The 57,005-nt window shown below is 59.7% G+C and carries 41 protein-coding genes and 5 pseudogenes (1 of these 46 running past the window's edge); 27 read left to right on the top strand and 19 right to left on the bottom strand.

The genetic code is table 11. The annotated features are described in order from the left end of the window. On the top strand, positions 1–3,088 hold a 3,088-nt coding region (locus tag ABIB66_RS29435; RefSeq protein WP_354256446.1), incomplete at its 5' end, for a family 16 glycosylhydrolase. A 619-nt stretch (positions 3,089–3,707) separates the two neighbouring features. Next, positions 3,708–4,118, top strand: a complete 411-nt coding sequence (locus tag ABIB66_RS29430; RefSeq protein ID WP_354256443.1) for a hypothetical protein — start codon at positions 3,708–3,710, stop codon at positions 4,116–4,118. A 194-nt stretch (positions 4,119–4,312) separates the two neighbouring features. Here the strand turns inward: ABIB66_RS29430 and ABIB66_RS29425 are convergent. Beyond that, positions 4,313–5,435, bottom strand: a pseudogene (locus tag ABIB66_RS29425) (IS3 family transposase). Positions 5,436–5,647: 212 nt separating this feature from the next. On the opposite strand from ABIB66_RS29425, the pseudogene ABIB66_RS43665 reads away from it, so the two are divergent. Then, positions 5,648–6,414 (top strand): annotated as a pseudogene (locus tag ABIB66_RS43665) (NAD-dependent epimerase/dehydratase family protein). A 197-nt stretch (positions 6,415–6,611) separates the two neighbouring features. Further along, positions 6,612–7,931 carry a UDP-glucose dehydrogenase family protein gene (locus ABIB66_RS29410; RefSeq protein ID WP_354256437.1) on the top strand — a complete coding sequence of 440 codons (1,320 nt, stop codon included), beginning with the start codon at positions 6,612–6,614 and terminating at the stop codon, positions 7,929–7,931. A gap of 950 nt (positions 7,932–8,881) precedes the next feature. On the opposite strand, the gene ABIB66_RS29405 is transcribed toward ABIB66_RS29410, so the two are convergent. From ABIB66_RS29405 to ABIB66_RS29395, 3 genes are all read right to left on the bottom strand, one after another. After that, positions 8,882–9,106 (bottom strand): hypothetical protein, encoded by a 225-nt coding sequence (locus tag ABIB66_RS29405; RefSeq protein ID WP_354256434.1) that lies wholly within the window; start codon positions 9,104–9,106, stop codon positions 8,882–8,884. A gap of 293 nt (positions 9,107–9,399) precedes the next feature. Further along, a complete protein-coding gene (locus ABIB66_RS29400) occupies positions 9,400–9,600 on the bottom strand; it encodes a hypothetical protein (protein WP_354129819.1) in 201 nt (66 codons plus the stop codon). Positions 9,601–10,085: 485 nt separating this feature from the next. Then, positions 10,086–11,144 (bottom strand): acyltransferase family protein, encoded by a 1,059-nt coding sequence (locus ABIB66_RS29395; protein WP_354256432.1) that lies wholly within the window; start codon positions 11,142–11,144, stop codon positions 10,086–10,088. 1,930 nt (positions 11,145–13,074) lie between these two features. Here ABIB66_RS29395 and ABIB66_RS29390 point away from each other — a divergent pair. The 3 genes from ABIB66_RS29390 (at position 13,075) to fcl (ending at position 15,734) form a co-directional block, all read left to right on the top strand. Then, complete coding sequence (locus ABIB66_RS29390) at positions 13,075–13,263, top strand: hypothetical protein (protein ID WP_354256430.1); 189 nt, start codon at positions 13,075–13,077, stop codon at positions 13,261–13,263. Positions 13,264–13,741: 478 nt separating this feature from the next. Next, the gene (gene gmd, locus ABIB66_RS29385) at positions 13,742–14,812 is read left to right on the top strand and encodes a GDP-mannose 4,6-dehydratase (protein WP_354256428.1); all 1,071 of its coding nucleotides are present in this window, start codon (positions 13,742–13,744) and stop codon (positions 14,810–14,812) included. Beyond that, entirely contained in the window at positions 14,793–15,734 is a 942-nt protein-coding gene (fcl, locus tag ABIB66_RS29380; RefSeq protein ID WP_354256425.1) for a GDP-L-fucose synthase, read from the top strand. The genes gmd and fcl overlap by 20 nt, the downstream gene beginning before the upstream one ends. Before the next feature lie 337 nt (positions 15,735–16,071). Here fcl and ABIB66_RS29375 read toward each other — a convergent pair whose 3' ends face one another. The 3 genes from ABIB66_RS29375 to ABIB66_RS29365 form a co-directional block, all read right to left on the bottom strand. After that, a complete protein-coding gene (locus ABIB66_RS29375; protein WP_354129814.1) occupies positions 16,072–16,251 on the bottom strand; it encodes a hypothetical protein in 180 nt (59 codons plus the stop codon). A 100-nt stretch (positions 16,252–16,351) separates the two neighbouring features. Next, positions 16,352–16,555 (bottom strand): hypothetical protein, encoded by a 204-nt coding sequence (locus ABIB66_RS29370; RefSeq protein ID WP_354211950.1) that lies wholly within the window; start codon positions 16,553–16,555, stop codon positions 16,352–16,354. Between the two features lie 72 nt (positions 16,556–16,627). Then, positions 16,628–16,837, bottom strand: a complete 210-nt coding sequence (locus ABIB66_RS29365) for a hypothetical protein (protein WP_354211948.1) — start codon at positions 16,835–16,837, stop codon at positions 16,628–16,630. Positions 16,838–17,785: 948 nt separating this feature from the next. Between ABIB66_RS29365 and ABIB66_RS29360 the strand changes: the two genes are divergently transcribed. The 5 genes and pseudogenes from ABIB66_RS29360 to ABIB66_RS29340 all read left to right on the top strand — a co-directional run bounded on the left by ABIB66_RS29360 (position 17,786) and on the right by ABIB66_RS29340 (position 21,853). Further along, the gene (locus ABIB66_RS29360) at positions 17,786–18,802 is read left to right on the top strand and encodes an NAD-dependent epimerase/dehydratase family protein (protein ID WP_354256422.1); all 1,017 of its coding nucleotides are present in this window, start codon (positions 17,786–17,788) and stop codon (positions 18,800–18,802) included. Positions 18,803–18,824: 22 nt separating this feature from the next. Next, positions 18,825–20,237, top strand: coding sequence for a mannose-1-phosphate guanylyltransferase/mannose-6-phosphate isomerase (locus tag ABIB66_RS29355; RefSeq protein ID WP_354256419.1), 1,413 nt, complete (start codon positions 18,825–18,827; stop codon positions 20,235–20,237). A gap of 47 nt (positions 20,238–20,284) precedes the next feature. Then, positions 20,285–20,826, top strand: a pseudogene (locus ABIB66_RS29350) (UDP binding domain-containing protein); the annotation flags it as partial. A 215-nt stretch (positions 20,827–21,041) separates the two neighbouring features. After that, positions 21,042–21,148, top strand: a pseudogene (locus tag ABIB66_RS43660) (hypothetical protein); the annotation flags it as partial. 261 nt (positions 21,149–21,409) lie between these two features. Then, complete coding sequence (locus ABIB66_RS29340; RefSeq protein ID WP_354256416.1) at positions 21,410–21,853, top strand: hypothetical protein; 444 nt, start codon at positions 21,410–21,412, stop codon at positions 21,851–21,853. A 137-nt stretch (positions 21,854–21,990) separates the two neighbouring features. Here the strand turns inward: ABIB66_RS29340 and ABIB66_RS29335 are convergent, their stop codons facing one another. Beyond that, positions 21,991–22,332 (bottom strand): VanZ family protein, encoded by a 342-nt coding sequence (locus ABIB66_RS29335; protein ID WP_354256413.1) that lies wholly within the window; start codon positions 22,330–22,332, stop codon positions 21,991–21,993. Between the two features lie 1,622 nt (positions 22,333–23,954). Here ABIB66_RS29335 and ABIB66_RS29330 point away from each other — a divergent pair. The 3 genes from ABIB66_RS29330 to ABIB66_RS29320 all read left to right on the top strand — a co-directional run bounded on the left by ABIB66_RS29330 (position 23,955) and on the right by ABIB66_RS29320 (position 27,205). After that, the gene (locus ABIB66_RS29330; RefSeq protein ID WP_354256410.1) at positions 23,955–24,203 is read left to right on the top strand and encodes a helix-turn-helix domain-containing protein; all 249 of its coding nucleotides are present in this window, start codon (positions 23,955–23,957) and stop codon (positions 24,201–24,203) included. Positions 24,204–25,776: 1,573 nt separating this feature from the next. Further along, the gene (locus tag ABIB66_RS29325; RefSeq protein WP_354256407.1) at positions 25,777–26,076 is read left to right on the top strand and encodes a hypothetical protein; all 300 of its coding nucleotides are present in this window, start codon (positions 25,777–25,779) and stop codon (positions 26,074–26,076) included. Between the two features lie 112 nt (positions 26,077–26,188). After that, a complete protein-coding gene (locus ABIB66_RS29320) occupies positions 26,189–27,205 on the top strand; it encodes a glycosyltransferase family 2 protein (RefSeq protein ID WP_354256404.1) in 1,017 nt (338 codons plus the stop codon). 250 nt (positions 27,206–27,455) lie between these two features. On the opposite strand, the gene ABIB66_RS29315 is transcribed toward ABIB66_RS29320, so the two are convergent. Next, positions 27,456–28,022: a transglutaminase-like cysteine peptidase gene (locus ABIB66_RS29315; protein WP_354256401.1), complete on the bottom strand. Its 567-nt coding sequence runs from the start codon at positions 28,020–28,022 to the stop codon at positions 27,456–27,458. Positions 28,023–29,670: 1,648 nt separating this feature from the next. Between ABIB66_RS29315 and ABIB66_RS29305 the strand changes: the two genes are divergently transcribed. Both ABIB66_RS29305 and ABIB66_RS29300 read left to right on the top strand, forming a co-directional pair. Beyond that, positions 29,671–29,991 (top strand): H-NS histone family protein, encoded by a 321-nt coding sequence (locus tag ABIB66_RS29305; RefSeq protein WP_275171415.1) that lies wholly within the window; start codon positions 29,671–29,673, stop codon positions 29,989–29,991. Between the two features lie 1,432 nt (positions 29,992–31,423). After that, a complete protein-coding gene (locus tag ABIB66_RS29300) occupies positions 31,424–31,642 on the top strand; it encodes a hypothetical protein (protein WP_354256398.1) in 219 nt (72 codons plus the stop codon). 254 nt (positions 31,643–31,896) lie between these two features. On the opposite strand, the pseudogene ABIB66_RS29295 reads toward ABIB66_RS29300, so the two are convergent. From ABIB66_RS29295 to ABIB66_RS29285, 3 genes and pseudogenes are all read right to left on the bottom strand, one after another. After that, a pseudogene (locus ABIB66_RS29295) lies at positions 31,897–33,219 on the bottom strand (phosphohexomutase domain-containing protein). A gap of 1,100 nt (positions 33,220–34,319) precedes the next feature. Then, a complete protein-coding gene (locus tag ABIB66_RS29290) occupies positions 34,320–35,447 on the bottom strand; it encodes an ERF family protein (protein WP_354256395.1) in 1,128 nt (375 codons plus the stop codon). Then, entirely contained in the window at positions 35,431–36,246 is an 816-nt protein-coding gene (locus tag ABIB66_RS29285) for a YqaJ viral recombinase family protein (protein WP_354256392.1), read from the bottom strand. The genes ABIB66_RS29290 and ABIB66_RS29285 overlap by 17 nt, the downstream gene beginning before the upstream one ends. 106 nt (positions 36,247–36,352) lie before the next feature. Here ABIB66_RS29285 and ABIB66_RS29280 point away from each other — a divergent pair, with 106 nt between their 5' ends. Continuing rightward, positions 36,353–36,589 carry a helix-turn-helix domain-containing protein gene (locus ABIB66_RS29280; protein WP_354256389.1) on the top strand — a complete coding sequence of 79 codons (237 nt, stop codon included), beginning with the start codon at positions 36,353–36,355 and terminating at the stop codon, positions 36,587–36,589. Between the two features lie 1,115 nt (positions 36,590–37,704). On the opposite strand, the gene ABIB66_RS29275 is transcribed toward ABIB66_RS29280, so the two are convergent. Further along, complete coding sequence (locus ABIB66_RS29275) at positions 37,705–38,148, bottom strand: hypothetical protein (RefSeq protein ID WP_354256386.1); 444 nt, start codon at positions 38,146–38,148, stop codon at positions 37,705–37,707. A 942-nt stretch (positions 38,149–39,090) separates the two neighbouring features. On the opposite strand from ABIB66_RS29275, the gene ABIB66_RS29270 reads away from it, so the two are divergent. Further along, positions 39,091–39,960, top strand: coding sequence for a hypothetical protein (locus ABIB66_RS29270; RefSeq protein WP_354256383.1), 870 nt, complete (start codon positions 39,091–39,093; stop codon positions 39,958–39,960). Positions 39,961–40,501: 541 nt separating this feature from the next. Next, a complete protein-coding gene (locus ABIB66_RS29265; protein ID WP_354256380.1) occupies positions 40,502–41,395 on the top strand; it encodes an aldose 1-epimerase family protein in 894 nt (297 codons plus the stop codon). A gap of 30 nt (positions 41,396–41,425) precedes the next feature. Here ABIB66_RS29265 and ABIB66_RS29260 read toward each other — a convergent pair whose 3' ends face one another. Next, the gene (locus ABIB66_RS29260; protein WP_354256376.1) at positions 41,426–42,274 is read right to left on the bottom strand and encodes an MBL fold metallo-hydrolase; all 849 of its coding nucleotides are present in this window, start codon (positions 42,272–42,274) and stop codon (positions 41,426–41,428) included. Between the two features lie 247 nt (positions 42,275–42,521). Between ABIB66_RS29260 and ABIB66_RS29255 the strand changes: the two genes are divergently transcribed. After that, positions 42,522–43,334 (top strand): response regulator transcription factor, encoded by an 813-nt coding sequence (locus ABIB66_RS29255; protein WP_275171430.1) that lies wholly within the window; start codon positions 42,522–42,524, stop codon positions 43,332–43,334. A 228-nt stretch (positions 43,335–43,562) separates the two neighbouring features. Here the strand turns inward: ABIB66_RS29255 and ABIB66_RS29250 are convergent, their stop codons facing one another. Then, positions 43,563–44,381 carry a transglycosylase SLT domain-containing protein gene (locus tag ABIB66_RS29250; protein WP_354211859.1) on the bottom strand — a complete coding sequence of 273 codons (819 nt, stop codon included), beginning with the start codon at positions 44,379–44,381 and terminating at the stop codon, positions 43,563–43,565. A gap of 96 nt (positions 44,382–44,477) precedes the next feature. Next, positions 44,478–45,620 carry an alpha/beta hydrolase family protein gene (locus ABIB66_RS29245; RefSeq protein WP_354211857.1) on the bottom strand — a complete coding sequence of 381 codons (1,143 nt, stop codon included), beginning with the start codon at positions 45,618–45,620 and terminating at the stop codon, positions 44,478–44,480. Between the two features lie 142 nt (positions 45,621–45,762). Here ABIB66_RS29245 and pgm point away from each other — a divergent pair, with 142 nt between their 5' ends. From pgm to ABIB66_RS29220, 5 genes are all read left to right on the top strand, one after another. Then, on the top strand, positions 45,763–47,409 hold the full coding sequence (gene pgm / locus ABIB66_RS29240; protein WP_354211855.1) for a phosphoglucomutase (alpha-D-glucose-1,6-bisphosphate-dependent): 1,647 nt from the start codon (positions 45,763–45,765) through the stop codon (positions 47,407–47,409). Between the two features lie 290 nt (positions 47,410–47,699). Then, positions 47,700–48,749, top strand: coding sequence for an aromatic ring-hydroxylating dioxygenase subunit alpha (locus ABIB66_RS29235; RefSeq protein WP_275171433.1), 1,050 nt, complete (start codon positions 47,700–47,702; stop codon positions 48,747–48,749). A 6-nt stretch (positions 48,750–48,755) separates the two neighbouring features. Next, positions 48,756–49,508 (top strand): GntR family transcriptional regulator, encoded by a 753-nt coding sequence (locus ABIB66_RS29230; RefSeq protein ID WP_354211854.1) that lies wholly within the window; start codon positions 48,756–48,758, stop codon positions 49,506–49,508. A gap of 11 nt (positions 49,509–49,519) precedes the next feature. Then, a complete protein-coding gene (locus tag ABIB66_RS29225) occupies positions 49,520–50,500 on the top strand; it encodes a PDR/VanB family oxidoreductase (RefSeq protein ID WP_354211852.1) in 981 nt (326 codons plus the stop codon). Positions 50,501–50,843: 343 nt separating this feature from the next. Next, positions 50,844–51,896 carry a SphA family protein gene (locus ABIB66_RS29220; protein ID WP_354211850.1) on the top strand — a complete coding sequence of 351 codons (1,053 nt, stop codon included), beginning with the start codon at positions 50,844–50,846 and terminating at the stop codon, positions 51,894–51,896. A gap of 91 nt (positions 51,897–51,987) precedes the next feature. On the opposite strand, the gene ABIB66_RS29215 is transcribed toward ABIB66_RS29220, so the two are convergent. Beyond that, entirely contained in the window at positions 51,988–53,949 is a 1,962-nt protein-coding gene (locus tag ABIB66_RS29215) for a putative bifunctional diguanylate cyclase/phosphodiesterase (RefSeq protein WP_354256372.1), read from the bottom strand. A 329-nt stretch (positions 53,950–54,278) separates the two neighbouring features. After that, a complete protein-coding gene (locus tag ABIB66_RS29210) occupies positions 54,279–54,650 on the bottom strand; it encodes a hypothetical protein (protein ID WP_354209177.1) in 372 nt (123 codons plus the stop codon). Positions 54,651–55,319: 669 nt separating this feature from the next. Here ABIB66_RS29210 and ABIB66_RS29205 point away from each other — a divergent pair. Beyond that, positions 55,320–56,777: a DUF1254 domain-containing protein gene (locus ABIB66_RS29205; protein WP_354256369.1), complete on the top strand. Its 1,458-nt coding sequence runs from the start codon at positions 55,320–55,322 to the stop codon at positions 56,775–56,777. Positions 56,778–56,940: 163 nt separating this feature from the next. Here ABIB66_RS29205 and ABIB66_RS29200 read toward each other — a convergent pair whose 3' ends face one another. Further along, positions 56,941–57,005, bottom strand: the end of a protein-coding gene (locus ABIB66_RS29200; RefSeq protein ID WP_354209175.1) for a nuclear transport factor 2 family protein. 301 nt of this gene lie beyond the right edge of the window; only the last 65 of its 366 coding nucleotides appear in the window; its start codon lies beyond the right edge, outside the window; the stop codon is at positions 56,941–56,943.

Here is a 57,005-nt window from a genome sequence, read left to right as displayed (position 1 = left end):
AAGCGGCGGCGGCAGCCTGGTCAACAACGGCAACGGCACCTGGACCTACACCCCGGCTGCGAACTACAACGGCCCGGTCAGCTTCAACTACACCGCCTCTGATGGCGCGCTGACCGCAAGCTCGACCGCCGGCCTGTCGCTTAGTGCGTCACAAGTATCTCAACCTGCGTCGGGCGGAATCCTCTTCGGCACCATCGGGAATGATGTACTCACCGGTGGCGGTGGTAGCGACATGTTTGTCGTTTCGAAAGGGTATGGATCCGATACGATCAGTGACTTCGACGCTCGCACTGATCTCGTGCGAGTCCAAAACTATGGTTTTGCGACATTCGAGAGCTTCATAGCTGGCGCAAAGCAGGTCGGGGCGGATGTTGTCGTTGCACTGTCGGCAAGCGAGACGCTCACCTTCCAGAGCATCGGCCTTTCTTCTCTCACGGCGGCAAACGTGCTGCTCGATAACCCGCTTGTGGCTAGTGCTGCGCCAAATACCGCGTGGACCACAATTGGAGCCGGCGGAACACTCCTAGGCGGTACGAACAATGACTCGCTTCAAGCAATGGGCGACGGCGTAACGTTGATCGGTGGCGCAGGCGATGACACCTACTTCATGTACAATCATGGTACTCAGGTGGTTGAACTCGCCGGCCAAGGAATTGATACAATTATCACCGGCATGATCGACGGCTATAGTCTCGTCAACGCCCCAAATGTCGAAAACCTGAGGCTCGGCGATAAGTTTGATTCACCTGCGACGGGCAATGATCTGAACAATATTATTGTCGGTAACGCCGGAAAAAATTTGATCGATGGCGGGAAGGGTAACGATGTTCTGACCGGCGGCGCCAGCATCGATACATTCGTGATCCGAGCGGGTAATGGCAATGATGTTATCACTGATTTCCAAGCTGGGGCAGGCGGAGACGTTCTGCAGATTAATGGTACAAGCTTCAAAGCCTTCTCAGATGTCAAGCTGGCCATGCAGCAGGTCGGAACGGACGTGGTTCTGACGTTGGGGAATGGCGAGAAAGTGACGCTTGAGAATACCAAGCTAGAGAACCTTACTACGTCGAATATTAACTTGGTCAATCTTCCGACCGTCTTGGTCCAGACGTTTGGCGACGGTTTCAATTCGCTGTCCGCCGGACAGGATCCTCATCTTACCTGGAAAACGAGTTATGCCTGGAGCGGTGTCGGAAGCTACACGCTTTCTGGCGAACAGGAGGTCTATGTTGATCCAAGTTTCACAGGTCTCCCGGGGACGCAGGCCTCCGGTCCCCTTGGCCTAAACCCGTTTTCGCTCCAGGACGGCCATCTTGTTATTACAGCAGCGCCGGTCCCGTCGACCGACGCGGCTTACGTCGCTAATCATCCGTTCTATTCAGGTGTGATTACGACCGAAAATAGCTTTGTGCAGACCTATGGTTACTTCGAGATGAAGGCTTCGTTGCCTGGCACCAAAGGGGCATGGCCGGCTTTCTGGATGTTGCCGCTTAACACGCACGGGCTCGGTACGGAGTTGGACGTGCTCGAAGCCCTCGGCCGGGATCCCGACCAGGCTCATTGGGGCTTCGTGTCTGCTACGACTTCCAACCAGGGCTATTGGGCCAATACCGCCGACCTAACGGCGGGCGACCACACTTTCGGTGTTGAATGGACGCCGTACACGCTTACCTACTTTGTCGATGGCGTGGAGGTTGGGCAAGTCGCAACCCCTTCAGATATGAACACAGCGATGTACATGATCGCCAATTTGGCGATGGGCGGAAGTTGGGCCGGCAATGCGGATGCTTCAGCCACGGCACAGATGAGCATCGATTACATCAAAGCCTACCAACTGGACGACTACACGCTTGCAAACTACACGCTGAAAACCAGCGAAGCTCCAGTGTTGGGTATCGCCGGAACTGTAGGCGCGGATATTTTGAATGGAACGTCAGGAAATGACCTGCTTGGTGGATCAGGCGGAGCTGACACCATGAATGGCGGTGCGGGTGACGACACGTACCTCGTTATGGACCCCAATGCGAAGGTCATCGAGAGCTACGGTGGGGGTATTGATACGGTCATGTCTTCCGTGAGTCATAAATTGGCTGAGTATGTTGAGAACCTAACTCTCATGGGCTCAGCGGCGATCAGCGGAACCGGAAACTCTCAGTCGAATATCATTGTAGGAAATGATGCCGACAACCTGATCACAGGAGGCTATGGTAACGACATACTAACAGGCGGAGGCGGCAGCGATACCTTCGCCATAAACTCGGGTGACGGATCCGACATCATCACCGACTTTGCAGCAGGCTCATCAGCGGGGCATGATGTCGTCCAACTCAACGGGTTTGCGTTTACCGCGTTCAGCGACATCACAGCGGCAATGGCGCAGGTCGGCGAAGATGTATATTTCGATTTAACTGGCCATGACACCTTGGTCTTTCGCCATACTCTGCTGTCGGATTTCACTGGCGATAACTTCCAGCTGCCAGCGACTTTGCCGGTCGGAGGGACCATCACGTCGTGGGTCAACGGGTCGACCAGCAGCCATTCGGTTTATGGGACGGCTGCCAACGACAAGATCACTGCAGTGAACTCCGACGACACGCTTGTTGGGTGGACCGGAGACGATACATATGTAGTCGGCAACACCAACCAAAAGATCGCCGAAGACGCTGGCGGCGGAATTGATAGTGTCGAAGCGTGGTCGTCTTACACATTGCCGACTAACGTGGAAAACCTAACGTTGATGAAGGGGGGGCTCACCGGCGTCGGCAACGCGTCGGCCAACCGGATGGTGGGTTCAAGTGGGAGCGACGTTCTCAACGGAGCGGCTGGCGACGATTGGCTCTTCGGCGGTGCCGGCAATGACACATTTGTCATCGTGAAAGGAAGTGGTCACGATACGATCGCCGACTTCCACGTGTTTACCAGCACGACCGCAGAACAAGACAAACTGGTTTTGAAAGGGTATGACACCAGCGCCTATCTTACCAATACAGGTGACGAATGGAGTGTCCACTATGCCGGTGGAATCGACACCTTCCATATTGTCGGCGTAAACCAGCTTACATCGTCTGACTACTTGTTTGTGTCCTAAGAATGCCGCTCGCGTGCTTAGCTATTGATGCCCTGAACCGATGAGCTGTCTGGCGGGGCTGGCCCCGAACCAGGCGAACCAAATGAGCGGTCGTTCGGCGCGTGGCCAACGCTTACTCCGGGAGCATTCACTGCGCCTGAGACGCTGTAGGGGAGGGCTGTTTGGTCGCTTGGGTCGCTCCTCACGTTGCGATTGCTCCGATCACACTGATCAGAGTGTGCGGGGAAACCAGGACTCGGTTGGGCCCTGGCGCCGCGAAGCCCGCCGGTGCGGTACCTTGTCCGGGGCTTCTGTTGTTCCTGCAGCGGACGCGGTGCCGGAGGTTCTGGTCGCGCCCCAACTCCCACTGCCATTTGAACCGCCGCGCGCTGATGGCAAGGAGAGTGTAACAATCGGCGCTTTGAAGAAGTCCGGGAGCCTGCTCGATTCGCATGAGCCTGCGGCTTGGTCTGATTGCTTTCAGGGGACGCTGCGAGCTCGGAAAGTGAGTTGCGCATTTGTTGGGCGATTGCCGGTGTTAGCCATACGTTCACCAACTTATCGCCTAGCTAGTGCGCCCTTACCAAACGTTCAATCGCAACCTGCATGCTGACACGCACGGGTCAGAGGATGAACAGCTATGCGAAGCTTGATCAGCGTATTGAGAGCGGGGTTGCTTGTTGCAGTTGTGGCAGGTCCAGCCAGCGCCACCGCAAACTGCCTCCGCGACAACAAGCCCTACAAGCTTGCCGGTGATAGGATCGAGTGGGCGATGAAGATCGCGCCGGGCGCCGACTGCATCCAAGGCCTACGCTGGTCAACAATGCAGATCTACCACGTTGAGGTTGCAGAAGAGCCGAAGAGCGGCGAGCTGGTTCTGGTGGGACCCGGCTTTCGCTATCATGCCAAGCCCGACTTCGCCGGCACGGATAGATTTTCCCTTGTCGTTGTGGGTAAGAACCGTCACGACGAGGGTAAATCGACAGTTGAGATCACAGTATCGAGACCAAGCTCCCCCATTGTTGTTAGCGCAGCCGCTGACGCCCAGTAAGCGCGGCGTCTGATACATACACGCTGCAGAACGGGTAGGTGGAATCTGGATTTTACTGTCCAGCTGGGGTGCGGACTATCGGACTATCGCACTCTCGGCTAGTCCATCTGCAAGCGTTGGATTTGTGGCGTTGTGAGCTGGTCCCGGTTGTCTGAACAGAATCTGCGCATCGATAAGTGGAGCGTCTGCCGGGGTTATGCTGCCAGGCGGAGCGGCAGCGAGGTGAAGTAGGCTTGATCGGGCGTGCTGCCGTCAAGACTCGAATGGGGACGTCTACTGTTATAAAAGTCGAGATATCGGCCGATCGAATTGCGCGCCTCGTTGACGCTATCATAGGCCCGTAGGTACACCTCCTCGTATTTGACGCTGCGCCACAACCGCTCGACGAACACGTTGTCCTGCCATGCGCCCTTGCCGTCCATGCTGATCGCGATGCCGTTGTCGGCGAGCACGCCGGTAAAAGCCTGTCCGGTGAACTGGGAGCCCTGATCCGTATTGAAGATGTCCGGCTTGCCGTGACGAGCCAAGGCATCCTCCAGCGTCTCGACGCAGAAGGCTGCTTCCATGGTGATCGACAGCCGCCACGACAGAACCCGGCGTGTTGCCCAGTCCAGCACCACGGCGAGATAGACGAACCCACTCGCCATCGGGATGTAGGTGACGTCCATCGCCCAGACCTGGTGATCTCCATGCCGCGCAGCAAATACGGATGGATCTTGTGGCCGGGCTCGGGTTTAGTCGTGCGCGGACGGCGATAGAGCGCCTCTATCCCCATCCGCCGCATCAGCGTCTTGACATGCCGGCGGCCGATCTTGCGCCCCTCGGCAGCCAGCAGGCCTCTCAACATTCGCGAACCGGCGAAAGGGAACTCCAGATGCAGCCAGTCGAGACGCCGCATGATCGCGAGATCGGCGTCCGGCACCGGACGCGGCAGGTAATAAACGCTGCCGCGGCTGATCTGCAGAATCTCCGCCTGCTTGGTGATCGACAGATCGTGCTCACGGTCGATCATCGCTTTGCGCTCAGCAATCCCGCCTTGGTGAGCGCTTCTTCTAAAAAATCGTTCTCCAGCGTCAGCTCTCCGATCTTGGCGTGCAGCGACTTCACGTCGATCGCAGGCGCGGCAGGCGACATGCTCCCAGAGCCGAAGACCCCGGAAGCGCCACCCTCCAACTGCGCCTTCCACGCCGTAATCTGATTGGGGTGGACGTCGAACTGCTCGGCAAGCTGAGCTATCGTCCGGTCGCCCTTGACGGCGGCAAGCGCCACCTTCGCCTTGAACGCCGGTGTGTGGTTCCGGCGCGATCGTCTGTTCATGGTCTCTCCTTTTCACGGCGATTATCGCCGCGTTTCAGGCAGAAACTCCACTTATCGTCTTGTTCAAATTTGCGGAGCCGGCTCTTTGTTCGGTTCAGTGCGATCGATTGGCTCTTTCTGGCCAACAGAAAGTGCGCGGTTTATCTCGCGTGTTGGGCCACCCCGAAGTGAGGCCTCCTTTGAAGACGCCCCTCTGAAGGCAGCTCGTCACCGTGGACCGGCGCGAGGTTGATCTGTGCAACCAGGCCGCGGTGTGACGATGCCGCCGACCTTTGCCGCGGCGAGGAAGATCACCTGCGGCCGGGTGATAATTGCCGCCGGGACCGTAGAGATTGGTCGGCATTACGCTGATGAAGTCGCTGCCATGCTGGCTGCGATAGGCTGCGCGCAGAGTTTCATCTACGACAACATCGCCATCGCGGCCCACGTGATCCAGGTCGCGGATTGGAACGGCGCCGAGAAGCTGATGTTTTTGTGTTCGTCCTGCATCTCCCCCCGAAGCTGGCAGCGCAGCCGTTGCGCAAAGATTCCGTGCTGACCGGCCCGCTCGAGCCGACCAACGAGCCCTATGCAAATTGCAAAAATCGCCGGCATTAAGATGGCGGAGGCCCCGAAATGAGCCACGTGGTCGCGGCGCTGATCCGCCGCTTCCACGAGGCCAAGGTGTCGGGCGCGAAGAGTGTCATTGTGTGGGGCACCGGCACGCCGCGGAGAGTTCCTTTATGTCGACGACATGGCGGACGCCTGCGTACACCTGATGAAGATCTATTCAAGTGTCGAGCTGGTCAATATCGGCACTGGCGAAGATATCACGATCGCCGAGTTCGCACGCGTGGTCGCCGAAATTGTGGCTTACAGCGGCGAGATCAGGTTGAATAGCTCGCGGTCCGACGGTACGCCGCGCAAGCTGCTCGACGTCAGCCGCCTCGCCAAGCTCGGCTGGCGCGCGACGACCTCGCTCGAGGACCGGACGGTTTGAAGAGTGCATATGAGGCGCATCTCGTCGCATACGCACAATGCGACAAATGCATGTTCGTAAGGAGTTGGCCGCAATGCCTGTCACGCGCGGCGGGTAAGTGTTTACTGCAACCTGCTCTAATGTTGGGCGTGCGGCCGGATAGAGAAATGTCTAAGATCGGTCACTGAAACGTCCGTTTTCGACGGAAAGAGGTTTTCATGCGCATTGCTATGATCGGCACGGGCTATGTGGGACTGGTGTCCGGGGCCTGCTTTGCGGATTTTGGTCACGACGTCATCTGCGTCGACAAGGACGAGAAGAAGATCGCGGCGCTTCATCGCGGCGAGATCCCGATCTACGAGCCCGGGCTCGATGAACTGGTGGCGACCAACGTCAAGGCGAAGCGGCTGGAGTTCACCACCGATTTGTCCAAGCCGGTCGCGGATGCCGATGCCGTGTTCATCGCGGTCGGCACGCCGTCGCGCCGCGGCGACGGTCACGCCGATCTGTCCTACGTTTATGCCGCCGCGAAAGAGATTGCGCAGTCGCTGTCCGGCTTCACCGTCGTGGTGACCAAGTCGACCGTTCCGGTCGGCACCGGCGACGAGGTCGAGCGCATCATCCGCGAGACCAATCCCAAAGCGGACGTCGTCGTCGCCTCGAACCCTGAGTTCCTGCGCGAGGGCGCGGCGATCCGCGACTTCAAATTCCCCGATCGCATCGTCGTCGGCACCTCCGACGAGCGCGGCCGCAAGGTGATGAGCGATATCTATCGTCCGCTGTCGCTGAATCAGGCGCCGCTGATGTTCACGGAACGCCGCACCGCCGAGATGATCAAATACGCCGCCAACGCCTTCCTCGCGACCAAGATCACCTTCATCAACGAGATCGCGGACCTCTCCGAAAAGGTCGGCGCCAACGTGCAGGAGGTCGCGCGCGGCATTGGCCTGGACAACCGCATCGGCACCAAATTCCTGCACGCCGGCCCGGGCTTCGGCGGCTCGTGCTTCCCGAAGGATACCAAGGCGCTGATCAAGATCGCGCAGGACTACGACGTGAGCTTGCGCATCGTGGAATCCGTGCTGGCGGTCAACGAAAACCGCAAGCGCGCGATGGCGCGAAAAGTGAGCCAGGCGCTCGGCGGCTCGCTGCGCGGCAAGACCATCGCCGTGCTCGGCCTCACCTTCAAGCCCGACACCGACGACATGCGCGATGCGCCGTCGATCCCGCTGGTCACGGGCTTGATCGACATGGGCGCGAAGGTGAAGGCCTTCGATCCCGTCGGCATGGAGCAGGCGAAGACTGAGCTGCCCAGCATCACTTGTTGCGAGGACGCCTATTCCTGCGCGGAAGACGCCGATGTGATCGTGATCGTCACCGAATGGGTCCAGTTCCGCGCGCTCGATCTCGACCGGCTGAAGGCGACCATGGCGCAGCCCGTCATCGTCGACTTGCGCAACATCTACCGCCCCGAGGAGATGGCTGCGGCCGGCTTCGTCTATGAGAGTGTTGGTCGGCCGAGCGGGTCGCGCGATTAGGCAATCGTGGGTCCGTCCAAGAGCGAAACGTGTTTGGCGCTGCACTTCCTCTCGCCCCTTTGTTGAATTTTATAGCCATTCAGCTCGGTTCGGCAGCCTGTATGGCTAACCGCCTCATAAGGGCGCCCAAGCAGTGCTGACGAAAGTTGGTTGCGACGCTAAACAATGAGGGCAGCAAAAAGGGCGCCGGTCGCCATCAGGGCGATTTACCTTCCAAACGCGGACCCCCTCTGGCGCCCGCCAACTTGGCGAGCGGTCGCGATTTACATCAATAGAAGATGCGATCTATTTTCCGCCGATCGGTTGTTCAGGCGACCCAAGCCCGGAACCCGAACTGCCGATCGGCTGGCCGTTTGCGGAGTGGCCGACGCCGACGCCAGGCGCGCTGACAGCACCGGCCGCCGGAGCGGCAGTCTTGTTTCCTGAAAGAGCATTGTTTTGCTCAGATGCGACGGTTGCCTGGGCCGGATTCTGAGAATTGGCCGCGGGGGCGGATGTATTATTCGGAGTGGTTGGGGCTGCGCGCTGCCCATTATTTTGGGGGGTCGCGATGCCTCCTTGGGTGGCCGAGTTCGCGGCCGGCGCACCAGCGTTGAAGTAATTGGTGCTCTTGTTCGGCGTCGCCTGGGTTGCGCTGGGGTTCGAAACGGCTGAGCTAGTATTGCCGGCGGAAGAAGTTCCGGTCGTAGCGGTGGAACCTCCGCCGCTTGATCCCGCGCTTGCAGCACCGCTTGCACCACCGGCGCCGCCACCACCGCCTCCACCTCCTCCACCTCCGCCGCCGCCCCCTTGGGCGAGGGCGGTCGAACTAAGGGCGAGGCAAGTAAGCACGACGACAAATGATCGCTTCATGGCGTGTCTCCTGGGTTTCGAGGACAACCCGCTTCTGAAGGTGATAGTTCCTGAGGTCAGTCTCCGCTCTCTGGGCTATCTCCGCTGCGCCCAGAGTTTTAAAGGGGAGAGTCCGTCGGCTTGACCGGGATATTCCAGGGCCTTTTGCCATTAGCATCACGATCCCACCACCGCTCTTTTAAACCAGCGGCCTCATCGATTTTATCCTTTGCGCGCGCGGCCTTAATCTGGTCTCTGATCGATGTGTCGGCCGGCGAAGCTGGTATCTGAGCTGCGGCGGACGACGAGATGGCGAGTAATGCAACGATAAGAATGATTTTCATGACTTTCGTTAGCATTCTCCGGCCTGACCGTCCGATTTAGTTCACTGCGTTCAGGAGGACGTGGGATTGACAATGTTCGGTTTCCATTGCCGTTGCACCTCGGGAAATAAGGTGTCGCCAAGGAGGTGATGTTTGGCCGCTCAAGGCTACGTGAAACCGAACGCCATTATCCCTTGCCATGACAGCGGCTTTAGCGAAAGGATCATCATAAAGCTGGGGCGGTCAGGCCATACCTCGCCCAGTGGCGCATGATCTTCATTTAGTCAAACCCTGCGCAACCCGGTCGGCTCCGTTCAAGCTGCCCGGTCGAGACACTCGGCGTCCAAATCTGCGATGACATCCTCGAAAGCAGAGATTGTCTGCTGGATGGCAGCAATCTGCTGAAGCTCATCGTCGCCAATCGGGCCGATGCGACTCTGGAGCGCGACGACCATCTCACGGCGCCGCTCTTTCAGCTGAACAAGGGGCAAGCCATGGTCCGGTAGATATCTCATGAGTGCCTCACGGGTGAACGCTCAATCAACATACGCGAGACAGCTGAAAGGTAGTTCAAAAACTTCCATCGAACTTTATAGGTCTGGTTTACTCGCCTCGGGAGTGCTCTCCGCTCAGTCGACGCAGCTTCTTGCGGCAGAAACGCGATGAGCTCTCATCTTTGTAGAGGACGGTTCGCATCTGCCGTGCTCGGCGGCGAACAGCGCTAACCAGTCGGCCTAGGCCGCGCCGGTGCTTAGGGCGCTCACCTGTTCCTCGGCCAAGCTAACGAGCAAAGCCAACTCCTCGGGAGTCCAATCGCCTGGTCGTCCTTCAAAACCCACGCGCGTCCATACCTGGCGGGCCCAACCCAAGATAATTCGGTATTAACGGCTGCTCATCATCACATGGAGCCATGGTCTAAACCGGGCTGCAAGCTTCCCTCAGGGAAGCTGCCGCTCCGGTGAAGGGGATACTGGCCTGGAATAAGGAAGCATCGCTCTCTTCAAGGAGGTGGAATCTTCCAAGGGGCCGTCTTGTATCGAAGTGCGGGACGTTCGATTGCCCACCAGGACAAATAGCCAGCGAGGTAAGCTGCGGAAAGACTTCCAAAAAATATGAGGCTCCAAGATGCGTCAGGCCCAACTCCGGCCCTCATCAATTGTTCGGCGGGCCAGCCATAGAGATATGTTCCGAAGGAAATGTCTCCTACTTGTCTCAGTGTCGGAAGGTTCAGCCGCTGTGATGTCGCGATTAGGAGGATGACAGGTGCGCCGGCTAAAGGAAATACCTGCAACATTGCGTTGTAGCGGTAGGCCACACAGAGGGTGAGAAGTGCAGCGACCATGCTGGCGATGCGGAAAACTGGGTCCTTGTCCTGAAGTTTGAGAGCGGAAAATGCCGCACCTGCGAAAAACGCAGGAGCCACCAGGAAGAAATCACTAATGGTTGCGGAATTTGGCGTCAATCCAACGACTGATATCAGCACCATACTCACGCAGATCAACACGAGAACCCCAGCGTTGAGCGCTCCGAAAAGCCCTAGTAGGCCAAGTAAAACGTAACAGGCTAGTTCGTGAAAAATTGTCCACAGTGACCCGTTGATCATGCCTCCCAGCCAGCCGCTCGGCTCGTCATACAATGTGACGGAGGGCATACCCGGCGGCTTGCCTGGCCACCACAGATTTCCAAGGAAGTACCGGATGCCTTCTGATGATGTGAAGAAGCTTACCGTGCTCTTGGAACTGAAGATCGGCCCGATAACGAAAGCGCTGATGGCGAGACAAACGGCGAGGGCAGGATAGATCCTGAGAAACCGTCGCCAAAAGTAGTTGAGCACAGATGGTGAATTGAGAAGGCTCAGTGTTACCAGAAATCCGCTAATGAAGAAGAATGTGAATACGCCATAGATACCCAGAATATTGCCTTCACCTAAAAGTTTCACCAGCGGCTCGGCGTTCTCGTCGCCGTTGGCGATGAGGAACGCATGAGAGAAAATGACGGAACTCGCAGCAATCAGTCTAATCAAATTGAAGTTCGGATAGTCCAGACGTTGAGTGGCCAACCCGCAACCCTCTATGCTCACAAATTCTCGCGGCTTTTTGGCCGAGCGGTTAGCGCCTACTCAAGCATATTGCTTCATCGGATGTAGATGGATTGTCCTCAGGGCTGGCGGCCAGGTCCCTTCAAGGGACTGATCCAGTTGCGTCGCGCTGAAGGTTGTTCGTCACACAGCTATGGCAGATGATCAGCTTTGCAGTTAGTCTGCGATCGTTTTCGGCCTCAATGCCGTCATGGACGACCCACCATGCCTCCGAGTATGGCCGGATGGTCGCCATAGCCCTCTCGCGCTCACCGTTCGTATCTTTCACAGTGCTGACCGAAGCGCCAGACGGATGGCGACGGGAATGTTAGGATTGTGACCAGGTCCGTCAGAAGCCAAAGGGCCTTTATGGGGTATCGGCCTTGCAGCACAGCCGACCAGCAAGGCAAAGGCACACAGAACTATGATTTGCTTGCGCATATGGGACTCGTTGCCTGCGGCACGAGTCACTAGGTTCCGTACGCGGAACCTGGCCGATTTGCTTACCGCATCCTTAACGTGTTCAGCCCTCGGAGCCTTCTCTTCGCTTGGGCGGTGGCGTCTCAGGGGCAGCGCCGTCTGCGGCCGCTGTTCGAGAGTGCCAATCCAAGGCATTCCTGACCGTGTAGATTTCCGCAAAACGCTGAGTTCTGGCGGGATGCCCGGTTGGATGCGTCGTTTCAATGCCCTTTGTCGGACAAGCGCTTAGCGGCCTGTAGCGCAGGATGCGATGCCGTTGCATATCCCACGACCCTTTGAGGTGCCGAGTGCCGGCAGTCACTCGACCGCCGATCGAGCATTGATCGCGTGAAAAGATTAGGCCTGAATGGCGTGATCGATGCTCTTACCCCCTGGGAGTTGAAGGGAACGATAGAAGCGGCACAACCCCGGGGCATTGCGGGACCGTGTGTGGCTGAGGTGAAGCTTCAGTTCATGGCCGTCGCACTTCGGAGATGGGGGCCGGCCTAGGGCGACTTTTACTCCCTCGGCCAGATTGATCGGGCTGACGTCCCACAGCTCCTTGGCGATCGCTAGGGACGCTATCTGCAGATTTGCCCCCATGCTCTCTCGTCACCGCGTCGGTGCAGGGCTTGGTGAGCTTCGCAGGCATGAGTTTGACGGTCCGAAATCGGCAGCCATCCGAGGTCAAAACCATCCCATGATAGTCGACGGTTGCATCCTCCAGGCGTTCCAGATGGTAGTTTTTTTGTGGAGGCGCCCTGCTCAATAAGGCAATCGACGTAGATAGTGGCTCGATCGCTCGCTTTCTCTCCGCGACGTCTTCGAACACGAGTGCGACGAGCCAAACGATAGTTTTGCGGCTGGCTTCCCTGGATTGCAATACGTGCGGTACCGCCAGATTTGAAGTTTGTTTTTTCCGCCAGGAGATCTATGCCGTCGCCCACACTCCGGCGCTTGTTTCGCCGCTGCTCTGTCAGCACCACGTTCTCTATTGCGTTCGACGCTCCTGCATCCGAGCCACAGCGCTTGGGTAGAAGAGAGCTGCTTTCAAACCCTCGTCAGTTCCGATCGACGGGCCTTGGTGGCAGAGCAAATGCAACGCTCCCGGAGTTCACGTTAAGGGAAGTCTTGCCCCGGCTCTTGCACACGGGGCTTCAGCTTCCCGCGTAGCAGGCATCCCCTTAAGGTTGATCAGTGAGGTTAATTGCAACGAGCATTTGTGCCTCTGTGCAGAGAACGATATGTCCTTCCCTTAAGGCAGGGACAAATGCTTGATAGGACAGAGCAGGCCATCGCGCGAACTGACCGGCGCCAGGCCAGCGATTACTTAGCTCCGATACTCTTCTTCGGCCTCGCGGGCTTGGCTATGATCGCGTGGATCTCTGCAATCGGACGGATAAGCTGGTGCTTCACCCTCTGGCTGCTTTTTTGAAAACGACGTTGATTGCACATGGACTATTTCCGCAGCCTGTCGGACTACTTCCTCATCCAAATGTACGAAACATTCAGCGCGAACTACACGTCGCCCTCTCGCGCGGTACCCGCCTGGTTGGCGATGCCGCCCAACGCGCTGATGAGCTTCGTCGCGAGATCGACCGACGCGGTCTTTTCTGCAAGCCGATCGAGTGGCCAGTCTTGAAAGACGGCTTGACCTCCTGAAAGTGAACTGCACCTGACCATATCAAACGGCTGGGACCTCGAGCGGGACTTTACCCCTAGCGGGCGAGTGTCCGTCTGGAGCCGTCATCGTCTGAGCGGGTGCACAGGGTAAGCGACGCGGCCAACCGCCCTTTCCATGTTTGGAGCGGATAAAATGCGGTCCGCAGACTAGCTTCCTCCCATCAAATCAGCCGGCTGTTTTTGATCGCGCGAATGCCCGGCGGCGCTTTGCGTTGCACCCACCCCAATCTGCCTTCGTCGTCCGATGCCTGTCTCAACGTGGGAGGAGAGACTGCCCCCTGTTTCGCCGCGCGAGGCCATGTTTTGGTTGACCGGGCTGCCCGATATGTCCAGAGAAGGGTGGTCCCCCCGGGATTCACTTGATTGGGGTTCTTTAGAAGGCGATCGCAGCGTCTGACTGCCGCCAGGAACTTGGAATAGGAACAGGGCATTTCGACATGAGTGAGCGGATCGCTCTCATCACCGGCGTGACCGGACAGGACGGCGCCTATCTCGCTGAATACCTGCTGTCGCTCGGCTACGTCGTGCACGGCATCAAGCGGCGGTCGTCCTCGTTCAACACCGCGCGGGTCGATCATCTCTACCAGGACCCTCATGTCGGTAACGTGCCGTTCCTGATGCACTACGGCGACATGACGGACTCGAGCAATCTGATCCGCCTGGTGCAGCAGATCCGGCCGACCGAGATCTACAATCTCGCCGCCCAGAGCCACGTCGCCGTCAGCTTCGAGAGCCCGGAATACACGGCCAATGCCGACGGTGTCGGCGTACTCCGCCTGCTGGAAGCGATCCGCATCCTCGGCATGGAGAAGGAGACGCGGTTCTACCAGGCGTCGACCTCGGAGCTCTACGGCCTCGTTCAGGAGATCCCGCAGAAGGAGACCACGCCGTTCTATCCGCGCTCGCCCTACGGCGTGGCAAAACTCTACGGCTACTGGATCACGGTGAACTACCGCGAAGCCTATGGCATGTTCGCGAGCAACGGCATCCTGTTCAATCACGAGAGCCCGATCCGCGGCGAGACGTTTGTGACCCGCAAGATCACGCGCGCTGTCGCCCGTATCGAGGTCGGGCTGGAGGAGACGCTCTATCTCGGCAATCTCGAAGCCAAGCGCGACTGGGGCCACGCGCGCGACTACGTCGAGGGCATGCACAAGATCCTGCAAGCCGACAAGCCGGACGATTTCGTGCTCGCCACCGGCGAGATGCACTCGGTGCGCGAGATGGTCGAGCTATCGTTCGCCCAGCTCGGCCGCCGCATCGCATGGCGCGGGGCAGGCGTCGAGGAGACCGGCGTCGATATCAAGACCGGCAAGACAGTGGTGAAGATCGATCCGACCTATTTCCGCCCCACCGAGGTCGATCTCCTCGTCGGCGACGCCAGCAAGGCGCGCGAGGTGCTCGGCTGGACGCCAAAGCGGAGCTTTGCAGAGCTCGTCGCAGAGATGATGGCGAGCGATCTGGCGGTCGCAAAACGGGACGCGACGAGTGGCAAACGCTCGGTTTGAGCTGACAGGCAAGAGTGTCTACGTAGCAGGCCATCGCGGCATGGTCGGCAGCGCGCTTGCGCGCCGGCTCGAACGGGAGGACGTCAGGCTCGTCACCGTGGACCGGGGCGAGGTTGATCTGTGCAACCAGGCCGCAGTGTTCGACTGGTTCGCGAGGACGCGGCCGCAGGTGATCTTCCTCGCCGCGGCAAAGGTCGGCGGCATCGTCGCCAACAATACGCTGCGCGCCGAGTTCATCTACGACAACATCGCGATCGCGGCAAACGTGATCCAGGCCGCGCATCGGAACGGCGCCGAGAAGCTGATGTTCTTGGGGTCGTCCTGCATCTACCCGAAGCTGGCGGCGCAGCCGTTGCGCGAAGATTGCGTGCTGACCGGCCCGCTCGAGCCGACCAACGAGCCCTATGCAATTGCAAAAATCGCCGGCATTAAGCTGGCGGAGGCCTATCGCAGCCAGTATGGCAGCGACTTCATCAGTGTAATGCCGACCAATCTTTACGGCCCCGGCGACAATTATCACCCCGAAGTGAGCCACGTGGTCGCGGCGCTGATCCGCCGCTTCCACGAGGCCAAGGTGTCGGACGCGAAGCGTGTCATTGTGTGGGGCACCGGCACGCCGCGGCGCGAGTTCCTTTATGTCGACGACATGGCCGATGCCTGCGTGCATCTGATGAAGACCTATTCGAGTCCCGAGCTGGTCAATATCGGCACGGGCGAGGACATCACCATCGCCGACTTCGCGCGGGTCGTCGCCGAAACCGTCGGTTACGACGGCGAGATCAGTTTCGACAGCTCGCGGCCCGACGGCACGCCGCGTAAGCTGCTTGACGTCAGCCGGCTCGAAGGGCTCGGCTGGCGCGCGACGACCTCACTTGATGATGGCTTGAAGCGCGCATATGCCGCTTACCTGGCGAATTTGTAGGCTCCAGGGAGCGGCCAAGGCCTATCGTCCCGGCTCGTGCCGCCTTCTCTGCGGCATCAGTGATGCGGTTCTGCGATTTGGCGTCAATCCGCTCCGACAGTTCCAGCGAGCGACGGCGATCCGTCGGTCAGAACATCTCGCGCCGTGAGCATAATAATTTTTAGCTCGTCTTCCGAGGATCAACGGTCGGGGGATTTGTCCGTGCCTCCGCGCGCCACTTCTGCCGACAAGCCTACAAGGGATGTGCGTGTCAGTGCATCGGCTCGAGAATGACCGCGTATACCCCCAGAACGATGTGATCGGATGAACCTGCGATTCGCAGATGCTATCCACCATGCTAATCAACAATGCAGGCGACCAGGAAGCGAACTGGCTGCCAAGCAATCCACCCGATCGCCCCCAACCAAACAATCGTAGCTAGGGCGGCTACAGCACCGAAGGCGAGGGGAAAGACCAGATCGAACAGCCAGCGCGGCTCGTGGGTATCTGCGGTTTGATCCGCGGTTCTATCTGACATTCGGATTTCCTCTGGTCGAGGTCATACCGAATTTCCCGTGTTTCACGAAGCGTATGCTGAGGTTAACCTGACCAGTAAACCTTAACGGCCACGCCCCTTCTCAAGGGATTTGGCGCTGCACAACAGAATTCTCTGGCAAGTTCGACGAATCATCACCAATTTGGCACTGACTAAGGCATGGATGCAGCATGGGCGATGCGCTGCTGATCAGCTTGGCATTGTGGGGCATGACCGTCTGCGCGGCGGTAAAGTTGGTTGCGCTGATGGTGTAACGTTTTGCCGAAGGCGAGGCGAACGTTGGCATCTCACTTCCAGATCGTCCATCGGATCGCTGCGACAACTACCGGCCGAATTCACCTTACTAGTCATCAGTCGCTCAGCTTTTAGGGCGTGTTTGTGCAGGGGCGTTTCTGGCGCGACCGAACATCAGCCCCAGCAGGTTGGCGCGATTGCGAATTGCCTTCTGTGTTCGATCCAGGGCTGCCGCAACTTCGTTGGCTCGGTAGCCGCGACCGATCATTTCGCGCAACTGCCGCTCGTCTTCAGGGGTCCAAAGCTTTATGATCGGATAGCGGTCTTTGCCCATCCCGAGCTTCCTGCTGTTCTCCATCAAATGCTGGGAGCGATACTAGTTCCCTGACGGCTACTTTCTTCAAGAGACGGCGGGCCACCTCGCAGGATGGCGGGCTCAAAATTGAGCGGGCTTGATGTCGGATGCCCGGTTGCGATCCAATCTGCCTTTCAAGCCAACGACGATGCCCAAGGATGTCCTCGAACCGTATGCGATGCTCGATGTGCTTCACACGAAGATAGCTCCATCGGGCACCCCGAGGACGCATTCAAGTGGACCACCCTGAGCGGTCGCGGCGTTCCGACCGACAAAGGTGCACGTCTCCTGAGCACGCGCGCGGCGATCCAAGATCGCGAGCGACTATTGCAACAGCAGCTCCAGCCTATAGCGAAGCGGTGAATGACTCGATGCCGGCTTGCCTAGGTCGAGCCGTAGGTTTATCGATTTTCAAAGCTCCTGGCACCCTCATCGAGGTTGGTGCCTGCTGCTGGATATCCCCTATCAGGCGTGTTCATTGCCTCTGTTCTTTTTACCTGTTAGCTATCTTGAAATTGCCTGGTATTTTTGGTGGACGAGCATCGTGACTCGTAAGTTTTTCCAAGCTTTTCGGGTCTTTCGACTTGGATAGGCCCCCAAATCCGTGCCATGCTTTCACTGTTCATTTCCCTGTTTGCAGGGAGCGGGACCCAGCTGACGCGATGTCCGGTGAGATGTTGAGCTTGGTCGCAACCGAGATAGGAGCATGATCGGCAGCTTGGATGGGGGAGGGTCACTGCTTGCGCAACGGCGGGCATTTGTCGGCGTTCAGGCGAGGGCAAGAGGTATACTCGGATCGTGCTGGTCTCGATCTGGCGCTCACGATAGCCAACGCTGGCAAAGCGACATTTCGCCTTCGATTGGCCGCTCAAGCGGGTATTCTGTCTCTCATGTCTTGCTCTGGCATTGCTTCGCGGAATGAACAAAATGACAACGTCACCGCCCGTGATGGTGACCGGCGCTGCCGGCTTCATCGGCATGCATGTCTGTGAGCGCCTGCTGGCGCGCGGGGAGCGAGTTGTCGGCATCGACGCGATAACGCCTTACTATGATCCGGCGCTAAAGCGCGCTCGCCTCGAGACGCTCAAGCAAGATGCCTTCACATTCCGCGAGATCGACCTTGCAGACTTTGCGGCGGTGACGCGTGTGTTCGACGAGGTCGCGCCCGACCGCGTGGTCCACCTTGCGGCGCAGCCCGGCGTGCGCGCCTCGATCGACGATCCCATCACCAGCATCCGCGCCAATTGTGATGGCTTCGTCACCGTGCTCGAAGCCGGCCGGCGCCATGGTCTGGCGCATCTCGTCTACGCCTCGTCCAGCTCCGTGTACGGCGCCAATCGCACCTTGCCGTATTCGACCGAGCATTCGGTCAATCATCCGGTTAGCCTCTACGCCGCGAGCAAGAGGGCCAACGAGCTGATGGCGCACACGTTCGCACATGTTCACAAGCTGCCGGTGACCGGTCTTCGCTTCTTCACTGTCTATGGTCCATGGGGCCGGCCCGACATGGCCGCCTGGCTCTTCACGCGCGCGATCTTTGCGGGTGAGCCGATCAAGCTTTTCAATGATGGACATATGTGGCGCGATTTCACCTATGTCGACGACATCGTCGAGGGCGTGATCCGCACCCTCGATCGCCCCGCGACGCCGAATCCCGCGTGGAACGCCGAGCAGCCGGAAAACTCGTCGAGCTATGCGCCGTATCGCCTCTACAACATCGGCAACAACCGCTCGGTCAATTTGATCGAGTTCGTTGAGACACTGGAGAAGATCATCGGCAAGCCCGCGATCCGCAAGCTTCTGCCGATGCAGGCTGGCGACGTCCTCGAGACGCGCGCCGATATTTCGGCCCTGCAAGGCGATGTCGGCTTCGCGCCCTCGACGCCACTGGCGGATGGCTTGGGCCGCTTTGTCGAATGGTATCGAAATTATCACCGCGTATAATTCCCTCTTGAGCAGCTCACACGTGTGCCAAAAAATTATCCCCCTGATCATGTGCGGCGGTGCCGGAACGCGGCTGTGGCCGGCTTCGCGCGAGGTGCGCCCCAAGCAGTTCCTGCCGCTGTTCGGCACGCGCTCGACCTTCCAGGACACGCTGTTGCGCGTCTCGGAGGCCTCGCTGTTCGATCGCCCGATCGTCATCACCAATGCGTCCTATCGCTTCATGGTGCTGGAGCAGCTCGCCGAGATCGGCATCGAGGCCGACGTGATCCTCGAGCCGATGCGGCGCGATTCCGGTCCTGCGATCGCAGCCGGCGCTGTGTTCGCGCGGAACCGCGCCAGTGAGGCGATCGTGCTCGCGCTCGCCGCCGACCACGTGGTGCAGGACAATGCCGCCTTCGTCGCAGCGTGCCGCCAGGGCCTCACCGCCGCGAGCGCCGGGCGTATCGTCACGTTCGGCGTCAAGCCGGAGCGGCCGGCGACCGAATACGGCTATATCAGCCCGGGCGATGTCATCTCCGGCGAGGTGCACGCGGTCGCGCGCTTTGTCGAGAAGCCGGATGCGGTGAAGGCGGCCGACTACCTCAATTCCGGCTATCTCTGGAACGGCGGCAACTTCATGTTCCCGGCAAGCGTCCTGCTCGACGAATACCGCAAGGTCGATGCGGCGAGCGTGGAGACCATCTCCAATGCCGTGACCAACGCCGGCCGCGATCTCGGCTTCGTGACGCTGGAGCCCGAGGCGTTCGGCGTGGCCAAGGCGATCTCGATCGACTATGCGGTGATGGAGAAGACCGCGCGCGCAGCGGTCGTGCCGGTGGCGTGCGGCTGGTCCGACGTCGGCTCCTGGCACGCAGTGTGGGAATTGTCGGACAAGGACGCGCAAGGCAATGCTTCGCATGGCAGTGCGGTGTTCGAGGATAGCCGCAACTGCAACGTCACCACAGACTCTGCGCTGGTCGCGCTCGAAGGCGTCGACGATCTCATCGTGGTGGCGACCGCGGACGCAGTGCTGGTCTCGCGTCAGAAGGATGCCAACGGGCTCAAGCGGCTGGTCACAAAACTCAAGGCGGTCGCACCGAAGGTCACCGAGGAGCACCTCAAAGTGCATCGGCCCTGGGGCAGCTACCAATCGGTCGACAATGGCGAGCGCCATCAGGTCAAGCGCATCGTGGTGAAGCCGGGCGGGCGGCTGTCGCTGCAGAAGCACCATCATCGCGCCGAGCACTGGATCGTCGTCCGCGGCACAGCCCGCGTCACCGTCAACGAGACCGTCAAAAGCGTGCACGAGAACGAGTCGATCTACATCCCGATGGGCGCGGTGCACCGGATGGAGAACCCCGGTAAAATCATGCTGGAACTGATCGAGGTCCAGACTGGAAGCTATCTCGGGGAAGACGACATCATCCGGATTGAAGACGATTATCAGCGCTGCTGAGGGGGTAAGCCGTTTCGACAGAGCGGGTCCGCCCCTGTGCAGGGTACACCAAGGCGCTGATCAAGATCGCGCAGGACTACGACGTGTCATCATCGAATCCGTGCTGGCGGTCAATGAGAACCGCAAGCGCGCGATGGCCCGCAAGGTCAGCCAGGCGCTCGGCGGCTCGCTGCGCGGCAAGACCATCGCCGTGCTCGGTCTCACCTTCAAGCCCGATACCGACGACATGCGCGATGCGCCGTCGATCCCGCTGGTGACTGGCCTGATCGACATGGGCGCGAAGGTGAAGGCCTTCGATCCCGTCGGCATGGAGCAGGCGAAGAGCGAGCTGCCCAGCATCACTTATTGCGAAGACGCCTATTCCTGCGCGGAAGGCGCCGATGCGATCGTCATCGTCACCGAATGGGTCCAGTTCCGTGCGCTCGACCTCGACCGGCTGAAGGCGACCATGGCGCAGCCCGTCATCGTCGACTTGCGCAACATCTACCGCCCCGAGGAGATGGAAGCGGCCGGGTTCGTCTATGAGAGCGTTGGACGTCCGAGCGGGTCTCGCGGTGAGGCAATCGTGGGCCGCTCCCTCCCAAGGTGAGGGCCTCTTCCCTGCGCTTCCTCCCGCTTTTTATCAACTGTTTCCCGTTTGGCTTGATCCTTTTGACACTGATCGCAGACTATGGCGCTCATGATGATGGGCACACGCGCCAAGCAGCGTTGCGTCGCGCCGATAAGCAATAAGGCCGCAATGAAGCGGCCGCCGCTTGGTCCATCGGGTCGGTCAGTACCTCCAAGGCACCGCGGTACTCCCATGCGGAAAAGCGTCGCGCCTTCTACGAGTATCATGAGCCCTGAATGGAGCCGCCTTCACCGATGGCCGCCACATCGGTGCCATGCTGGACCGCAACGGCCTTGGGCCGCGCGCTATGTAGTGTTCAGCTACCAATGGGCGTGGGGCGACGCTCAAATCGTACCCTCGTCATCCTGGGACATGGTTGCTCCGCTCAAGCTGCCCGATCGAAGCATTGGCGTCGAGATCTGGGATGACATCCTCGAAAGCTGTGATCCTGTTATGAATGGCGGCAATTTTCTAAAGCTCATCGTAGCTGATTGGGCCGATGCGGTCCTGAGCGCGACGACCATTTGGCGGCGCCGCACTTTCAGTTGGAAAGCGGCAAGCCATGTTCGGGGAGATATCTCATCCGCTGTCAGGCGGCGCCGCGGCCTCGACGCAGCGATCCACTGTTGACTTAAATAATAAATTGTCATTTAATATTTCGACTTTAAATACCAAAAGTAATGGTGAAGTTAAAGGCCGTGCGGCGGCCAAATTTGGAGTAAGTCAATTGCGCGTGCTTGCGATCGCTTTGATTGCATTCGGTTTGCACACCGAAGCCCAAGCTCAATACGCGGCAAGGAAGGAGCCAGATCTTGCCGGTCCTTGCACATATACCATTCGAGCTTCTGCTTACGAAATTCCCGCCGACGGCCACCTGTGTTGGCGCGCACCAGCGCCGTATTACTCCGAATACGCGCTGTTGCGCTGCGCGCCACCCTATGGTCTTCAGGAGCTCACCTTGGTAAAGCGCGCGGATTCCCGATGTAGCCGATACGAGTTGCGCTAATAATGGCGGTCACCTGCAACACGCGGTGATAACGCCAGACGCCAATAGAGCAGTCGGCGCCTGAGCGGCGGCCCGGTAACCCTGGCTGCTTGCACATCATTCCAGAAGGCAGACAAAGAACGGTCGACCGGCTTCCCTCAGGCTTCTGCTCGAAGTAGCAGTTGAGCCAGTCTCGCAATACTGGCTCCGGCTACGCCTCCCGCGATCTTCTCTCCGGCGTCGGCGATGTGGCCGTGCCGATCTGGCGTCAAATGCTGCAGCAATTCGAGCGCGCTTGCCACGACGAGGACTAGAGTTATGACGCGTAGGAAATGTTGAGGGTAGGCCATGACGAAAAGTGTGCCAAGCAGGCCATAAGCGAGGAACCGCTCGATACCTGCGGAACCGGTACCTGGACGCATCCCGACGGGCGACATTGTTGCGAAGATAATAAAGCCTAGGACGCACCAGGCCGCCAAAATGATCAGTTTGCGAAACATAGCACATCGAATACTGCCTTCCGCGGCTTACGGCGAGTCCCGCGGCTGGGGTGCGCGGCCTTTGCCGGCCGAATGGAATTGGCCTGCGCCGTTGCAAAGTATCCCGCATTGGCGTCCCAGTCGAGCGCTGCAGCGCGCAATGGGCTTGCGGATTGCAAGGGCGTAATGCCGGACTTGGTGGCTATGGAGCCGACCGTGTACGCCGCCTTCCGGCGCCTGGTCGACCTGAGCGGAATGCTGTTCACGGGCGCCATTGACGGCGATATGGCGGAGCTTAGCGACGCTCCGCTCCGCTCGGGGAGGTGAGTTCGTTGGCTTTAAGGCAAAGTCTTAGCGCCGACCCCGGGGAAATCGGCATATAGGCGGGGTCAACTAATCGCGCCGCAAGCTCCGCCGCGCGCGTGCGCGCTGATCCCATCGAGTCAGCATTTGACCAAGCTCGCCCTTCTGCGAAGACTCCTTTTCGTTTCGGTTTGCAGGCTGCCTTGGTAGCCATTTCGGCTGCGTATAGGGCGCCCAGCGGCGCTCTTCGGAGCGGCGCCTACGAGAAATGAGATCTCTGGTCAAGTAACCGGCGCCAAAGGAGACAGAGATCATCGTAGACAAGATGAGGATGGCGAACACTAAACAACTCCACTACGCGCTGCGGCTGGGAATGGGCAGTCCACTGCTTGCTACCGTCGACTCCCTCAGGGCCCCGATTCACATCCTTCAAGGGTGTGCTCGGGAAAAGCAGCGCGACAAGCGCGGCAGCTATGAGCGCTAGCCAGAGCAGCGAAACGATGAAGAGGGCGCAATGCCAATCCACGTCGCGACGCCTGGGCTGCATTGTGTCTCCTTCCGAAAGGCCGTCATCAATTCAGCCGCCTCTGTCATCCTTGCCGTGGGGCTGCGATCGCCGCCGCCGTTGCCCCAACCATTGTTGCCGTGATGATGGACAGCCCTCGCACCAGACGCGGCAATCGCATCCGATGGGAATTTGCGGCGGTCATCGTTCTGGCTGGCATCGTGTTTCCGACGCGGCCTGAAAATTATTAAATCACATTAAATGATTAAATCAAACGTATTTTGTTCCAGGACGAGGTGCCGGTCCACCCCTCGCGTCACCAATCCGGCTGCTCTCGGACCGCACGCCTGCAGACGGTGTACTTGCTCAGCCCCCACATCGATCGCCTGCGCTCAATAGCATGATCGTTCCTGGCTGAGCTTAAGCGGCTACAACAAAGCACGCGCGCCCGGCTGGCGCTACCATGAGGAACACGGCTGGACTATGCGGCGCCGAAAGGGCTTCCGAGGTGCGGCGCTGCGGGGCCTGCGATCAGGCACTGCAGCTATGAGATCATGCGCGCGAGGCGCCGGACGTCTTTGCCCGCACGCGTCGCTCGAGCCAAGTCAATCGGCCGCCCGCGCGGCGGGCAGACTACCAAAAAGCACGTGCTGACTAGCGCGCAACATCTTCCTGTCTGCAATCGGGCCGCCGCAATTACTTGCTGGATCAATTGAGTCCGGACCCAAGGAGCCTGGGCAGTTCGGCCTTCCGAGCCACCTGGGTCTGCAAGCGCCAGTCCGGCAACGTTCAGACCTCCTCACCTTGAACTCATCATTTACGATCTTGATGTACGATGATGGTCCGCAGCGCTTTTGTTGGCATGAGATCGATGTCCAACGATCGACAAGAGATACGCCCGTGGTCGCCTGAAGAAGAAGCGCAACTACTTGCGTTATTCAACGAGGGCATGACTGCAACCGAGCTCGGCAAGCGGCTGGGTCGCAGTCGCCAGGCCGTCTACGGTCGGTTACAGCGCTTTCGTAAGCAGCTAGGTCGAGTAAGCCGAACCAGCGGACGTGCCTTTGCGCAGTGGATCGGATAAGTGCGTGGATTGCGAACAACGCGCCTGTTGGAGCGTCGCCTTAGCCACCTGACGTCGCCTTCTTCAAAAAGCAAAACTAGTGCAGGAATTCGCATAGGATTCGCATAGGATGAGGCTTGGCCGCGCCCTACAGCTCGCGGCTTCTCGCTGCGGCTTGGGGGCCAGACGGCTACCCGAATAATCGCTTGCTCAGGCGTCTACCGACCGGACCAGTTCCAAAAGTGCGCCCGAGGACCCCAGCACAACATCGACCAGCCCGCGGTCACAGCTAACGAATGCCTAGCTTTCGTCGATGGCGTTCTCGAAGTAGCCAACCCATGCGAAACCGCTGCTCGATGTCATTGAGCAACGAACAGGAGCGCCCGCCGGGCTAAAGCACGTAAGTAAGTGTCAGCCAACCCGACACCGCGAAACACACTACAAGTCCGGCATAGGGAAGAGCCACGCTCATTGGTATCTCCCAAGGAAAGAATTACGTCGAAATTGCCGTCCTACCGACGCTCGCATCTACGACGAGCTTAAGGCCTCGTCTTATCGCAAGGGGGGCTTTCCTAGCGACCCTCCGTTTTCGGAGTTCGTTCTCTGCTAGCGCAACGCGACTGCGCAGCCCTTGGACCTCCAGCATCAAGTCGTTTAACTTTTGGAGTTCCTCAGAAAAATGGCGGCGACGTGGACTACAAAAAGCATCCATTGGGCCCTCACAAATCACTCATATGCTGCAAAAAGATACCTTAATAGAATGATAATACCCCTATTTTCCGATTTTCAAAATAGTTTTTTGAAAGCGCTTCTGAGTTCCCTCGACGAACTGAAGGCTGGCCTTGCGAGCTCCGCTGAATTGAACCATGCTATTTAATTTGGATTATAGGGTTGACATTGCGGCAGTATATCGGAATTCGGTAGCATCTCTATTTTGAGATTCAGCCGCTCTAGATTTGATTTGCCGGAGCGCGTTTATTCCTCTGGGACTGATTTCGGCTTGCTCAATTAACCGCGCGCGCCTTGGGGTGCTCGTGACTTTCGGTGATCCCGTGAAGTGTTGAGAGTTCGAGGCCCAGAATGATTTTGGATCTTCTTGTCATCGTGCTGGCCGTATCCGCCATCTCGTCATTAGTCGCAAACCATGTTGTTCGTCGACGAGACGTTCTGTGGCAGGTGCGAAGGAATAATCGGGGAGGTCGCCACGCTTCTCATGTCAGAAGCTGCGCCCGGAATTCGAGCGCGACGTCGGCCGACTCAACGTCGCAGCCGATCAACGACCTTGGCTCGCGATCCAGCGGAGATGCGCCGAACTTTGATCGCCCGAGAGCGGCGGCCATTGCGATCCTTAGGTCCCTCAACTCATACGGGTCGTAATGGCCGCGCAAAAATTTCGATGCCTTGTCGGAATACGGCAACTGCTTCGGGCGTCACCTGCGCAATTCGGGAGCCACGCTGAATGACTTCACAATTGACACGTGACAAGCGGCGTCGATGACAAAAGGAGACAAGCTCCGCTTCACTGGCGACTGTTGTTGCGAGGCCGACACGACGACTCGATGCATCTGCGTGTTTGCCAAGGCGCGGCCGCAGAATGGCTTTCCTCGCCGCCGCCAAAGATCGGCAGTCATCAACGGCTGACGATACTCTGGTCTCCAATGACCCCACCGTCACCACCTATGTGTCCCACGGCTCAATGTGCGAGGATCCGCCGGCTTACGCAATATTTCGTGGTACGATCCATATATATGGCCATGGGCACACTGCGATCCATGGTCGACCTTCCGAAAAGGAAGCTGAACCGGGCAAATCGGCTCCAGTGCTCGATAAACTAAAATTTAATGCCTACCGCAAACTTTTTATGATATTCATTTCATGTTTAATTGCGAATTAAAGGTATGTTGCCGCGGGCTCCAATCAGGGGAAGATCGGGGGTAGGCGCGCCAAGGCAGCGAGGGACGAGGCGATTGCATGCTCGAAGCGTTCGTTAGCTGCGGAGGGGAGTTGTGAGCGAACCTCTCGTCAGCGTGGTCATTCCCGCATACAACGCTTCCGCGACAATTGACGAAACGCTCCGGAGCGTCCGATCGCAGTCACATGAGCTACTCGAGATCGTCGTCGTGGATGACGGCTCGACCGACAACACCGCCATGGTCGCACAAAGACACGTTGATCAGGATCCCCGGATCAGGATCATCAGGCAGGACCATGCGGGAGTCGCGGCCGCGCGAAATCGCGGATGGCGAAGCGTTCACGCTGATTTCATCGGATTCGTCGATGCCGATGATCTTTGGGCGCCCACCAAGGTCCAACGTGAGCTTCAGGCCCTGATTTCGGGAGGAGAAAAGACTGGCCTTGCATACAGCTGGCACGTGCGTATCGACGCCGACAGCCGTGAGTTCTGCAAAGCGGCTCCGGTCTATTGCGCAGGCGATGTTCTGGACGACATCCTCACATGGAATTTTGTAGGTAACGGCAGCGCGGTACTTGTCCGTCGGGAAGCGCTGCAAGCCGTCAATGGATTCGACAGCCAGCTTTACGCGGCAGGCGCGCAAGGCTGCGAGGATCTGCTTTTCTATTGCCGCGTGGCGGAGAAATATCACTTCGCTGTCGTTCCCGAACATCTGACTGGCTACCGCTTTTTGCCGGAGAATATGTCGAGCAACCTGCCGAGCATGCTGCGGTCCTACATGCTGGTCGCAGACAAGATGGCCGTTCTCCATCCCGACCGCGCGCATAGGTTGGACCTTGGAGTTCAAAATTACAGCATCACGTTGCTGCGGGTGGCCTTGGCCAACTGCAAATTTGGCTACTTTGCAACTTGCCTAGCGCTCGTGGGTCGTCGGGACCCGTTGCTAACAGTGAAAGCGCTGGCGTTTAAGCTGCCACGCGACGTTCTGAGCTGGTTGCGCTCGGGCCTCCAAGCCCGGCTTGGACCGTGCCGGCGCGAATTTCCGGAGCCGAGTTCGTGTTTTCAGATCGGCGAACTAGGCCATGAGAGGGCAAGAAAGATGGCAGAGTAAAGTGGCGCGTCAGATGAATGGGCGCCTTCGCTGGCATCTCATCACCGGCATTTCCACCTTTGCCGCTTCTGGGGTATCACTTTTGGGAAGGATACGAAGCGGCAAGCACCGAGCCGAGCAATAGGAATGCGGCAAATGTTAAGATACGGGGACGCGGCGTACTAGCGCGAGTGCTGCGAAAGCGTAGGGTATGGAATAAGGTACTTTGGTCGGGCTCGGGGCTTTAGGAAATTTTGTCGACGAGACACACTCACTCGCCGACGTCGGCAATCGTGGTCCACAGCTGAGGGGTGTTCGGCATTTGAATTCGTATCCAGCGATACGGCGCACGCGCCCACGGTTTGATTTGCGGCGTCAGATTGTCGAGAACTAGAGTACCGCTTCGGGTACGCACGACGACAACAAGATGATGTTTTCCCAATTTTGTGACGACCTCACTCAGCAGCAGCGCCCCCGCGGGCCAGCCGCGATTGAGCAGTTCGTGGCGCTTGCTCACTGCGTAGTCGTTGCAATCGCCCCGACTCGGATTGATCAACCAGGTTTCGACAACTGGGCCCAATTCCTGGTTCTCAGGAATGATGCTGCGATTAACGGTCTGATTAACCAGCTTAAGATCGGCCCAGCGTTTGTCAGTGAGGCGAACCGCCCCGCCGCGAAACAACGGCCTTCTGCGGCATTCATCCCCGTAGCGCAGGCAAAACATAGTGTAGGCCATCGGTGGCAGCGTGGGGGTCCCGAATTGGATGTGCTGGTTCACTGAGATCGTTCTCGGGGGCATGTCCAATTGTCCCGCATTGCCGGGCTGCAACCCGGTCATCATCTCCCCGACTGCCAGCGCGGCTCCGGCTAAAGCGGCGGAAAAGGGTGCATTTGGAGCTCCCCACGTACTTATAACTTCCTACGTACTGTCTGCCGTAGACGCGGGCGGAAGGCGTAGAGTATTAGTGCCGTCGCCGGCGTGACGTGCGTCGTTGCGCAGACATCACTATAGGTTGTTTGACAAACGGCTTCGACCGGAAATGGTTCCTAAGATCCGCCTCTAGCATCGGAAACCGAACAGAGTGCTGGAGACCAGCTTGGGATGTCGGCGAGATGAGCTCCGATTGCAGCACCCCGCGTGCCGCAGTTTGCTGCATTGCGCCAAAGCGGTCCGGCTTGAGAACAAGGTGGCGCAAAAATCGGTGGTGCTGGACCTACCAGCAGTTGGGCAGGTGCGATCGCAACTACTGAGAGATTGGCAAAGGTCGCCAGCTGCGTGCTACGCATGGTTCGCAAGATTTTGCGCCGGCAGTAGCAGTGAGGCGGGTGCCAATACCAACCACAGGTTGTCAGCAGCGCCACGGGGTGAGCTGATGCGCGGACATTCACGATGATGAGCGTTCGAAATCCGGGCGTGCGACAACAGCCTCGCTCGAAGCCTGAGCGGTGCGTGGGCCACGAACGGGCCAGTCGCCCATAAGTCCAGCGCAACCGGCAACGGCGTGATCTGCAAGTTATCCCACCAAGCTCGTTCATTGCCCACCGATGCAGCTCTTGGCGATGGGCACGGCAGAGCGGCACCGTGAACTCGTCGCCGACCTTGCGCCCGAGAGTGCTCGGCTGAGCGAATCTCAGATGATGAGCGTCGCTCGGGGCTGCGACCGTACCCGGGAGCAGCTCCATTGTTATTTCGAGCGTTGGTTCGATGCCGCTGGCCGGCGAACGGGCAACGTGTTCAAGCTTGTTCTGATAAGCGGGCGAGCCGGGCCTCCGATTCCAGAAGGGTGTTCTTTGAGCGCTAGGCTGGCCTTCGCCCAGGGGAGCAGATCTTCAAGTTGGCTCAACATTGTTCGCGGAGCTCGGCGGACTTTGGTGGGTCTGCACCGGTGCACGGTTGAGAACGCTTCCATAGTCCGCTTTCGTTGTTGCGCCGAGAGGTGATTGCGGCTCGCGGCGTCGAACATCCTCCGGCTGCTGTTCATCGACGAGACTGAAGCCTCGACCATGATGCCGCGGCTCATGGCCGTTCACCGTATGGCAGCGGCGCTCTGCCGCCTTCACCGCCCTGGAGCGTCTGAACTTCTTCGTCGCAGCCGGTTATGATCGCGCCTGATCAGAATCTGCTCGATAAACGCTCTGTTTCCATTTCAATTTGAGCTCGTCCGTCCGAGTCTCTCAATGGCAGCTCTAATTTCTTCGTTCACGCTGCAAATTGTTCTCGATCTTCTGCCTTTTTAGCGACGTGGGTCAGCGACGGAGTGCGGTGCCCGGTAGCCAAAAGGTGACAGTGCAGAATTGCCTATCGCAAACCGGATCGGCGAATTAAATGCCCAGCGTTTTTCGCGCGCCACTGTATTACCGCCTTCTTGCCTTTATCGCCGCTGGTTGCTGCAATTAAATGTGGATTGGGGAACAGATTTGTAAGCCGTGCCTTGCCCGCTGCTTGGGCTTGATGGATTAATGCTCTTAGAACCGGGGACGGACCTATGAACATCGATCATCTGAAGTTGCTATCGCTTGACGAGCTTTCGGAAATTCGCGACGAGGTGATCGCCAAACTTGGCGACGCGATGTTGGCGGAAAAAGCTAGATTGGAGGAACGGCTGCGCAGGATCGGAATGGCTCACGAAGTCACCCGGTTTGAACGTAAGCGCCGCCAATACCCGCCCGTTCGTCCGAAGTATCGGAATCCAAAGAATCCGACGGAGACCTGGTCGGGGCGGGGCAGGGTGCCGCGATGGCTCAAGCCGCAACTTCGAGGCGGCCGCAAGCTGGCTGATTTCCTTATTGCCAAAGCTCTTGATTAGACGCGGCCGATCACTTGATCACGCAGCCATCTGCACCCTGTCGGCCGAAGAAATATCATAAAGGTGCTTCGGGTTTGCGACGCTCGGTGCGCGCCGAGAAATGCCGCGGCCGCAGCGAGCTGATGCGGTTTGGAGGGGCCGTTTGCGGGACGCCCGAGGTCATCATCTGTTGAAGGCCAAGCCGCGCGGCCGCAGATCGTGAGCCGAGCTGCAAGCCCCCGCTCAGATGTCGGTCTCGCTGTCTCATTCGCGGGCGCACCGGCTTCTCTCCTGAGAGAGCAAACTCGGACGCTAGGCGTTGAACAATGAACGCTTTGCGACTTGCACGGCTGCGCGAAGGCGGCCTTCGCCTCGCGACTGCCAAAACAAATGCGTTGACCCACAGTCTGCCTCGCCTTGACGAGCGATGCGGGCGGCCTCAGCTCAGCCGGTCTATTTCGTGCGGAGCAGCGCGTACGATGAGATAGTGCACGATTTTGTCCTTCTTAAGAAACCCGAATTAAACGAGAAGTTGATGTCCGGGATACAGGAGCGCATGGCGCATGGCCGATTAAAATGCCCACGCTCAAAACAATTAAAAAAAGAGCAACCAGGTACTCACGGCCACCTTCCCCCTTGGAAGTGAACCTAGCTGTTTATGCGCAGTCAAAGCATCGCGCAGCGAACCGCGATTTCAGCGGCGGCTGAGGGTTCATTGCCCCGGGCGGTCTATCGTCGGAACGCAAGAAAAAGGAGTGTGCCGACGATGGCGGTCGCGAGAAGTGGAAACCAAATGTCCGGCACTTCAGGGACTCCGACTCGCTGCGTCGGATTGAATGATTTCCGAACCACCAGTTGGTGGGGTTGCCTGACAACAGGGCATCGATTTCCATGATTCGATATTCGTCGTATGGAAGTTCGAACTATCGTGCACCTGCCAAGCAGTTCCCTTATCGCGACCCGCTGGAAGCCGAGTACCTTCAGCTCATCGAGCTGCGAGAGCCGGTCAGAAAGGCCGAAGCTGCGGCCTCAAAACGGCTTACCGTCGCGACAAAGAAAAAGAACTCGCCGCAACGAAGATGAATTCGCTGGCAGGCATCTGTTCGATGCACGCGGCGGAGCTTGTGGCGCCCGGGTTGTAACCACCGAAGTAAAGTTGTCTACACTGGTCGGATGGGCTTGGTGGGCAGGCTTGGCGAGAATGCGTGCAGTCGGGACAATCCTTCGGATTCCCGGCGATGCACTGCCATCCGGTCTTTTTCAAGTTCTCTCGCAGGCATTAGACCTTGTCCGCCGAGCTGTGGCTGAAAACCGCCCTCAGGCTCTCATTTTGCGCCTTGCTTTGGTCGAACCGATGACTCCCTGAACTTCGCTTCCGCTCCTTCCCAAGGTGACGGGCCTTATCCCTTCCTCCCGCCTTTTAGCTTGATCCTTTTGGCACTGATCGCAGGCCATGGCGCTCATGATGATGGGAACGCGCGCCAAGCAGCGTTTGGTCGCGCCGTTAAGCAACAAAGGCTGCAATGAAGCGTTGAACAAGAAGATCTGGACGGTACCTGCAATACGCGCGAAAACGGGTCGCGAACATCGTGTGCCGCTGTCCGGTCGCGCCATGGCGATCCTCATTGATGAAAAGCTTCAATTTGTGCCGTTCGGGTTGTCGATGCCATGAAGCGTGATCGCGATTTGTGTTTTCGAACCAAATGTGAGCGCGGAAAGAAGCAGCCCGAAGGCACGGAATTATGACGGCATCGGTCGCCTGATCATCCTGTTCGTTCGGTGCTCCCCGCAAGGTGCACCACGCGGTCGGGCGAGACCTCGTCGAACACACGCGTCAAGCGAGTTTAGGCCAACTGCAGCTCATTGTCGGCTGAAAGGTGAGCCAGCAACAATGCCCGAGATGAACATCAGCCCAGATGCTTCCGGTTATATCTTCTGATTGTACTCGCCGACCTTCGGATGCGTGCGCAGCATGCTGTTCACCATCTCGAACATGTCGTGCATGCGCTGCTCGGAGACCGGGCTCTCGACCGCGACGACGAGCTCGGGCGTGTTGGAGGAGGCGCGCACCAGGCCCCAGCTCCCGTCCTCGACCGTGACGCGCACCCCGTGGACGGTGACGAGGTCGCGGATCGCCTGGCCGCCGATCTTCGCGCCGTTCGCCTGCAAGCCTTCGAAGCGCTTCACGACTTGATCGATGGCGCCGTACTTCACTTCGTCGGCCCAATGCGGCGACATGGTCGGCGACGACCAGGTCTTTGGCAGCGCGTCCTTCAGGTCGGCCATCGACTTGCCGGGCGCACGGTCGAGCATGTCGCAGATCGCGAGCGGCGAGACGAGACCGTCATCATAGCCGCGTCCATACGGCTTGTTGAAGAAGAAGTGGCCGGACTTCTCGAAGCCGGCGAGCACTGGATCGGTGATGAAGAGGCCGGTCGACTTCACGTCGACATGTCGCGCGCCAGCATCACGCCGACCTTGTCGGCAAAGATTTCCTCACCGGTGTTGTCGACGCGCCGCAGCAATCGCCGTCACCGTCGAAACCGAGACCCACATGGGCCTTGTGCTACAGCACCGCGTCGCGGATCGCGTGCAGCATCTCCATGTCTTCGGGATTAGGGTTGTATTTCGGGAAGGTGTGGTCGAGCTCGGTATCGAGCGGGATCGCCTCGCAGCCGATCGCCTCCAGCACCTGCGGCGCGAACGCGCCCGCGGTGCCGTTGCCGCAAGCCGCGATCACCTTCAGCTTGCGCTTCAGCTTCGGACGGCTGGTGAGGTCGGCGATGTAGCGCGCCGGATAATTTTCGTGGAACTGATAGGAGCCGCCGGCCTTGTTCTTGAACTCGGCGCCCAGCACGATCTCCTTCAGCCGCGTCATCTCGTGGGGCCGAAGGTCAGCGGACGATTGGCGCCCATCTTCACGCCGGTCCAGCCATTGTCGTTGTGCGAGGCCGTGACCATGGCGCAGCAGGGGACGTCGAGATCGAATTGCGCGAAATAGGCCATCGGCGTCACCGCGAGCCGATGTCGTGCACCTTGCACCCGGCCGCCATCACGCCGGAGATCAGCGCGTATTTGATCGAGGCCGAATAGCCGCGGAAATCATGGCCGGTCACGATCTCCTGTTTGACGCCGAGCTCCGCGATCAGCGCACCCAGCCCCATGCCGAGCGCCTGCACGCATCAGGTTGATTTCCTTCTGAAACAGCCAGGGCGCGTCGTACTAACGAAACCCGGTCGCCTTCACCATGGGCTCGGATTCGAAGGCATAGGTGTTGGGCGAATTTCGGCTTGGGCAACATGAGGTGATCTCGCAAAGAGAAGAGAGAACGTAATGGTAAGCATGCTGAATGCCCAAGCAAGGCGAAAATATATGCGCCTGAAACGCGACTATCTCTTAGTTGAACTGGGGCGTCGACCTGGCGAACTGATCTGCTGACAATTACGAGGTAACGGTTTCTGGCTCGATTTCTTCTAGGCCGAAGATCTGGCCAAATGCCGGTGCACCCGATGAATTATTCCAGAGCGGATCTGTCAGCACTGGCTGGAAAAAGCGTCCAAACATCCTGGGCACCTTGCACGCTCTGTTTTAGGTCGAGATCTTAGTTTAGTTTGCTGTTTCGAAAGCAATAGATCAGGCTAGATGTCGACCGGGTCGTGGTGGTGCACGGTGGCTTTCTGTTTCGACCTTCAATTGAGCACGTGTTGGGAGTTGGTATCGTTCGAACTCGAATCCCACGATTTCGGAAACCCATGCAATCCGAACGTCATTGATCGTGTCGAGACATCGCGAGTGGAGGTGATATCGATCATTCGTCAAGGACGGCTGGATGTACCGCCACCAAGTCGTGCCATTGACGAGATGCACCAAGAAGTTCTCACACTGGCGTTGTTGAGCTAGAACTTCCCTTGACATTGTCTGTTGTGCGTTTTCTCGATAAGTGAGATGCCAGCCCCGCATTTTGCCGACCTTGATGTCAAGCGCGACGCAGCCGTGAGGAAGGTGCGCGCCACCAGCTACATAATGGTCAGTTTGTGCAAATTTGACTTCATCGTTTGCCGTGATCTCACCCACTACTGGAATAGGCTTGGCCGCCCAAACGTAGGGCTCCGACGCGTAGCTAAAGCCTAGTAGTTCGTAGGGTACGCAAAGGACGCGACCGATTTCCGCGGCTCGATTGGCGTCGAGCCATATGTCGCATTGCTCCAATTTTCGAATGGTTTCTCCAGAAATTCCGAGTTTACGTCCTAGCTCCGCTCTTTTCAGACCAGCCTTGTTGCGAAAAAACCGAAGTGAATTGCCGGGTGGTGCCGTTAGGAGTCGGCTCCGCTCCTTCCGCAAAGCACGGTTCATTGTCTTCGTGCCTCCGACATCTCGCTGATGCCTAAATTGATCGGGCTCGCAGTCCATAATTCTTTTGCAACTCGCAAGGGTTCGATTTGCATATTGCTCCACCACGAGCGTTCGTTTCCGTGCCGATGCAGAGCTTGGTGGTGCGACCGGCAAAGTGGAACGGTGAACTCATCGCTGACTTTGCGACCTAATGTTTGAGCTTGCGCAAACTTCAGATGGTGAGCATCGACAGGGTGTTTCTTACAGTTGAGGCAAGCTTGGCTCCGGACGAAGGCAAGGTGTACCTTGCTGCGCTTTCGCGGGGGCTCCTTTGGAAAGGCGAGGCCAGCGCCTTGCTGTTCCACGGCAGGACCAGTAGTCACCGGTCGAAGATTCCGCTGCGCGGAAACCGGAGCGGTCGATGCTGCCGATTGTGGGTCAGCTTCGGCGAGTTCGGGAGCAGCCGTTACCTCGAACTTCGCGGGGTAAGCCGCAACAATGCGGGCGTCTGCCTCAAGGAGGGTGTCTTGCGCCGTAGGTTGGTCTTCGCCCAAGACCAAAGTGTCGCCGCGGCATGCGAGCTCGTGAAGCAATCGCTCCGAGAGCTCGGAGGAACGTTGGGGCGACAAAATCGTATAGCGGTTGACGAGGCCATTGGGTGACTTGCCTCTTGGCCTCGGGGTAGGTCGCGGTTCGGCCGCGGCCGGGGATCCAGTCATCGCATCGGGAGCGTCCAGATCATCCTGGCCGGCGATTCCCACGAAGGCGAACAGGGCATAACGTCGGGCATAGGTTAGCGCTGCTTCCATTCGGTGGGGCGCCTCGATGTCTTTCCCAGAGCAGACCGGCAAGTCGGAGGAAATCCATTCCCCTGAGGCGTGGGCAAGCAGGGTGGTGAGATGGATGTGGCCGGTGGGCTGCTCGATCCGGGTGGTCTGGATCGTTGCGATCTCTTGCTGGCTCAGAGTCTTGCGGATGATGTCCAGGCCCGAGGCAAGAGAAGCGTAGCGCAAGGTCCTGTTGTCCTCTCGCGGGTAGGGCGACCGAATAGCGGCGGTTAGGATCTTCTCCGAGTTCATCAGTTCCGCCTGGGCCCGGGCAAGGGCGGCTGCGATGGTCCCGATACGCTCACTGGACCGGTGCATCGGATCCCTCCATGGAATAGGAATCGAAGCTGATAGCGTCAGACTTGGAGCGCTTTGCCTTCACCCCGTGGCCAGTTGCCTCCTTGGCGTCCTGCGGCATGGCCTTCTTCAAATCAGCCTTAGCGGCTTCATGCTCCCCATGTGCCTCCAGCGTGCGGAGGTAGGTGGCGGCTAGGTCCGCCCATTCAGTGGAAGCGGATATGTCGACGGTTTTGACCGCCTCGAACCTCGGGCGGGGTGTCTCAATGTTGAACAGGACGGGAGGCTCGCCCGTTTGGACGCAGCGCCAAAACCTTCTCTCTGCGGTGAGCAGCAGGTGCTGATAGAGCGGGTCGGCGTGAATTTTGATCTCCACCCATCTGCCGCCTCCAGTGATGATGGAGAGCTCCGCCGCCCGCGCTGCGATGACCCACATGTTGTGCTGCAGCTGCGCCATGTGCTTCTCGGCTGCAACCTCCTCCGAGAAATTCCAGGGCAGCATGAACTTGGCCCCGAACACGGCCCCGGTCTGCTCGACGCGCCCATCGAGCGTCGCGCCCATCCATTTGTGGACCGGGTGCCGGACCTTCCGCTGTACGTCCTCGACCGTGTGGCCGCTAGTCCGCTCGTACCAGCTTCGATTGAGGTCCTCGGTTATCTTGCCGAGTTGGACAATCAGTTCTTGGCTGAGGTCCTGGGGCGCAATCTCGCCACGCTTTTCACGCCAAAGCCTGACGAGCTTTTCCTGATCATCTCCCATGATGATCTGAGCGTCGGATCCGCCAATGAAGCTGCGACGATGGCTTGAATCAAGTAGCATCGAGAACTCCCATGTTCGCCTCGAGGATTCGTAACGTTGAAACAAAATCAGAATAATTACACGATAAGCTCAAATCAGTATTTTCAACTGAAAAAAGTAAAAAGTTATGATTTTTCGGCCGGTGCAGTGCCGAATGGCCCGTGCGGCCTTGGGATGGAGCGTTCGCGAGCTTGCTTCGGAGGCGAAAGTGGCGATTGACACGGTTGCGAGGTTTGAGCGCGGAGACGAGTTGAAGGAGCGAACGATCGAGGCACTCCGCTCAGCGCTGGAAATGGGAGGCGTGGAGTTTATCGACGAGAATGGGGGCGGCGCGGGGGTCCGGCTACGCAAACCATCACGCTAGCTTCTACGTAGATTCTCAAACATCGGATTGACGCCGGACGGCCCCATTCGACTCGGCGTCGCGTCAGTTCGGGCCAGGGCAAGACCTTGATCGTCCGCGGCCTTAGCCGCGAGTTGGCGATCGGCAGGATTCCAGGCCGAGTTCGGCCGCGCCCTTCGAGAGTTCGGTTCGTGAGCGCCTGGCCGTCGTGGTCGTAAGTGGCGATACTCCCGGCGGATCGCCGCTTTCCCAATGATCTGTACGAGCCACGCTTCCATGAAGCCAGATCTCGGTACTGCCGGTTTTGCGTTGGCCACAACCCACGGAGAGCGCAGTTGGGGCAGGAAAAAGCACTGATACCTGCGAGCAGGCCGATCGCCTTCCTAAAGGGCGCAGCGAAGTCGGCACGTGGGTGCGTTGTGCCTACGTCGAACACTTCTTCGAAAGCTTCGTCGGCGCGCCATTCATCGTCGAAGCCCGCTCAAGATGCTCCGCAAGGACCAACTTCCACACTGTTGTCCGTCATTTGAATCGGCCGGCCTTCAGTGCGCCGATTCCCGCCGAACGTCTTCACGTGGCGCATTGGCCCCAGATCGCGCGCTATCGGTCGCAAATCGCTCTGGTTGTGAACAAAGTGCCTATGACTCTCTATGCATCAGGTGCCGATCAGACTCGATGGCCTTGCTGACCGTGATCCCGCGCCTGCGCAAGGAGCGGGCGGCTGCGATAATGGCGGTCGACGATCTCATATTGGTGCGCCTAGGCGATCCATATTCATGCGTATGACTAAGCGAAGATATTCCGGCGGATCGCCGCTATTTCATCATCTCCACGACTCCAGCTTCGATGAGGGCGAACGCCAGATCGTCCTGCTGCGAATTCGCTTCATCGCTTGAATTCCACTGCGATTGCGCAATGCCGCTCTCCATCGCGCGACAACACTTGCGCGGAAGAATGCAGCGAAACGTAGGTACGCTGATCCACGACCCGCGTCAGCTCTGAACTCGCTTCCAGTAAAATAGCGACAGAGCGGAGAACCTCCGCTCGGTCGCAGTCCAATGGTGTCGATACCATCAAGATTAAACCGTTCTTGGCAATCCCAAAGTCTGTGCGTGCAGCGTGATACCGCGGGCCTCTCAATCCCAGTCATATTCAAAAGCGCGAGACTTCCTCGGTGGTGTGACCGGTCTGGCTCGATTACCGTTTTTCTTTTTCGGCCCCCTTGTTGCTCTGACAACGTGCGCGACTCCTTCCTCGATTGCTAACGTCGAATACTTTCCGCCCAAATGTTCACGTTCTTTCAGCACTAGGTGGGCTGCCAGGCGAAGCGCTCCGATCATAATTGTCTCTATCCCCGCCGCGTATTCAAATTCGCGATACTCGAGGTCGGAACCGTCCGGACGGCGCTCAACCTTCGGAAGACTGAGCGCTTGCCTCTCGTCATCTGGCGCAAGCTGAGTACCGCTCAGCACTAAGAGCTGTTTCTGAGATTCAAGCAGCCTCAAAACGTTTGGCATTATCGGTGCAGCAGATGGGCTTCCAGCTACAGTCCTCAAGATTGCCGCGGCAAGATCGGCCAAGTGCCTTTTCACTTGCTGTTTTGCGCGCAAGGTAGCGATGTCGTGATCAGCGTTCTCGCTCACGAGCTTCAGTGCGGGCGGTCCTTCCTTAGATTTTTGTCACAATAGCGCGCTGCTGCTTGGATTGTTCACTTTTCGGGAGACTCGATTGCGTCGCTTTCATTCATCGCAGGCGAAATCGACGAGCTTGGCATTCCTGAATGCCATTATCAGTGAACCAACGAAGTGTAGACGATAATGATGATGCATCAACAAAAATGGCGCGCGATTGCACCATAGTGGTGTTGGCTCGCTTGGCTCGTGCATTAAAGAACACCCCTGATTAGCTGCTCATCCGTCAAAAGAAGAACCACGGTTGATTCGGAACGTGCGATCAAGCACCGGGCCGCGGTAGCCTGCCTTTCCGTTGCAGGAATGTTATCGTCTGCCCCGTCGGGTGAACTCCGCTCAGGCCGAGCGCTGAACGGGCATCCCCCGTGCTCGCCACAAGACGCTGAAACTGTCGCGGGTTGGCGATTGTCCGACCTTTGGTCTGCGACGACCCTGGTGCGTCACAAGGCCGACCGACAGTTGCAAGCAGTGCGTCTCCGATCCGGAAACAATTTGGAGTCATGAGGATCAAAACCAAGAAGAGGTCAATAGATTCCGCCCCGCTTGATGCAGGACCCAACACCGTAGCTGGGCCCTTTCTTGCTGCGTGACTATGATGACCGCCCTAGCCGCGCCGCGCGTTTCGCAACGCATTTACCCATCCATGGTTTTGACCTTAGTACAAAAGACAATCACTAGAAAAATGAGAAGGGGGTGTGAACCGATGGTCTGCGCGCTGGACAGCGTCATCTAGCGAACTCGTTAATTCAAATTAACGCGGAAAATATCACCTCTGGAATATCGGCGAATAAATTGTATGGTTTGATTCGTCGGGCCGGCAACGGAGTAAGAATGCGAGTACGAATCGAAGCGCAGACCAAAGCTGCGCACGCTTTGGCCAACAAGATCCCAGATCACGTCATTGGACTTTTCGTTGAGCCTGTCCTGCTCGAAGGCGAAGACCCGAACGGTTATTGGAATATGGTTTCGGCGATGATCGACGAGCGTCCGCCGGAAACCTTCTTGGATTGGATTGAGCTCAACGACATGGCCACTAAATTATGGGAGGAACGAGTTTTTCGGCGAACGACTAATGCAATCATCCGCGGAGGCCAGCGGCTTGCTGTGCAGCAGTTCATGAGCGAGATTCTCCCAGGCGAGCATCTTACCAAGAGATTGAAGAAGGCCGACGACACCGCCGATCATCGGGCAAGCAGGTATTTTAGCGAGAACAAGAAGGAGCGCCAAGAGATTCGGTCTCAGCTGGCGACGTATGGAATCACGGAAGCAGAGCTACTTGCGCGATCCGCACAAAACAATAGCGACGCAATCTTGATGTTTGAGGGAATGGTTTCATCGCGCGAACGCAGCCGCCGAAAAATTCAAAACGACATCAGAAGGCGCCGGTCTCCCCAAGAGGTTCAGGCACAAGACCAAGGAGATCTAAATGCGGGTCGGCATGGGCCTTGCCAAGAGGTGAAGACGGAAGCGAACCAGGATTTCGATGCGCACAATCACGTTGATCTCCGGTCTTGCCAAGAGCTGGAGTCGACATCGACCGATGGAGCAGGTCTTCATCAAGCCAACCAGCGTGGGTCTTGCCAAGAGGTGGAAGCGAAGCAGGATCGAAGGCTGCGTCACTTGGGCGAGCCTAGGTCTTGTCAAGAGGCGAAAGTAACAATGGCCGTTGAATCAGAAGTCCAACATCATCATGGCCACTGAAAAGCAGATCAGAGCTAATCGCGAGAATGCCAAGCGGAGTACAGGGCCGAGAAGTCCGGCCGGGCAGCTCAAGTCGAGCCGCAATGCCCTGCGCCATGGTCTTGCAATTTCCACAGCCGCTGGTCCTGCAGTCGGAACGCAGGCTTACGGATTAGCGCAGCTGTTGACCCCGGCAGGCGCCAGCCAACTACAGCGGCTGGCAGCGCTGGAAACGGCGCAGGCCCAATTGCAATTGCTGCGCGTTACAGTTGTAAGGAAAGACTTGCTAGCAAAGCTGAATCTCCAGTGTCCGTCCCCTGAACAGGTAAAAGGGTTAGCTGCGTTGGAACGCTACGAATGCCGAGCTCACAGGCAACGCCGGCTAGCGACGTCCCGGCTCCGGGGCACGGAACCGAGCGATCACAGAGGTGAGGGAGCAATCGAAAAATCTGGCAAAACGAACCCAATTTGAGCAAGCCTGCGGCGCTAGGCCAAAGGTAAGTCGCCTCGTCAGCGGGATTTGACGCGCTCGTGTGTTCGGAAAAGTCTGGAGATATCTCTTATGACGACGTATGACACGCACACGATCCGCAGCGGCGGCCTTACCGCGACCATCAAGGCGCAAGGCGCGGAGATGTGTTCACTGGCGAGCGATGCCGGCGTCGAGTTCGTCTGGCAGGCGGAGCCGGCCTGGCCGCGCCATGCGCCGCTGCTATTTCCGATCGTCGGGCGTCTCGCCAATGACGAATTGCGGCACCGGGGCAGGACCTACCGGATGACCCAGCACGGCTTCGCGCGTGACAGCCGCTTTGCGTGGGCAGAACGTGGCGAAAGTCGCTGTGTCCTGGTGCTCGAAGACAGCGAGACGACGCGCGCGCTCTACCCCTTCGCGTTCCGCCTGACGGCAACCTATGCGCTCGACGAATCCGGTCTCGATCTTTCACTCGTGGTCGCGAACACCGGCAAGGAGATATTGCCGGCCTCGCTCGGCGGCCATCCCGCTTTCAACTGGCCGCTCCAACCGGGACTAGCGAAGGAGAGTTACGCGCTGAGCTTCGCGAACGCAGAGCCATCTCCCGTCCGCCGTCTCGACGGCGGCTTGCTGCGTCCGGCAACGGAGCCGAGCCCGATCAAAGGCTCCGTGTTGCCCTTGTCCGAATCCCTGTTCGTCGACGACGCAATCATCTTCGATCGGATCGCGAGCAATTCGGTCCGTTATGCCGCGGAGCAGGGCGCGTCCGCCGGGCCGTGGTTGGAAATGTCATGGCGAGGCTTTCGCGAGCTTGGCGTCTGGTCGAAACCGTCGGGCGCGCCGTTCCTCTGCATTGAGCCCTGGCGCGGCTATGCCAGTCCGGCCGGCTTCGACGGCGAGTTCACCGACAAGCCGGGCCTGATGCACATCGCGCCCGGAACGGAGGAGCAGTTGTCGTTTCGGGTTGAGGTTGGATCGTCCTGAGGCCGGACGGCCTTCGCGCATCTCGAGTTCTCAGACCTCGATCCGTGTGAGGTCCTCGCCGAGCACGACTGGACCTGCGTAGTCCCGCCTGACGTCCGCAAGCAGCGCGTTCAGCATGGAATCGTCGGTGCGAGGCCGGTGATGGGTCAGCGCGAGCTTCTTGACGCCGGCCTTGGCCGCGACCTTCCCGACTGTATCGCCGCAGGCGATCGTGAATTTCGCAAGCCGGCGCAGGTGCTCGGTGTCGATCTCCGGCGTGGCGAGGAAGCAGCACTGGACCAGCAGGTCGGCCCCCTCAGCCAACCGCTCGAGACCGGGGCAGGGCACCGTGTCGCCGGAAATTGCGATGACCTTGCCCTCGGCCTCGAAGCGATAGCCGAGACACATCCAGCGTGCGAGGAAGGCCGGCGACATGTCGAGGCCGTCGCCATGCGAGACCAGTTCGGCGCTGATCTTCCAGCGCCCGGTGTCGAGAATGGGGCCCGGTATAATGTCGGTCGCGACGACAGGTTTCCACCCGCCAAAGCTCGGCTCGCCCTGATCGCGCCAGGCGATGTCCTTGTCGTAGACCTGCGTGACGAGCGTATTGACGAGCCGTTCGGTATCCGGCGGTCCATAGATGCGCAGATCGTCCTTGCGCCCGTGCAACCATGAATTGAGCATCACATCGTAGAGGTCGCCGATGTGGTCGAAATGGTGATGGGTGAGAAAGACCGTGTTGATCGAGCCGAGCGGCACGCCGGCCTTGCTGAGCTGCACCATGACGCCGCGGCCTGCGTCGATCAGGACATTTTCCTCGCCGAGCCTGATCAGCGTGGTCGTCGCCATGCGGCGCGGGTCCGGGCGCGGGCCCCCGGTGCCGAGCAGGATGATTTCCATGGCGCCACCTCCTGGGTCAGGCTTTTCGGGCGCCACAGTAGATTTGAAGCTCTTGGCGTGGCAAGCGGCCGCGGGATGGGCTTCAGCCCGCACAACAGCCGCTTGTGCGGGGCTCCCGAACATGATGCGTGGGATGAGAAGTGTGGGCCAATTCATACTTAATCCAGCTCGATCGTGACCAATGTTGTTTGGGCGCGATAACGCGCCTAGTATTGCAGCAGGCAATTCGAGGGGGCTCGAACGAGTCGTGAATGTACGTTCACAGGACGGCGCGCTCGGCGACCTGAGCTTCCAGGCCGGCCCGCAAGCACACAGGACATCCAACATCGTGGCTGATTCCGCAGTTCAGGAATTGCGTGTCGCCGGCCGCGAGCGGCTGATCGTGGTCGAGGACGATCCGGTGACGCGGACGATGCTGGTCGGTTATTTCAGCGAAAACAATTTCGAAGTGGTCGGCGCCGGCTCCTGCGCCGAATGCCGCCAGGCGCTGCGGACGCGGACCGATCTCGTCTTCCTCGACGTGCAGCTGCCTGATGGCGACGGCTTCGATCTCGCCAAGGAGATCCAGGCGACCAGCAACGCGGGCATCATCTTCGTCACCCGCCGCGACACCGACGTCGATCGCATCCTCGGCCTCGAGGTCGCGGGCGACCACTACGTTACCAAGCCGATCAATTTGCGCGACCTGCTCGCGCGCGCGCGAAGCGTGCTGCGGCGGCGCTCGATCGACCGCAAGGCGGCGCGCAACCATAATTCGATCGCCTTCGGCGACTGGATCATCGACCTGACGCGGCGCGAGCTGCTCGGCAGCGACGGCAAGCCGGTGGCGCTGACGCGCGCCGAATTCGACCTGCTCGCGGCGCTCGTCGGTGCCGACGGCAGGCCGCTCAGCCGCGACTATTTGATCGAGGTGGTCAGCAACCGCCAGGCCGAGGTCGACATCCGCACTGTCGATGCCTTGGTGGCGAGGCTGCGCCGCAAGCTGGTCGGCAGCGGCACGCCCGTCATCACCACAGTTACCGGCGTCGGCTACAAGCTCGCGCTGAGCGAGCGGCTCTAGACGCAGGCGCAGCACGACATGGTGCCTGCGCGATCGGGTTCAGCCACTGAAACCGACCAGGAACCGAATCGCGAGAAAGGCCGACAAGGCCACTGCGCCGGTCGCGACGATTGCAAACAAAACTCTCAAACTATTGTGCATGATCTCTATTCAGGTTCGGTTTCAAAGTTCGGTTTCAAAAATGTCGTTCGTCCAATCGCTGCTCGTCTCGAGGCAGCAACTCTAATTCTATTGGCGTGATGCGACCCGTTTCCACTTGGCTTCGACGCGAGCCTTGATGAGGCGGACCCGGGCTTCCTGTGCTGCCCAATAGGCCCTGCTCGCGACCGCCGTGCCTTGACGGTAACGCGCGTAAACGTCCTTCGGCTGTGCCGGTCCCTTTTGATTGTGCGCGGACTTCTGATTCTGCGCTGACTTCGAGACGGTGGGTGTCGGTGTTGGCGCCGGTGCCACATCTGGGACGGCCGCAGCCTGGTTTCCCACACTCGTCGAGTTCATCGAGACAAGGCGATTGCGGGCGCGATGACAATAGACCTGGGAGCGCGGGGTCATGGACTCCTCGTCATGACCGGCTCGATATTTCATCAGGGCTCGACAAAGGTCCCCGCCCGCCAGGCGCCATGCGCGGCTCAGATAGAGAACGCCGTAGTGGATGTTGATGTCGGGCTCTGCGAGCTCTGCGTTATTTCCCCGGAATCCGAGCATCGCTGCCGTTTCGGGCCGAACCTGCATGAGGCCGATCTCGCCGACGGCGCCGATGGTGCCTGGATTGTATCCGCTTTCAACGAAGACGACGGCCTCCGCGATGTCGGCGGGCAGATCGGTCTTGGCCGTTTCTCTTTCGATAATTTTTCGGATTGCCGCCCGCGACGCCGGCGTCTCTCCAGCGCCGAGATCTGCATCGCGAGCGCCCGCCGCCAATTTCGGTTCCGCGTTGTTCAGGGCGCTGTCCTGAGCGTGCACGGAGGTGGATGCCAACCAAAGCACGGCGATCGCAACGCGTTTCCACGTCGCGCGGGCATTGATGTGTGTTCGATCCCGCAGCATGAAGCAGGTATTATCTCTTTCGAGTTAACAACCGATTTTCTGGCGGCTCGGGGTGCGGCCCGGCTCGGAGGCGGGAGCGGCCAAAGCGCAGCGAGGCTATCGCGACCGCGAGCTCTGGTCGGTTGATATGCTTGGCGCAGCCCCGGTCAATTTGTCGTCGACCGCATAGAGCGTGCAGGCGGACGACCATTTTGTGCAGGCGGCAAGTGAATCGCGCTGGGAGTCGTCGGCCGTCGCCCGCCCCGAACGCCAGCCGTAACCGCCATTCGGCGACACCGCAAAAGCCTTGTGCGGCATCGTGCTGGTAAGATAGCGCGCGAACTCGGCGCGCGCGGCCTCGCTGAGCTGGCCCGGCGGCGGGAGCGGATCAGGCGGGCTCAGGACGTCGTGGCCGAGACCTCGCTCGCGCAGGAAGGCGTCGAGATACGGCGTCCATTGCGGGCGGCTCACCACCGAATAGAGATAGTGGCCATCGTCGCCGTAAGGCGGCGCTGCGATGAATTTCGCGTTGCCGCCATTGGCGCGAAATCCGTCATGGAGGCGGCGCGCGAGTTCGGGACCGAAGTAGGAATCGTTGCTGGCATAGACCCACAGCATCGGCGCGCGCGCGGTTTTGCCGAACGTGGCGAAGGCCTGCACCAGCCCAATCGGATTGCAGACGTCGTCGTCGTCGCGCGAGCCGCGCCCGCCGGCAAAGCTGATTGCGGCGACGAGACCCGCTGGTGCCTGCGCGGTCAACGCGACGGTGGCGAACCCACCGGCGGAATGGCCGACAGCGATCATACCTGATGTGGTGACGTCGGCCCTGCGCGCCATCGCCTCCATCGCCGCGCGTAAATCAGCCACCGCGACCGCCGCGGCCGGCAGATAAGCGGCATTGGCGCAGCCCCCGACGCTATCGACGCGCCCACCGGGCGAGGTGCCGTAGCCGCGCCGCATCACGATCAGCGCGGCAAAGCCGCGCCGGGCATATTCGAGAGCGATGCCGTAATATTTGTGCGCGGACATCGTCGCGCGATCGTCGAAACTGCGCGGCGAGCCGTGGCTGAGAAGCGCGAGCGGATAGCGCTTGGTCCCGGCCGGCCGAACCAGGAACGCCTCCAGCCCCTGCGGCCCGGCCTCGGCCATCGGGATACGCAAATCCTCGGTATAGAACTCCGCGGCCATCGCATCGGGCGCGATGCCGGCCGTCGCAAGCCAGGCCACCAGAACAACCAAGAGCCTCTGAAACAGCATCATGCCCCGACTCGAATAGCCCCGATCGGAAGACCATAGCATGATCTCAGGAACGGCCGCCCCATCGCGGGTGTTGTGCTCTTGGCGGGGGCTTGGCCGATGCTATGGTATTGCGCAATCTCTACGACAGGACGAGGTATATCCAGTGGCTGATGTTCATCCCGCGGCGGGCAAGCAGGCCTCGCCGGACGTGCTCACCAACGTTCCGCGGCTGGTGACAGCCTATTTCGCTGGCAAGCCTGATGTCGCCGATCCCGCGCAGCGGGTGGCGTTCGGCACCTCCGGCCATCGCGGCACCTCGTTCAAGACCAGCTTCAACGAAGGCCATATCCTCGCGACTACGCAGGCAATTTGCGATTACCGACGTGAAAAGGGGCTGACCGGCCCGCTCTTTATTGGCATCGACACCCATGCGCTGGCCGAGCCGGCGCTGGTCAGCGCCGTCGAGGTGTTCGCGGCCAACGGCGTCGACGTCATGATCGACAAGGACGGCGGCTACACGCCGACGCCGGTGATCTCCCACGCGATCCTGACCTACAACAAGGGCCGCACCTCGGGCCTCGCGGATGGAGTCGTCGTCACGCCGTCGCACAATCCGCCCGAGGACGGCGGCTACAAATACAATCCGCCTCATGGCGGGCCGGCCGATACCGACGCGACCTCCGTGATCGAGAAGCGCGCCAACGCCTATCTCGCCGACGGACTCAAGGGCCTGAACCGCACCGACTACGCAAGGGCACGCAAATCTGCGAACGTCCACGCCTATGACTACGTCACACCCTACGTCGCCGATCTCGGCAAGGTCGTCGATCTCGACCTGGTCAAATCCGCCGGCGTCAACATCGGCATCGATCCGCTCGGCGGCGCCGCCGTGCATTACTGGCATCCGATCATCGAGCGCTACGGCCTGAAGGCGACCGTGGTGAACGAGGCGATCGACCCGACATTCCGCTTCATGACGGTGGACTGGGACGGCAAGATCCGCATGGACTGCTCCTCGCCTTACGCGATGGCGAGCCTGATCGCGATGCGAGACCGCTTCGACGTCGCCTTCGCCAACGACACCGACGCGGACCGCCATGGCATCGTGACGCGCACCGGCGGCCTGATGAATCCGAACCATTATCTTGCGACCGCGATCTCCTATCTGTTCGCGCACCGCCCGAACTGGGGCAAGGACGCCGCGATCGGCAAGACCGTGGTGTCGAGCTCGATCATCGACCGCGTCGCGAAAAAGCTCGGCCGCAAGCTGGTCGAGACGCCGGTCGGCTTCAAATGGTTCGTCGATGGCCTCCTCACGGGCGGCTTCGGCTTCGGCGGCGAGGAGAGTGCAGGCGCCTCGTTCCTCCGCCGCGACGGCACGGTGTGGACGACCGACAAGGACGGCATCATCCTCGGCCTGCTCGCGGCCGAGATCATGGCCAAGACCGGCCGCGATCCGAGCCAGCTCTTCAACGACCTCACCGCCGAGTTCGGCGTGCCCCATTACGCGCGCATCGACGTTGCCGCGACCCCGCCGCAGAAAAACATCCTGAAGTCCGTCACGCCCGAGCAGCTTGGCCTGAAGGATCTCGCCGGCGATCCCGTCCGCGCCACGCTGAGCAAGGCGCCCGGCAACGGCCAGCCGTTCGGTGGCATCAAGGTCGAAACCGATTTCGGCTGGTTCGCCGCCAGGCCGTCGGGCACCGAGGACGTCTACAAGATCTACGCGGAGAGTTTTCGCAGCCCCGAGCACCTGAAGGCGATTCAGCAGGAGGCTCAGGCAGGATTGGCGAAGGTATTCGGGGCGTAGTCGTCGAGCCAAGCGCCGCTGCCACTGCTCCTCCAAGGGAGGACTCGCCGCATCAACAGGTGTCATCACCCGCGAGAGCGGGTGATCCAGTACGCCGTGGCGCCAGTTGAGTGAACTAATGACCGGCGCGGCGTACTGGATTCCCCGCCTTCGCGGGGAATGACGGCGGAGAAGATGTGTATACACGATTAGATATAAAGGTATTATACTACGTCTTATCTGCCCTTGAACGATTCCATTCCTCCGCTATTGTATACATAACGTATTCAAAAGCTTTGGGAGTGAGACCGGTGACAAAACCCTTCCCGATGAACGCCTGGTATGCCGCCGCCTGGGACGCCGACGTCAAGCCGGCACTGCTGCCGCGGACGATCTGCGGCAAGCACGTCGTGATGTACCGCAAGGCCGATGGCTCGGTCGCCGCGCTCGAGGATGCCTGCTGGCACCGCCTGGTGCCGCTGTCCAAGGGCCGGCTCGACGGCGACACCGTCGTCTGCGGCTATCACGGCCTGAAGTACAATGCGCAAGGGCGCTGCACCTTCATGCCCTCGCAGGAGACCATCAACCCGTCGGCCTGCGTGCGCGCCTATCCCGTGGTCGAGCGTCACCGCTACATCTGGCTCTGGATGGGCGATCCCGCGCTGGCCGATCCCGCGCTGGTGCCGGACCTGCACTGGAATCACGACCCGGCCTGGGCTGGCGACGGCAAGACCATCCACGTCAATTGCGACTACCGCCTCGTGCTCGACAATCTCATGGACCTCACCCACGAGACATTCGTGCACGGCTCGTCCATCGGCAACGAGGCGGTCGCGGAGGCGCCGTTCGACGTCACTCATGGCGAGAAGACGGTGACGGTGACGCGCTGGATGCGCGGCATCGAGGCGCCGCCGTTCTGGGCCAAGCAGCTCGGCAAGTCCGGTCTCGTCGATCGCTGGCAGATCATCCGCTTCGAGGCGCCGTGCACCATTGCGATCGACGTCGGCGTGGCGCCGACCGGCACCGGCGCGCCCGAAGGCGACCGCTCGCGGGGCGTCAACGGCTTCGTGCTCAACACCATCACCCCGGAGACCGAGAAGACCTGCCACTATTTCTGGGCCTTCGTGCGCAATTATCAGCTCGGCGAGCAGCGCATCACCACCGAGATCCGCGAGGGCGTCTCCGGCATCTTCCACGAGGACGAGCTCATCCTCGAGGCGCAGCAGCGCGCGATGGACGAGAACCCTGATCGCATCTTCTACAATCTCAACATCGACGCCGGCGCGATGTGGACGCGCAAGCTGATCGACAAGATGGTGGCGAAGGAAAACCCGCCGCAGCACCTTCAGGCCGCGGAGTAAGCCGACATGGCCGAGCGTGACGTCGACCGCTCCGTCTCGCAGACCGTGAAGGCGCAGCTCGCGCTGCGCGACCAGCTCCTGTCGGGTTCATTGCGCCCCGGCGAGCGCATCTCCGAGCTCCAGGCGGTGGAGACGACCGGCGCCTCGCGCACCCCGGTGCGCATGGCGCTGGTGCGGCTGGAGGAGGAGGGCCTCTTGGAGGCGATTCCCTCCGGCGGCTTCATGGTGAAGGCGTTCTCCGAGCGCGACATCTCTGATTCCATCGAGCTGCGCGGCACGCTGGAAGGGCTCGCCGCGCGCTTTGCCGCCGAGCGCGGCGTCTCCGCGCGCGAGCTCGAGCCGCTGAAGGAGTGCCTGGCCGCGATCGACGAGTTGCTGCGCCAGGTGCCGATCTCGGTCGACGCCTTCTCGTCCTATGTCACGCTGAACGCGCGCTTCCACGCTCTGCTCACGGAATTGTCGCGTAGCCCGCCGCTGATCCGGCAGATCGATCGCGCCTCGGCGCTGCCGTTTGCGTCCCCGAGCGGTTTCGTGATGGCGCAGTCGGCGCTGCCCGAGGCACAGCAAATCCTGGTCATCGGGCAGGAGCACCACCGCGTCGTGATCGACGCGATCGAGAACCGCGAAGGCGCCCGCGCCGAAGCGATCATGCGCGAGCATGCGCGGCTCGCGGTGCGCAATTTGCGGCTCGCACTGCGCAACCGGACCCATCTCGACCTCTTGCCGGCGCTTGCGCTGATCAAGTCCGCAACCGATTGAGGGCAGTCACCATGCGCTTCATCGAAACCTGGATTCCGGCCACGCTCGTCTCGACGCGCGATCTCGCGCCCGGCATCCGCGAATTCCTGATCCGGCCGGATCAGTTCGACGGCGCCGCCTATCCGGTCGGCAGCCACATCAATATCAGCGTTACCATCGACGGGCAGCCCGAGACGCGGTCCTATTCTCTGGTCGGGGAAGCCTCGTCGCAGGGTTTAAGGATCGCGGTGCGCCGCGCCGAGGACTCGCGTGGCGGCTCGCGCTATATGTGGTCGTTGCGGCCGGGCGCGCGGCTCGACATCACGACGCCCGCCTCGCTACTCGCGGTCGATTGGGCACGCCAAAATTACTGCCTGATCGCTGGCGGCATCGGCATCACCCCGATCCTCGGCGCCGCGCAGGCGCTGGCGAAGCGCGGCGCCGATGTCACGCTGCATTACGCGGTGCGCTCGCGCACCGAGGCCGCCTATCTTGACGATCTCGCCGCAACGCTTGGTGATCGCCTGGTCGTTCACGCCAGCGATGAGGGCAAGCGGCTCGATCTCGACTCCCTGTTCGCCTCGGTGCCCAAGGACACGCTGGCGCTGTTCTGCGGCCCGATGCGGATGCTGGATGCCGCGCGCCACGCCTGGATCCGCGCCGGCCATCCGCTTCCCGATCTCCGCTACGAGACGTTCGGCTCCAGCGGCACGCTGCCGACCGAGACATTTCGCGTGCGTCTGAAAGGCTCCGATGTCGAGCTGGAGATCCCGCGCGAGCGCTCGATGCTTGATGTCCTCAACGCCAGCGGCCACGACGTGATGTACGATTGCAAGCGCGGCGAATGCGGCCTGTGCGCCATCGACGTTGTCGCCGTCGACGGCGAGATCGACCACCGCGACGTCTTCTTCAGCGACCATCAGAAGCAAAGCAACCAGAAGATCTGCGCCTGCGTTTCGCGCGCGCGGGGCACCATCACGGTTGACACACTGCTGCGAGCGGATGCGGTCTGAGGGGTAGGGCGTCTCCTCATACGCTTACCCCACGAAGGCAGGCCTTGTCCGCCCTGCCTTCTGGGGCCGGCAGGTTCAGTTCGCCCTAGCCGGATGGCTAGAGGCCAAGAAGAGACCTCGCTCGGGCAAAGAAGCCAAACATCTCCAGCGTAAGCAACTCTTGGTCGAGCCGAGACTGCGTCATCGCCGTAATACTAATATCCCCCGCTGTTACCATTCTGTCACGGATTTGGACGCTGCTTGTGCCCTAGTATTGGATGCCCGTCGTAACTTAAGGTTCCGCGGTTCGCGGGGCGCTTTGCAGTAGCCCGCCACTGGTTGCAATGCCGCCCAGAGGTTTGCAATGAGATCAAACAAATCGGGAAGCAGCGTCATCAACTATGCGGCAGCGGTGGCTGCTCTCGTGCTTTGCGCTGATGTTTCGCATGCCGACCAGGGCGGTAGCTCATTCTGGTTTCCGGGTCAGTTTGCGAGTCTCGCCGCCATGCAGCAGACACCGGGCTGGGCGCTCAGTGTGATCGATTATCATTCCAGCGTCGCCGCCGCTGGGAGTGCTGCTGCAGCCAAAGAGATCCTGGCCGGCAAAATTCCCGCGAACGTCAATGTTAATTTGAATCTGAGTCTGAGCGGGCGGGCCGATCTGGTCGCCCTTACGCCATCGTATACATTCGCGACGGCGGTGCTTGGCGGTCAGTTGGTCGTAGGCATATCGGGCCAGTACGGCAGAGCCGCCACCAGTATCGCCGGAACGCTGACTGCGATAGCCGGACCGATTGTGGTGACGCGCACCGGAATGCTGGAAGGATCGCTTACCTCCTACGGCGACCTCGCACCGTTCGCGGAACTGCTATGGAACCATGGCGTCGACAATTACATAGCTTACGTCACGGGCAATGTTCCCGTCGGCGACTATGATCCGACGCGGATTCCCAATATCGGGCTCGGGCACGGCGCGATCGACATTGGGGGCGGCTATACCTATTTCGACCCGGCGGCAGGAAACGAAATCTCGGGCGTCGCCGGCCTGACCTACAATTTCAGGAATCCCGACACCCAGTACCGGAGCGGCATCGATTTCCACTTCGACTGGGGCGCATCGCACTACCTGACGAAGCAGCTTTTCGTCGGCATTGTCGGATACGCCTACCAGCAAATTACCGACGATTCCGGCCAGAACCCGATCCTCGGTAGTTTCAGGTCACGCGTTTTCGGTGTCGGTCCGCAAATCGGGTACAGCTTCCCGGTCGCAGACATGCAGGGCTTCCTTGGTCTGAGGGGATACGGCGAATTCGGTGCAGCCAACCGTCCGTCAGGATGGAATACCTGGCTGACGTTCACCATTTCCCCGTCCGCGCCTGCCGCCATAGCACCCACGACGCATCTGGTTGCGAAATAAACCTCGTGCCAACCGGACGTCGTCTGCGATCGGCCGGTGTCAAATGGGTCAATCGCATCACTTTGGCCGTATGCCGGCCGTTTCTGCTCGCCTACGCCGCGTAGGTCGCCCGCAACTTCTTCGGATCAAGCAGCGCTCGAACCTGATCCGCCGACACCGGCCGGCTGATGAGATAGCCCTGCACCTCGTCGCAACTAATCTGGCGGAGATATTCGAGCTGGTCGGCGGTCTCGACGCCTTCCGCGACCACGCCGATGCGCAGGTCGCGCGCCAGCCCAATCACCGATTTCACGATTGCGGCGCAGTCCGGCTGCACCAGCATGTCGCGGATAAAGGACTGGTCGATCTTGATGCGGCTGAACGGCAGCTTGCGCAGGTAAGTCAGCGAGGAGAAACCCGTTCCGAAATCGTCGAGCGCCACGGTGACGCCGAGCTCCAGCAGCGCGTTCAGGACCGACGCGGCGGAGCCGTATTTCGACAACAGCATCGATTCCGTGATCTCGATCTCCAGGCGGTGCGGGGCGACCTTTGCGTCCGCAAGCGCCTGCACGATGATCTGGAGCAGGCCGTTGTTGTGAAACTGCGCGGCCGAGAAATTCACGGCGACCCTGATCTCTTCGGGCCATTCGGCAACCGTCGCGCAGGCGCGACGGACGACCCATTCGCCGATCTCGTGGATCAACCCGGTTTCCTCGGCGATCGGGATGAACTCGCTCGGCGGCACCAGCCCGCGCTGGGGATGCTGCCAGCGCAGCAGTGCCTCGAACCCGGTGATGCGGTTGCCGTCGAGGTCGAGAAAGGGCTGGAACACCAGGAACAGCTCGTCCCTGGCGATGGCGCCTTCCAGATCCGATTGCAGCGCCTTGCGGTCGCGGGACGAGCGGTCGTCGGCTTGCTCGAAGAAGCACACCGTGCCCGGCCCGGCCTTCTTGGCGCGGTAGAGCGCGGCGTCGGCGTTCTTCATGATGTCGAGTTGCGTGCTGCCGTCGCGCGGCGCCAGCACGATGCCGACGCTGGTCGCGCCGACGATCTCGCGGCCCTCGATCCGAAACGGTTCGTCGAAGGCCGCAACGAAGCGTTCGGCGATTTCGAGCGCATCCTCGGGGCGCGCCAGATTGGCCATCACCAGGGCGAACTCGTCGCCGCCGATGCGTGCGACATGCTCGGCCGCGCGGGTGCAGCGTTGCAGGCGGCTCGCGATCTGGACCAGAAACTCGTCACCGGCGGGATGGCCGAACTTGTCGTTGACCTCCTTGAAACCATCGAGATCGAGCAGAAGCACCGCGGACTCCTCGCCGGAGAGGCTGAGCCGCTTCAAGGCTGCATCGAGCGTTTCGTTGAAGGCGACGCGATTGGGCAGATGGGTCAGCGGGTCCTGCCGCACCGAACGCTCGGCCTCGATCTGCCGCATCACGCGCCGTGCGAACGCGAATGAATTGACGAACACGCCGCGCAACAACACGCTTCCGTAGACCACGACGAGAAAGGCGATCAGCAGGAAGGCGAGGTCGCCGTTCCTGCCGAGGCAGATCGCGATCCCCAGGAAAATGGGCGCCGTGAAGGCGATGGCCGCGATCGGGATCGTGGCGAAGGCAAGCGCGCCGCCGGCCAGCATTCCCGAGCAGAGGCAGGTGATGACGAGCTGCCCGCCGGTCGAGGCGCCTGCAAAGAACGCGGCCGGGACGATGCCCCAGGCGGCGCCGAGGAGAAGGGCATTGCGAACGAGCCGGTGCATGGCGCGGCGCGAGACGAATTGCGGCTTGGTGATGCGGCGCGCGGCGTGGGATTGCAGACCGAAGCCGATGGCAGCGCCGGCCACGGCGAGGGCCCAGATCAGCGCGAAAATCCGGTCGGGCGACTGCCACAGCGCGATCGCCAGCACCGCGGCGTTGCAGGCATTGGCCAGCATGATGCCGACGGAATAGCCGAGCACCAGCGACATCTGTTCGGCGCGGATATGGCCGGTGACGGCTTCGTCGGTTACAGGACCGCCAAAGGCCGACAGATCGCCAGCGAACAGCCGCGCGAAATAGCTGGTCGTTTGAGTCCGCATTTCCAGAGCCTAGCAGCATGGGCCGCTTGTCCGGCCCGGTCAGGAGAATTCGCTGCGAACCTTTGACGAACTATGAATTATCCCCATTGGCACGGCGCGCCGCGACCACTTCTGCGTGTCCAACCCGCGATATCGATAACAAATCGATACAAATGCGGAGCGCCGGCGTTACCGCGGTCGCGGACCTCGGGACCCTGAGGCTTTCACAGGGGGCCGGCTTAGCTGCCGTCGCAGCGCAGATTTCATGGGCACCAAAGCCCGCCTATCAGTTGTGATGGCCAGGGCGCCGCTAGACCTCGTCAGAAACTGCGAGATCCGGCGGCGCCATCTCACAGCTTGTTTCGGTTCTTGCTCGCTCCCTTCAATTTTGGAGCGTCCGAAGTCGATTTCGCCCAATCTGCCATTTGCATGCAGGTAAGCAGGTCGACATAGCTGTCACTGCCGCCAGCCGTCGCTTCGCCTTCGCATCGGTTTCGAAGGTTGTCGGAATTCGTGAGCCAAACGGAATGAAGTTGTTGCAGCGCGGAGTTTTCGTCGCGCATGCAATCATCGTAGGACTGCGCCAGATCGAGGCCCATCGCCTTGTCAGTGGCTACGGTTGCCTTGCAGGTGGCCTCGACATTGAGTTGAGGGACGCGTTCGCTGACTGGAATTGTTGTTTGGCCGCCTATCATCGCCAAGGTCAGCAATACAATCTTCATGCAGAACTCCCCGGTTGAGATCTCACTGAAGCAATTTCATCAGGCGACAACCGAGCGGGCATCATATTGATCTGAATCAAGGCGAACGAAGGAGACTGTCTCTCAGTATTGCGCGAGTAAACACACCAACCAGCATCGAGACAGTTTTCGGACAACCAGCTCGATCGCGCGAGCAAGAACACGAGCCAGATCGTGATAGTAGTGGGGTATTGAAGACGCAGACGATCCCTGCTGGCTCAAACGTTCAGGTTGTGCTAAAGCAAAAATTCTAGAGGGCCCGTATTGCGCACGCAACCGAAGAGGCCCCTCAAGCGACGTAAGTTCGACCAGGCTTTATAGCTCTGTTTCTAGCAATCTGTTTCGAGTTCTGCAGACGCCGTTCGGCGTTTGATGCAGTCGGTGACACACGTTCTCTTGCAAGCAATAGGCACCCCTCGCGTCGGATCGAGAATGCTTCAATCAATACCGCCGCGAGCGGCGTGAACGCATCTGACATCGGCTTTGCTGCCATTCTTCTCTTCGTGCTGAATTCCCGCGGCGCCACACTGCAAGGCAATACGCTGAGACCTTCAATGCTCAGACCCTCGAACGCGGTCATTCCGACGGTACAAAGTGAATTGAACGAAGTCGCAAATCAGAGGTCACCAAATCAGAAGAGGAGGATTCGACATGTTTCGAGGAATTCTGACGCTGACAATTTCTCTTTGCCTTGGTGCGGCGGCCGTGCCTGCCGCGCAGGCGCAGGGCACTGCACCGGCCATCACCGAACAAGAGGCGCATGCCATCGCAGTGGATGCCTATGTCTACTTCTACTCGCTAATGTCGATGGACATCTCGAGAAAGCAATTCACCAACGGCACGACCGATTTCAGAGGTCCGATGAATACCTTTGTCAACGTGCCGGAATACCCCCCGGCCAATTTCAAGGGCGTGGTGCGGTCGAACTTCGACACGCTGTATTCCGTCTCCTGGCTGAACATGACCAAGGAGCCCGTCGTCATCTCCGCACCAGATACAAGTGAGCGCTACTATCTGCTGCCGATGCTCGACATGTGGACCGATGTCTTCGCGTCGCCCGGCTGGCGAACGACGGGCACCAAGGCAGGCACGTTCCTGATCACGCCCCCGGGCTGGCGGCCCGATCTGCGCGACAGGTTCGCGGAAGAATTCAAGCTTCCGAGCGACACCCTGCGCATCGAGGCTCCGACGCCCTATGTCTGGGTGATCGGCCGCACCAAGACGGATGGCCCGCCCGATTACGATGCCGTCCATAAGATCCAGGCCGGTTACAAGGTCACGCTGCTTTCCGAGTACGGCAAGACACCCAAGCCGGTCGAGTTCAAGCCGGACCCAAGCGTCGACATGAAGACGCCGCCGAAGGTCCAGGTCGATACCATGTCGGCCGGGGTGTACTTCGCCAGCGCCGCAGAACTGCTCAAGCTTCACCCGCCGCACGCTACCGATGAGCCGATCATTGCGCAGATGAAGAAAATCGGCATCGAGCCCGGCAAGAGCTTTGACATCGGCAAGCTCGATCCGGTGTTGCAGCGGGCGCTGGAGACCGCCCCGCACGACGGCCAGAAGCTGATGGCTTGGAAAGTGCCGACAGTGGCGCGGGTCGCAAATGGCTGGTCGATGAACACCGATACGATGGGTGTCTACGGCAACTACTATTTGAAGCGGGCCATCGTCGCCCAACTTGGCCTGGGCGCGAACCTGCCTGAGGATGCCATCTATCCGCTCAATCTCGGCGACGAGACCGGCAAGCCGCTGGATGGAGCCAACAAGTACACAATTACGTTCGAAAAGGGCGCGGCTCCGCCGGTCAACGCCTTCTGGTCGATCACGCTATACGACCCGGAAGGTTTCCAGGTCGGCAATGCGCTCAACCGTTTTGCCGTGAGCAGCTGGATGCCGTTCAAGTACAACGCGGACGGGTCGCTCGATATATTCTTCCAGAATGATAGTCCGGGCAAGGACAAGGATGCGAACTGGCTTCCGGCGCCGAAGGGAGCCTTTAATCTGACCATGCGCCTCTATAGCCCGAAGTCCGATGCGCTGACCGGAAAGTGGAATCCTCCGCCGGTCGTGAGGATGCAGGCCGAAACGGTGGGCTTGGCTCAATAAACTTGATTTGAGCGCCGGCGCTTTGGCGCCGGCGTTCGACCGCATGAGCACAATGGCGATGCGGCTCAACTGGCCCAGGACCGAAGCACCGTCGATCCTGCGTTCGGGCGAAGGGATGGTAGCCGCCGGGTGTGAAGCCGGTCTCGTAGAGACAGTCCGCGGCTCAGCGTCCCAATTGTTTGGGGTCGTAATAAAACCGTTCTTCGATCAACTGATCGCCACGCCATG

Source organism: Bradyrhizobium sp. F1.13.3 (assembly GCF_040548265.1).
In the GTDB taxonomy this organism is placed as follows: Bacteria; Pseudomonadota; Alphaproteobacteria; order Rhizobiales; family Xanthobacteraceae; genus Bradyrhizobium.
The sequence above is the reverse complement of the archived record's forward strand: the minus strand, read 5'-3'. Positions and strand labels throughout refer to the sequence as shown.

Excerpts from the sequence above, each read along its gene's own strand:
- ABIB66_RS29365 (WP_354211948.1), bottom strand. The coding sequence starts at position 16,837 with ATGGGCAAAGACCGCTATCCGATCATAAAGCTTTGGACCCCTGAAGAC.
- ABIB66_RS29220 (WP_354211850.1), top strand. The coding sequence starts at position 50,844 with ATGAGATCAAACAAATCGGGAAGCAGCGTCATCAACTATGCGGCAGCG.
- ABIB66_RS29315 (WP_354256401.1), bottom strand. The coding sequence starts at position 28,022 with ATGACCGGGTTGCAGCCCGGCAATGCGGGACAATTGGACATGCCCCCG.
- ABIB66_RS29390 (WP_354256430.1), top strand. The coding sequence starts at position 13,075 with ATGGACTATTTCCGCAGCCTGTCGGACTACTTCCTCATCCAAATGTAC.
- ABIB66_RS29305 (WP_275171415.1), top strand. The coding sequence starts at position 29,671 with ATGAACATCGATCATCTGAAGTTGCTATCGCTTGACGAGCTTTCGGAA.
- ABIB66_RS29370 (WP_354211950.1), bottom strand. The coding sequence starts at position 16,555 with ATGCCAACGTTCGCCTCGCCTTCGGCAAAACGTTACACCATCAGCGCA.
- gmd (WP_354256428.1), top strand. The coding sequence starts at position 13,742 with ATGAGTGAGCGGATCGCTCTCATCACCGGCGTGACCGGACAGGACGGC.
- ABIB66_RS29405 (WP_354256434.1), bottom strand. The coding sequence starts at position 9,106 with ATGAAAATCATTCTTATCGTTGCATTACTCGCCATCTCGTCGTCCGCC.
- ABIB66_RS29300 (WP_354256398.1), top strand. The coding sequence starts at position 31,424 with ATGGCGCTCATGATGATGGGAACGCGCGCCAAGCAGCGTTTGGTCGCG.
- ABIB66_RS29285 (WP_354256392.1), bottom strand. The coding sequence starts at position 36,246 with ATGCTACTTGATTCAAGCCATCGTCGCAGCTTCATTGGCGGATCCGAC.
- ABIB66_RS29230 (WP_354211854.1), top strand. The coding sequence starts at position 48,756 with ATGGCCGAGCGTGACGTCGACCGCTCCGTCTCGCAGACCGTGAAGGCG.
- ABIB66_RS29330 (WP_354256410.1), top strand. The coding sequence starts at position 23,955 with ATGATGGTCCGCAGCGCTTTTGTTGGCATGAGATCGATGTCCAACGAT.
- ABIB66_RS29270 (WP_354256383.1), top strand. The coding sequence starts at position 39,091 with ATGCGAGTACGAATCGAAGCGCAGACCAAAGCTGCGCACGCTTTGGCC.
- ABIB66_RS29245 (WP_354211857.1), bottom strand. The coding sequence starts at position 45,620 with ATGATGCTGTTTCAGAGGCTCTTGGTTGTTCTGGTGGCCTGGCTTGCG.
- ABIB66_RS29260 (WP_354256376.1), bottom strand. The coding sequence starts at position 42,274 with ATGGAAATCATCCTGCTCGGCACCGGGGGCCCGCGCCCGGACCCGCGC.
- ABIB66_RS29250 (WP_354211859.1), bottom strand. The coding sequence starts at position 44,381 with ATGCTGCGGGATCGAACACACATCAATGCCCGCGCGACGTGGAAACGC.
- ABIB66_RS29290 (WP_354256395.1), bottom strand. The coding sequence starts at position 35,447 with ATGCACCGGTCCAGTGAGCGTATCGGGACCATCGCAGCCGCCCTTGCC.
- ABIB66_RS29325 (WP_354256407.1), top strand. The coding sequence starts at position 25,777 with ATGGCTTTCCTCGCCGCCGCCAAAGATCGGCAGTCATCAACGGCTGAC.
- ABIB66_RS29360 (WP_354256422.1), top strand. The coding sequence starts at position 17,786 with ATGACAACGTCACCGCCCGTGATGGTGACCGGCGCTGCCGGCTTCATC.
- ABIB66_RS29430 (WP_354256443.1), top strand. The coding sequence starts at position 3,708 with ATGCGAAGCTTGATCAGCGTATTGAGAGCGGGGTTGCTTGTTGCAGTT.
- ABIB66_RS29225 (WP_354211852.1), top strand. The coding sequence starts at position 49,520 with ATGCGCTTCATCGAAACCTGGATTCCGGCCACGCTCGTCTCGACGCGC.
- ABIB66_RS29340 (WP_354256416.1), top strand. The coding sequence starts at position 21,410 with ATGTTCGGGGAGATATCTCATCCGCTGTCAGGCGGCGCCGCGGCCTCG.
- ABIB66_RS29205 (WP_354256369.1), top strand. The coding sequence starts at position 55,320 with ATGTTTCGAGGAATTCTGACGCTGACAATTTCTCTTTGCCTTGGTGCG.
- ABIB66_RS29280 (WP_354256389.1), top strand. The coding sequence starts at position 36,353 with ATGATTTTTCGGCCGGTGCAGTGCCGAATGGCCCGTGCGGCCTTGGGA.
- ABIB66_RS29210 (WP_354209177.1), bottom strand. The coding sequence starts at position 54,650 with ATGAAGATTGTATTGCTGACCTTGGCGATGATAGGCGGCCAAACAACA.
- ABIB66_RS29410 (WP_354256437.1), top strand. The coding sequence starts at position 6,612 with ATGCGCATTGCTATGATCGGCACGGGCTATGTGGGACTGGTGTCCGGG.
- ABIB66_RS29375 (WP_354129814.1), bottom strand. The coding sequence starts at position 16,251 with ATGTCAGATAGAACCGCGGATCAAACCGCAGATACCCACGAGCCGCGC.
- ABIB66_RS29400 (WP_354129819.1), bottom strand. The coding sequence starts at position 9,600 with ATGAGATATCTACCGGACCATGGCTTGCCCCTTGTTCAGCTGAAAGAG.
- ABIB66_RS29215 (WP_354256372.1), bottom strand. The coding sequence starts at position 53,949 with ATGCGGACTCAAACGACCAGCTATTTCGCGCGGCTGTTCGCTGGCGAT.
- ABIB66_RS29335 (WP_354256413.1), bottom strand. The coding sequence starts at position 22,332 with ATGTTTCGCAAACTGATCATTTTGGCGGCCTGGTGCGTCCTAGGCTTT.
- ABIB66_RS29265 (WP_354256380.1), top strand. The coding sequence starts at position 40,502 with ATGACGACGTATGACACGCACACGATCCGCAGCGGCGGCCTTACCGCG.